Annotated in this window: 55 protein-coding genes, 1 tRNA gene and 1 pseudogene (1 of these 57 running past the window's edge); 27 read left to right on the plus strand and 30 right to left on the minus strand. The window is 52.7% G+C overall.

All coding sequences use genetic code 11. The features are described 5' to 3' along the window. Positions 1–452: pseudogene (locus tag G544_RS20680) on the minus strand (transketolase); the annotation flags it as partial. 317 nt (positions 453–769) lie between these two features. Between G544_RS20680 and G544_RS0114370 the strand changes: the two are divergent. Then, on the plus strand, positions 770–1,519 hold the full coding sequence (locus G544_RS0114370) for a M48 family metalloprotease (RefSeq protein ID WP_027275246.1): 750 nt from the start codon (positions 770–772) through the stop codon (positions 1,517–1,519). A gap of 325 nt (positions 1,520–1,844) precedes the next feature. After that, entirely contained in the window at positions 1,845–2,411 is a 567-nt protein-coding gene (locus G544_RS0114375) for an NADPH-dependent FMN reductase (protein WP_027275247.1), read from the plus strand. A gap of 58 nt (positions 2,412–2,469) precedes the next feature. On the opposite strand, the gene speB is transcribed toward G544_RS0114375, so the two are convergent. After that, the gene (speB, locus tag G544_RS0114380; protein ID WP_027275248.1) at positions 2,470–3,390 is read right to left on the minus strand and encodes an agmatinase; all 921 of its coding nucleotides are present in this window, start codon (positions 3,388–3,390) and stop codon (positions 2,470–2,472) included. An 81-nt stretch (positions 3,391–3,471) separates the two neighbouring features. After that, complete coding sequence (gene speA, locus G544_RS0114385) at positions 3,472–5,370, minus strand: biosynthetic arginine decarboxylase (protein WP_027275249.1); 1,899 nt, start codon at positions 5,368–5,370, stop codon at positions 3,472–3,474. A 618-nt stretch (positions 5,371–5,988) separates the two neighbouring features. On the opposite strand from speA, the gene metK reads away from it, so the two are divergent. The 6 genes from metK to ruvX all read left to right on the plus strand — a co-directional run bounded on the left by metK (position 5,989) and on the right by ruvX (position 10,730). Beyond that, a complete protein-coding gene (gene metK / locus G544_RS0114390; RefSeq protein ID WP_027275250.1) occupies positions 5,989–7,143 on the plus strand; it encodes a methionine adenosyltransferase in 1,155 nt (384 codons plus the stop codon). A 90-nt stretch (positions 7,144–7,233) separates the two neighbouring features. Beyond that, positions 7,234–7,740 (plus strand): SprT family zinc-dependent metalloprotease, encoded by a 507-nt coding sequence (locus G544_RS0114395; RefSeq protein ID WP_027275251.1) that lies wholly within the window; start codon positions 7,234–7,236, stop codon positions 7,738–7,740. Positions 7,741–7,941: 201 nt separating this feature from the next. After that, the gene (gene rsmE, locus G544_RS0114400; RefSeq protein WP_027275252.1) at positions 7,942–8,673 is read left to right on the plus strand and encodes a 16S rRNA (uracil(1498)-N(3))-methyltransferase; all 732 of its coding nucleotides are present in this window, start codon (positions 7,942–7,944) and stop codon (positions 8,671–8,673) included. A gap of 11 nt (positions 8,674–8,684) precedes the next feature. Next, entirely contained in the window at positions 8,685–9,635 is a 951-nt protein-coding gene (gene gshB / locus G544_RS0114405; protein WP_027275253.1) for a glutathione synthase, read from the plus strand. Positions 9,636–9,744: 109 nt separating this feature from the next. Next, positions 9,745–10,308, plus strand: a complete 564-nt coding sequence (locus tag G544_RS0114410) for a YqgE/AlgH family protein (protein ID WP_027275254.1) — start codon at positions 9,745–9,747, stop codon at positions 10,306–10,308. Continuing rightward, positions 10,308–10,730, plus strand: a complete 423-nt coding sequence (gene ruvX, locus G544_RS0114415) for a Holliday junction resolvase RuvX (protein ID WP_027275255.1) — start codon at positions 10,308–10,310, stop codon at positions 10,728–10,730. The genes G544_RS0114410 and ruvX overlap by 1 nt, the downstream gene beginning before the upstream one ends. Before the next feature lie 45 nt (positions 10,731–10,775). Here ruvX and G544_RS0114420 read toward each other — a convergent pair whose 3' ends face one another. Together G544_RS0114420 and G544_RS0114425 are read right to left on the minus strand one after the other, a co-directional pair. Beyond that, positions 10,776–11,309 carry a flagellar basal body-associated FliL family protein gene (locus G544_RS0114420; RefSeq protein WP_027275256.1) on the minus strand — a complete coding sequence of 178 codons (534 nt, stop codon included), beginning with the start codon at positions 11,307–11,309 and terminating at the stop codon, positions 10,776–10,778. A 39-nt stretch (positions 11,310–11,348) separates the two neighbouring features. Then, positions 11,349–12,341, minus strand: coding sequence for a type IV pilus twitching motility protein PilT (locus G544_RS0114425; RefSeq protein ID WP_027275257.1), 993 nt, complete (start codon positions 12,339–12,341; stop codon positions 11,349–11,351). Positions 12,342–12,363: 22 nt separating this feature from the next. Here G544_RS0114425 and G544_RS0114430 point away from each other — a divergent pair, with 22 nt between their 5' ends. From G544_RS0114430 to yggU, 4 genes are all read left to right on the plus strand, one after another. Further along, positions 12,364–13,065: a YggS family pyridoxal phosphate-dependent enzyme gene (locus G544_RS0114430; RefSeq protein ID WP_027275258.1), complete on the plus strand. Its 702-nt coding sequence runs from the start codon at positions 12,364–12,366 to the stop codon at positions 13,063–13,065. A 38-nt stretch (positions 13,066–13,103) separates the two neighbouring features. Beyond that, entirely contained in the window at positions 13,104–13,919 is an 816-nt protein-coding gene (gene proC, locus G544_RS0114435) for a pyrroline-5-carboxylate reductase (RefSeq protein ID WP_027275259.1), read from the plus strand. Between the two features lie 99 nt (positions 13,920–14,018). Continuing rightward, positions 14,019–14,567, plus strand: coding sequence for a YggT family protein (locus G544_RS0114440; protein ID WP_027275260.1), 549 nt, complete (start codon positions 14,019–14,021; stop codon positions 14,565–14,567). Continuing rightward, the gene (gene yggU, locus G544_RS0114445) at positions 14,564–14,863 is read left to right on the plus strand and encodes a DUF167 family protein YggU (protein ID WP_027275261.1); all 300 of its coding nucleotides are present in this window, start codon (positions 14,564–14,566) and stop codon (positions 14,861–14,863) included. The genes G544_RS0114440 and yggU overlap by 4 nt, the downstream gene beginning before the upstream one ends. 48 nt (positions 14,864–14,911) lie before the next feature. On the opposite strand, the gene G544_RS0114450 is transcribed toward yggU, so the two are convergent. Continuing rightward, on the minus strand, positions 14,912–15,682 hold the full coding sequence (locus tag G544_RS0114450) for a CDP-diacylglycerol diphosphatase (RefSeq protein ID WP_027275262.1): 771 nt from the start codon (positions 15,680–15,682) through the stop codon (positions 14,912–14,914). Positions 15,683–15,972: 290 nt separating this feature from the next. Here G544_RS0114450 and rdgB point away from each other — a divergent pair, with 290 nt between their 5' ends. Both rdgB and hemW read left to right on the plus strand, forming a co-directional pair. After that, positions 15,973–16,566: an RdgB/HAM1 family non-canonical purine NTP pyrophosphatase gene (gene rdgB / locus G544_RS0114455; RefSeq protein ID WP_027275263.1), complete on the plus strand. Its 594-nt coding sequence runs from the start codon at positions 15,973–15,975 to the stop codon at positions 16,564–16,566. Then, positions 16,559–17,689, plus strand: coding sequence for a radical SAM family heme chaperone HemW (gene hemW, locus G544_RS0114460; protein WP_027275264.1), 1,131 nt, complete (start codon positions 16,559–16,561; stop codon positions 17,687–17,689). The genes rdgB and hemW overlap by 8 nt, the downstream gene beginning before the upstream one ends. Positions 17,690–17,738: 49 nt before the next feature. Here hemW and G544_RS0114465 read toward each other — a convergent pair whose 3' ends face one another. The 3 genes from G544_RS0114465 to trmB all read right to left on the minus strand — a co-directional run bounded on the left by G544_RS0114465 (position 17,739) and on the right by trmB (position 19,821). Then, the gene (locus tag G544_RS0114465) at positions 17,739–18,464 is read right to left on the minus strand and encodes a DUF2884 family protein (protein WP_027275265.1); all 726 of its coding nucleotides are present in this window, start codon (positions 18,462–18,464) and stop codon (positions 17,739–17,741) included. Positions 18,465–18,766: 302 nt separating this feature from the next. Further along, on the minus strand, positions 18,767–19,102 hold the full coding sequence (locus tag G544_RS0114470; protein WP_027275266.1) for a YggL 50S ribosome-binding family protein: 336 nt from the start codon (positions 19,100–19,102) through the stop codon (positions 18,767–18,769). Beyond that, the gene (trmB, locus tag G544_RS0114475) at positions 19,102–19,821 is read right to left on the minus strand and encodes a tRNA (guanosine(46)-N7)-methyltransferase TrmB (protein ID WP_027275267.1); all 720 of its coding nucleotides are present in this window, start codon (positions 19,819–19,821) and stop codon (positions 19,102–19,104) included. The genes G544_RS0114470 and trmB overlap by 1 nt, the downstream gene beginning before the upstream one ends. Positions 19,822–20,050: 229 nt before the next feature. Between trmB and mutY the strand changes: the two genes are divergently transcribed. The 4 genes from mutY to G544_RS0114495 all read left to right on the plus strand — a co-directional run bounded on the left by mutY (position 20,051) and on the right by G544_RS0114495 (position 23,346). Further along, the gene (gene mutY / locus G544_RS0114480) at positions 20,051–21,106 is read left to right on the plus strand and encodes an A/G-specific adenine glycosylase (protein ID WP_027275268.1); all 1,056 of its coding nucleotides are present in this window, start codon (positions 20,051–20,053) and stop codon (positions 21,104–21,106) included. A gap of 14 nt (positions 21,107–21,120) precedes the next feature. After that, positions 21,121–21,393 (plus strand): oxidative damage protection protein, encoded by a 273-nt coding sequence (locus tag G544_RS0114485; RefSeq protein WP_027275269.1) that lies wholly within the window; start codon positions 21,121–21,123, stop codon positions 21,391–21,393. A 46-nt stretch (positions 21,394–21,439) separates the two neighbouring features. Continuing rightward, complete coding sequence (gene mltC / locus G544_RS0114490) at positions 21,440–22,513, plus strand: membrane-bound lytic murein transglycosylase MltC (RefSeq protein ID WP_027275270.1); 1,074 nt, start codon at positions 21,440–21,442, stop codon at positions 22,511–22,513. 86 nt (positions 22,514–22,599) lie between these two features. Then, complete coding sequence (locus G544_RS0114495; protein ID WP_027275271.1) at positions 22,600–23,346, plus strand: nucleoside/nucleotide kinase family protein; 747 nt, start codon at positions 22,600–22,602, stop codon at positions 23,344–23,346. Between the two features lie 43 nt (positions 23,347–23,389). Here the strand turns inward: G544_RS0114495 and G544_RS0114500 are convergent, their stop codons facing one another. From G544_RS0114500 to G544_RS0114525, 6 genes are all read right to left on the minus strand, one after another. Next, entirely contained in the window at positions 23,390–24,568 is a 1,179-nt protein-coding gene (locus G544_RS0114500; RefSeq protein WP_027275272.1) for an acetyl-CoA C-acetyltransferase, read from the minus strand. A gap of 10 nt (positions 24,569–24,578) precedes the next feature. Continuing rightward, positions 24,579–25,226: a 3-oxoacid CoA-transferase subunit B gene (locus tag G544_RS0114505; RefSeq protein ID WP_027275273.1), complete on the minus strand. Its 648-nt coding sequence runs from the start codon at positions 25,224–25,226 to the stop codon at positions 24,579–24,581. Then, positions 25,223–25,882 (minus strand): acetate CoA-transferase subunit alpha, encoded by a 660-nt coding sequence (atoD, locus tag G544_RS0114510; RefSeq protein ID WP_027275274.1) that lies wholly within the window; start codon positions 25,880–25,882, stop codon positions 25,223–25,225. Before atoD ends, G544_RS0114505 begins: the two co-directional genes overlap by 4 nt. A gap of 116 nt (positions 25,883–25,998) precedes the next feature. Then, a complete protein-coding gene (locus G544_RS0114515) occupies positions 25,999–26,298 on the minus strand; it encodes an AtuA-related protein (protein ID WP_027275275.1) in 300 nt (99 codons plus the stop codon). Between the two features lie 2 nt (positions 26,299–26,300). Continuing rightward, complete coding sequence (locus tag G544_RS0114520; protein ID WP_027275276.1) at positions 26,301–27,638, minus strand: acyclic terpene utilization AtuA family protein; 1,338 nt, start codon at positions 27,636–27,638, stop codon at positions 26,301–26,303. Positions 27,639–27,673: 35 nt separating this feature from the next. Next, the gene (locus G544_RS0114525; protein WP_027275277.1) at positions 27,674–28,987 is read right to left on the minus strand and encodes a CitMHS family transporter; all 1,314 of its coding nucleotides are present in this window, start codon (positions 28,985–28,987) and stop codon (positions 27,674–27,676) included. 230 nt (positions 28,988–29,217) lie between these two features. On the opposite strand from G544_RS0114525, the gene G544_RS0114530 reads away from it, so the two are divergent. Both G544_RS0114530 and G544_RS0114535 read left to right on the plus strand, forming a co-directional pair. Then, positions 29,218–30,093 carry a LysR family transcriptional regulator gene (locus G544_RS0114530; RefSeq protein WP_027275278.1) on the plus strand — a complete coding sequence of 292 codons (876 nt, stop codon included), beginning with the start codon at positions 29,218–29,220 and terminating at the stop codon, positions 30,091–30,093. A gap of 119 nt (positions 30,094–30,212) precedes the next feature. Then, positions 30,213–31,640 carry a sodium:proton antiporter gene (locus G544_RS0114535; RefSeq protein ID WP_051155773.1) on the plus strand — a complete coding sequence of 476 codons (1,428 nt, stop codon included), beginning with the start codon at positions 30,213–30,215 and terminating at the stop codon, positions 31,638–31,640. A gap of 55 nt (positions 31,641–31,695) precedes the next feature. On the opposite strand, the gene G544_RS0114540 is transcribed toward G544_RS0114535, so the two are convergent. Both G544_RS0114540 and G544_RS0114545 read right to left on the minus strand, forming a co-directional pair. Further along, entirely contained in the window at positions 31,696–32,238 is a 543-nt protein-coding gene (locus G544_RS0114540) for a DUF2628 domain-containing protein (protein ID WP_027275280.1), read from the minus strand. 157 nt (positions 32,239–32,395) lie between these two features. Then, a complete protein-coding gene (locus G544_RS0114545) occupies positions 32,396–33,076 on the minus strand; it encodes a MarC family NAAT transporter (protein WP_027275281.1) in 681 nt (226 codons plus the stop codon). A gap of 287 nt (positions 33,077–33,363) precedes the next feature. Between G544_RS0114545 and G544_RS0114550 the strand changes: the two genes are divergently transcribed. Both G544_RS0114550 and rfaL read left to right on the plus strand, forming a co-directional pair. Beyond that, positions 33,364–33,439, plus strand: a tRNA-Phe gene (locus G544_RS0114550). 158 nt (positions 33,440–33,597) lie between these two features. After that, positions 33,598–34,815 carry an O-antigen ligase RfaL gene (gene rfaL, locus G544_RS0114555; protein WP_036024198.1) on the plus strand — a complete coding sequence of 406 codons (1,218 nt, stop codon included), beginning with the start codon at positions 33,598–33,600 and terminating at the stop codon, positions 34,813–34,815. Between the two features lie 27 nt (positions 34,816–34,842). On the opposite strand, the gene G544_RS0114560 is transcribed toward rfaL, so the two are convergent. The 9 genes from G544_RS0114560 to inaA all read right to left on the minus strand — a co-directional run bounded on the left by G544_RS0114560 (position 34,843) and on the right by inaA (position 43,166). Further along, positions 34,843–35,415 carry a serine acetyltransferase gene (locus G544_RS0114560; RefSeq protein ID WP_036024200.1) on the minus strand — a complete coding sequence of 191 codons (573 nt, stop codon included), beginning with the start codon at positions 35,413–35,415 and terminating at the stop codon, positions 34,843–34,845. A gap of 38 nt (positions 35,416–35,453) precedes the next feature. Beyond that, positions 35,454–36,230, minus strand: coding sequence for a 3-deoxy-D-manno-oct-2-ulosonate III transferase WaaZ (gene waaZ / locus G544_RS21795; RefSeq protein ID WP_071783399.1), 777 nt, complete (start codon positions 36,228–36,230; stop codon positions 35,454–35,456). Beyond that, complete coding sequence (rfaY, locus tag G544_RS0114565; protein WP_027275284.1) at positions 36,227–36,934, minus strand: lipopolysaccharide core heptose(II) kinase RfaY; 708 nt, start codon at positions 36,932–36,934, stop codon at positions 36,227–36,229. The genes waaZ and rfaY overlap by 4 nt, the downstream gene beginning before the upstream one ends. A 21-nt stretch (positions 36,935–36,955) precedes the next feature. Beyond that, a complete protein-coding gene (gene waaO, locus G544_RS0114570; RefSeq protein ID WP_027275285.1) occupies positions 36,956–37,975 on the minus strand; it encodes a lipopolysaccharide 3-alpha-galactosyltransferase in 1,020 nt (339 codons plus the stop codon). Continuing rightward, a complete protein-coding gene (gene waaB / locus G544_RS0114575; protein ID WP_027275286.1) occupies positions 37,975–39,060 on the minus strand; it encodes a lipopolysaccharide 1,6-galactosyltransferase in 1,086 nt (361 codons plus the stop codon). The genes waaO and waaB overlap by 1 nt, the downstream gene beginning before the upstream one ends. Positions 39,061–39,086: 26 nt before the next feature. After that, a complete protein-coding gene (rfaP, locus tag G544_RS0114580; RefSeq protein WP_027275287.1) occupies positions 39,087–39,884 on the minus strand; it encodes a lipopolysaccharide core heptose(I) kinase RfaP in 798 nt (265 codons plus the stop codon). Next, positions 39,877–41,001, minus strand: a complete 1,125-nt coding sequence (locus tag G544_RS0114585; RefSeq protein ID WP_027275288.1) for a glycosyltransferase family 4 protein — start codon at positions 40,999–41,001, stop codon at positions 39,877–39,879. The genes rfaP and G544_RS0114585 overlap by 8 nt, the downstream gene beginning before the upstream one ends. Beyond that, the gene (rfaQ, locus tag G544_RS0114590; protein WP_027275289.1) at positions 40,998–42,056 is read right to left on the minus strand and encodes a lipopolysaccharide core heptosyltransferase RfaQ; all 1,059 of its coding nucleotides are present in this window, start codon (positions 42,054–42,056) and stop codon (positions 40,998–41,000) included. The genes G544_RS0114585 and rfaQ overlap by 4 nt, the downstream gene beginning before the upstream one ends. A 459-nt stretch (positions 42,057–42,515) precedes the next feature. Beyond that, positions 42,516–43,166, minus strand: a complete 651-nt coding sequence (inaA, locus tag G544_RS0114595) for a lipopolysaccharide kinase InaA (RefSeq protein ID WP_027275290.1) — start codon at positions 43,164–43,166, stop codon at positions 42,516–42,518. A 425-nt stretch (positions 43,167–43,591) separates the two neighbouring features. On the opposite strand from inaA, the gene G544_RS0114600 reads away from it, so the two are divergent. Next, complete coding sequence (locus G544_RS0114600; RefSeq protein WP_027275291.1) at positions 43,592–45,295, plus strand: phosphoethanolamine transferase CptA; 1,704 nt, start codon at positions 43,592–43,594, stop codon at positions 45,293–45,295. Between the two features lie 61 nt (positions 45,296–45,356). Here the strand turns inward: G544_RS0114600 and G544_RS0114605 are convergent, their stop codons facing one another. After that, the gene (locus tag G544_RS0114605) at positions 45,357–45,824 is read right to left on the minus strand and encodes a hypothetical protein (protein ID WP_027275292.1); all 468 of its coding nucleotides are present in this window, start codon (positions 45,822–45,824) and stop codon (positions 45,357–45,359) included. A gap of 70 nt (positions 45,825–45,894) precedes the next feature. Continuing rightward, on the minus strand, positions 45,895–46,227 hold the full coding sequence (locus G544_RS0114610; RefSeq protein WP_027275293.1) for a hypothetical protein: 333 nt from the start codon (positions 46,225–46,227) through the stop codon (positions 45,895–45,897). A 138-nt stretch (positions 46,228–46,365) separates the two neighbouring features. Here G544_RS0114610 and G544_RS0114615 point away from each other — a divergent pair, with 138 nt between their 5' ends. From G544_RS0114615 to pbpC, 4 genes are all read left to right on the plus strand, one after another. Next, the gene (locus G544_RS0114615) at positions 46,366–46,671 is read left to right on the plus strand and encodes a DUF134 domain-containing protein (RefSeq protein WP_027275294.1); all 306 of its coding nucleotides are present in this window, start codon (positions 46,366–46,368) and stop codon (positions 46,669–46,671) included. Next, positions 46,668–47,132 (plus strand): NifB/NifX family molybdenum-iron cluster-binding protein, encoded by a 465-nt coding sequence (locus G544_RS20685; RefSeq protein ID WP_051155774.1) that lies wholly within the window; start codon positions 46,668–46,670, stop codon positions 47,130–47,132. The genes G544_RS0114615 and G544_RS20685 overlap by 4 nt, the downstream gene beginning before the upstream one ends. 177 nt (positions 47,133–47,309) lie before the next feature. Then, positions 47,310–53,345, plus strand: coding sequence for an alpha-2-macroglobulin family protein (locus tag G544_RS0114625; RefSeq protein ID WP_027275295.1), 6,036 nt, complete (start codon positions 47,310–47,312; stop codon positions 53,343–53,345). A 9-nt stretch (positions 53,346–53,354) separates the two neighbouring features. Next, positions 53,355–55,781 carry a penicillin-binding protein 1C gene (gene pbpC / locus G544_RS0114630; RefSeq protein ID WP_081650806.1) on the plus strand — a complete coding sequence of 809 codons (2,427 nt, stop codon included), beginning with the start codon at positions 53,355–53,357 and terminating at the stop codon, positions 55,779–55,781. Here pbpC and G544_RS0114635 read toward each other — a convergent pair. Both G544_RS0114635 and G544_RS21400 read right to left on the minus strand, forming a co-directional pair. Further along, the gene (locus G544_RS0114635; protein ID WP_027275297.1) at positions 55,762–56,913 is read right to left on the minus strand and encodes a YbfB/YjiJ family MFS transporter; all 1,152 of its coding nucleotides are present in this window, start codon (positions 56,911–56,913) and stop codon (positions 55,762–55,764) included. The genes pbpC and G544_RS0114635 overlap by 20 nt on opposite strands. 127 nt (positions 56,914–57,040) lie before the next feature. Then, on the minus strand, positions 57,041–57,524 hold the 3' portion of the coding sequence (locus G544_RS21400; RefSeq protein ID WP_051155775.1) for a peptidoglycan DD-metalloendopeptidase family protein. The gene runs 314 nt beyond the window's last position; 484 of the gene's 798 nt are visible here — the last part of the coding sequence; the start codon falls outside the window, past its right edge; its stop codon occupies positions 57,041–57,043.

A 57,524-nucleotide genomic window follows, 5' to 3' on the forward strand; every position in this document is an offset into this window, starting at 1 on the left:
GTATAGGTGTAATGGTCAACCACGTCGTGGCCGGGGCGGTTGAACTGCGCCGCCAGCGTCTTCTCGGCAATCGCCATCCCGACGGCGTTACAGATACCCTGGCCCAGCGGGCCGGTGGTGGTCTCTACGCCCGGCGCATAGCCGTACTCCGGGTGGCCCGGGGTGCGGGAGTGAAGTTGGCGGAACTGCTTGAGGTCTTCGATAGAGAGGTCATAGCCGGAGAGGTGCAGCAGGCTGTAAATCAGCATGGAGCCGTGACCGTTGGAGAGCACGAAGCGGTCGCGGTTCACCCAGTTGGGGTTGGTTGGACTGTGGCGGAGGAATCCGCGCCAGAGGACTTCGGCGATATCGGCCATCCCCATGGGCGCCCCCGGGTGGCCTGATTTGGCTTTCTGCACGGCGTCCATACTCAGGGCGCGGATAGCATTAGCGAGTTCTTTTTGAGAAGGCATGGTATTCCCCATTTAAATTCTCCGTTAAGACATACGATAAGACATAGTTATCAGAATTTGGAACGCCGGGCATTGTCCCTATACAAAAAACGAAAAACCCGGATATCTTCTCAAGTCAATGATGAAACGGCAACCCTGACAGCGCCTGAAAAATGAAATTATTCACAATAAATTATTAACAAGAACAATTAGCTAGAATCGGGGGATTTTGGTCTTATATTTCCATGACAGTAGGAGACTTTATTGATATGATTTTGCGACTGGACAGGACCAGTTATTTGCAAGTAAAAATCATACGATCAAGGGAAGATAGTTTTATGAAAATACGTTCTACTTTAATTGCAGCGACCCTCGCTTCCGCCACCATGTTAGCCGGTTGTCAAAACGGCAGCTTCGGCGATACCCTTCTTTCAGCAGTGACCGTCAGCGACGCCGAAGTAAAGTCTCTGTCCGATCAATCCTGTAAAGAAATGGACCAGCAGTCAAAAATCGCTGGCAAAAGCAGCAAGTACACCAAGCGCCTGAACAAGATCTCCAAGGCTCTGGGTAACAACATCAACGGCCAGCCGCTGAACTACAAAGTGTACCTGACTGACGATATCAACGCGTGGGCCATGGCTAACGGCTGTATCCGCGTTTATAGCGGCCTGATGGACAAGATGACCGACGACGAAATCATCGGCGTACTGGGTCACGAAATCGGCCACGTTGAGCTGGGCCACACCAAGAAAGCGTTCCAGGTTGCTTACGCTGCCCAGTTCGCTACCCAGGCTGCTCTGCAGTACGGCGGTAAGACTGCCGCTACGCTGAGCGACATGCAGGTTCTGGATTTCGCAAACGCGCTGATCAATTCTCAGTTCTCTCAGTCTCAGGAAAGCGAAGCTGACGGCTTCTCTTACGACCTGCTGAAGAAGAAAGGCCTGAAGACCGCACCTCTGGCTTCTGCGTTTGACAAGCTGGCTACACTGGACGGCGGCGCAAGCGCTGGCCTGCTGAGCTCTCACCCAGGCTCTAAAGACCGCGCTGCGGCAATCCGTGCTCGCATCGCGGCTGACGGCGGTAAGTAATTACCCCTGCCCAATGTGAAGACATTGAATCCGGAATCGATAAGGTTCCGGATTTTTTTATCTCTTTTCCACCAACGCCTTCCCCCTCCTTATTTCTTATTTTACATAGAGAAAGCGACACAAAGGAAAAGCGCCCTTTTTGTTCATCCAACACGTTGCCAATCTTCTTAATAACCACTACCTTTTATGTATCTCTTTATTATCCCTTTGTTTGCTGCGCACCGGTTCGTTAATCGAACCGCGTAATGACCAACCATATCCTCTGTATTCAGCCCGTGTCTGAAAAAACAGGATAACTATTTGCAATACGCTAAGGAGCTATAAGATGAGCCAAGTGAAGAAGGTTGCCGTTCTGGTAGGAAGCCTGCGTAAAGAATCCATTAACCGCAAAATCGCGCTTGCTTTAGCCGAGCTGGCCCCCGAGTCAATCAAGCTTGAAATCGTAGAGATAGGCGATCTTCCGCTTTATAGCGAAGACATCGATGCGGGAAATCCTCCAGCGGCGTATACCGCCTTCCGTGAAAAAATCAAAGCCGTCGATGCGGTGCTGTTCGTTACGCCGGAATACAACCGCTCCGTACCGGCGGCGTTGAAAAACGCCCTCGACGTCGGTTCTCGCCCCTACGGGCAAAGCGCATGGAGCGGTAAACCCGGCGCGGTAGTCAGCGCATCTCCGGGCGCTATCGGCGGATTCGGCGCTAACCATCACCTGCGCCAGTCGCTGGTATTTTTGAACATTCCCTGCATGCAGCAGCCGGAAGCCTACATCAGCAACGCCGGCAGCATCTTTGACGAGAAAGGCGAGCTTACGGACAGAACCCGTTCGTTCCTGAAGTCCTTTATCGACGCCTATGATGACTGGGTGCGCGTGCAGACCCGCCAGCCCAAATAATGCGTTTACGTTCTAAAAAATCGGCCGCATATGCGGCCGATTGTGCTTCTATTACTAATTACTTCTGCTTTTCCGCCTGCATGTAAAGCATGTCCAGCGCCACCGTCGCTGCGGCTAAAGCCGTAATGTCGGCGCTGTCATAGGCTGGCGCTACTTCGACCACGTCCATACCTACGATATTGAGCGACTTAAGGCCGCGTAAAAGCTTCAGCGCCCGATCGGAGGTTAGCCCGCCGCATACCGGCGTTCCCGTTCCCGGCGCAAAGGCAGGATCGAGACAGTCAATGTCAAACGTCAGGTATACCGGCATGTCGCCCACGATGCTTTTCACCTGAGCGACCACGTCGTCAACGCTGCGATCGTTAACCTGCCCCGCGTCCAGCACGGTAAAGCCGTTGTCCGCCTCATGTTCGGTGCGGATGCCGATTTGGACGGAGCGCTTCGGATCGATGAGCCCTTCGTTGGGCGCATGATAGAACATCGTGCCGTGATCGAACTTACTGCCGTTGGCATACGTATCGGTATGCGCATCAAAGTGCACCAGCGCCATTTTGCCAAAATGCTTGGCGTGCGCACGCAAGAGCGGCAGCGTAACGAAGTGATCGCCACCGAAGGTCAGCATCCGCTTACCGGCGGCCAGCAGGCGTTCCGCATGATTTTGCAAACGTTCGCTCATGTCCTGAGCATCGCCGAAGTTGAAGACGACGTCGCCGCAGTCCACCACCTTCAGACGATCGCGCAGGCTGAAGTTCCACGGCCAGCGGGAAGATTCCCAGGCCAGATTGGTTGAAACCTGGCGAATAGCCGCAGGCCCAAAGCGCGCGCCGGAGCGACCCGACGTCGCCATATCAAACGGTACGCCGGTTATCACCCACTGCGCGTCGCTCTCATAGGGCTGGAAGTTCAGCGGAAAACGTAAAAAGCCAAAAGCATTGGAAACCAGCGAATTATCAGGCCTGTTGCCCAAAGTGTTGTTCATAGCGTCTCTCTCGTTAAAAGAAGCCGGAGCGATAAAAGCGGGCTTTTGAAGGCGCAGATCGCCCCCTCAAAGCGCCTCGCCTTATTCATCTTCCAAATAGGTGTAACCGTACAGCCCTGCCTCAAACTCTTGCAGAAACTGTTTTTCCATCAGTGGGCTTAAATGAGCGCCCTTAATCTGTTCGCGGTAGCGCGTCATCAGCGTTTTCGGATCCTGCTGAACGTATTCCAGCATTTCGGCCACGGTGTTGCCGTCCTCAGACTGTTGAACCTCAACGGAACCGTCGTTAAACACGAAGACGTCCACCGACGCCGTATCGCCAAACAGGTTGTGCATATTGCCGAGTATTTCCTGATAGGCCCCTACCATGAAAAACCCTAACAGCGGCGGGTTATCGGCATCATAGGGCGGCATCGGCATCGTGGTGGCCATACCGTCACCGTCGATATAGTGGTCAATCGTGCCGTCGGAATCGCAGGTGATATCCAAAAGCACCACGCGGCGTTCAGGATCTTTATCCAGCCCGCTCAGAGGCAGCACGGGGAACAGTTGATCGATGCCCCAGGCGTCCGGCATGGACTGGAACAGAGAAAAGTTAACGTAAAGCTTATCCGCCATCCGCTCGTGCAGCTCATCAATAATGGGTCGATGAGCGCGGTTGCTAGGATCGAGCTGCTGCTGGATCTGATGACAGATGATCAGATACATCTGCTCGGCGTAGGCGCGGTGGGTCAGATCCAGAATGCCGTGCGCATACTGAGTATGGACGTCGTTCAGATCCTGCTGGCTGTCGTGAAGCCATTCACGCAAAGAGCGGCGGTTTTCCGGCTCCTGCATCTCCATCCAGGTGTCCCACAGGCTGCACAAGGGGCGGGGCGCGTCTTCTTCCGGCTGCTTAGGTACGATAAACTCGTTGCGCTCAACGCCGATCACGTTAGAGACCAGCACCGTATGGTGCGCGGTAACGGCGCGGCCGGATTCGGTTATCACCGTCGGATGAGGCAGCCCGTTTTCGTTACAGGCGTCGCCAATCCCCCAGATAACGTTGTTGGCGTATTCGTTTAAGCCGTAGTTCACCGAGCAGTCGGACTGAGAGCGAGTGCCCTCGTAGTCCACGCCCAGACCGCCGCCAACGTCGAAGCACTGGATATTGACGCCAAGCTTATGCAGCTCAACGTAAAAGCGCGCCGATTCGCGAACGCCGGTAGCGATATCGCGAATGTTGGAAAGCTGTGAGCCGAGGTGAAAATGCAGCAGCTGCAGGCTGTCCAAACGGTCTTCTTTGCGCAAGGTTTCCACCAGAGACAGCACCTGAGAGGCAGACAGGCCAAACTTTGACTTGTCGCCGCCGCTGGCCTGCCACTTGCCGGACCCCTGAGAAGCCAGGCGAGCACGCACGCCGAGCCGAGGAACGACGTCAAGGCGCTTGGCCTCTTCCAACACCATCTTTATCTCCGTCATTTTTTCAATGACCAGATAAACTTTATGGCCCAGCTTCTCGCCCATCAGCGCCAGGCGAATGTATTCGCGGTCCTTATAACCGTTGCAGACAATGACCGAACGAGTAAACCCTGCGTGCCCCAGCACCGCCATCAGCTCGGCTTTGGAACCAGCCTCCAGCCCCAGCGGCTCGCCGGACTGAATCAGCGCTTCGATAACCCGGCGATGCTGATTGACCTTAATGGGGTACACCAGAAAATAATTGCCCTCGTAGCCAAACGACTCCCGCGCTCTTTTAAACGCCGCGTTGATTGAACGCAGGCGATGCTGAAGTATTTGAGGAAAGCAAAACAGAGAAGGCAAGCGCTGCCCTTTATCCTGCATTTCTTGAACTAACGTAGCCAGATCTACCCGCCCCTGCGGCGTATCGGGATCCGGACACACGGTGATGTGCCCCCGATCGTTTACGCCGTAGTAGCCGCCGCCCCAGTGGGCTACGTTATAGGTACGCATCATCTTACTCGCCAGCGAGTTTGTCATCACAGCAAAACCTCTTGAGTACCGGGAACGGGCCTAGGCAGTGTTCCCACATCAAAAACAAAAAGTGATTCCCGATCTTATCGCCATTACGGGGTCGGTTTTGGTCAATGGTGCCCTCTTATACCCTAAATAATTCGAGTTGCGGGACAAAACGCCAATAGCGTTTTGAGCAGCGCTTGCGGCGGCCTCGTTAGAGGTGAGGCCCATAGAAATGGACCGAATAACGAGTGCAGCCAACGCCCCTGTGGCTTGAAGTATGACGGGTATAAACGCCTAGTTTACTCCATCGGTCAGTACAAGCACGCAATGTATCAAAGAGAAAAGAAAGGCGATGCGGACCGCCTAAGAATAGACAATTATGACAGGATTTCATATTGTTCTGCGCCCGCCGTTCCAACCTGGATGATTTTAAGAAACATTCTTTAATTACATAAAGTTATATAGTTTCATATAAAAAATAACTGGTAATCAGTCCCGTTGAACCTTAGAATAGCCATCCAGAAGTTAATCCGTCTATACTGATTAACCGATGCACGTATCGATGGCTCTTCTCTGGTGTTTACCCTCTGAGCCTTTGCATCGCACCGAATTTAAATCGTTCTAGAGGTAAAAGAAGAAATGGCTCAACACCTGTTTACTTCCGAATCCGTATCTGAAGGTCATCCGGACAAAATTGCTGACCAAATTTCCGACGCCGTGCTCGACGCCATCCTTGAACAGGACCCCAAAGCCCGCGTTGCCTGTGAAACCTATATCAAAACCGGCATGGTGCTGGTCGGTGGTGAAATCACCACTTCCGCCTGGGTTGATATTGAAGAGCTGACCCGCCGCACCGTTTGCGATATTGGCTACACCCACTCTGACATGGGCTTTGATGCCAACTCTTGCGCCGTGCTGAGCGCTATCGGCAAACAGTCTCCAGACATCAATCAGGGCGTTGACCGCAGCGATCCGCTTGAGCAGGGCGCTGGCGATCAGGGCATCATGTTCGGCTATGCGACCAACGAAACCGAAGTGCTGATGCCTGCGCCGATCACCTACGCCCACCGCCTGATGGAGCGCCAAGCGCTGGTTCGTAAAAACGGCACGCTGCCGTGGCTGCGCCCGGACGCAAAAAGCCAGGTGACCTTCCAGTACGATAATGGGCAAATTACCGGCATCGACGCCGTCGTTCTGTCTACCCAGCACGCTGAACATATCGACCAGAAAACGCTGCGAGAAGCGGTAATGGAAGAGATCGTCAAGCCGGTACTTCCCGCCGAGTGGCTAACCGGAAACACGAAATACTTCATCAACCCAACCGGGCGCTTCGTCATCGGTGGCCCAATGGGCGACTGCGGCCTGACGGGCCGTAAGATCATCGTCGATACCTACGGCGGCGCGGCTCGCCACGGCGGCGGCGCGTTCTCCGGTAAGGATCCGTCTAAGGTTGACCGTTCTGCGGCCTATGCGGCACGCTATGTTGCAAAAAACATCGTTGCCGCCGGCCTGGCTGAGCGCTGCGAAATTCAGGTTTCCTACGCTATCGGCGTCGCTGAGCCGACGTCCATCATGCTGGAGACTTTCGGCACGGAGAAAATTGCTCACGACCGCCTAACCAAGCTGGTTCGCGAACACTTCGACCTGCGTCCGTACGGCCTTATCAAAATGCTGGATCTGATTAAGCCCATCTATAAAGAAACTGCCGCCTACGGCCACTTTGGCCGCGAGCAGTTCCCGTGGGAGAAAACGGATCGCGCCGCAGCACTTCGCGATGCGGCCGGCCTGAAGTAAGCCAGACGTTCTATTATCACAAGGCCTGAAAGGATGCTCCTTCAGGCCTTTTCTATTGTCTGCGCGCCTTCCTGACACTATGCTACCTCAATGAGCACTCTTCGAATTCCAATCGCAACTCAGCAGGCCGTCATGCACAGCCTCAGGCAGGCGCTGGCCAAAGCCAACGCGCATCTGGGCTCCAGTTATCCAGAACCTAAAGTCAGCTATCGCCAGCGGGGAACCACCGCCGGAACGGCCCATCTTTCACAGTGGGAAATTCGGCTAAACGCCGTCCTGCTGACGGAAAACGGGCAGCCCTTCATCGATGACGTCGTTCCCCACGAGCTGGCCCATCTTCTGGTATATCGGCAGTTTGGCCGCGTGTCTCCCCATGGTCCGCAGTGGCGCTGGATGATGGAAGAGGTGCTTGGCGTTCCCGCCGCCAGAACGCACGCCTTTGACGTTGCCTCCGTGCAGGGGGAAACCTTCGAGTATCGGTGCAGCTGCCAGCTCCACCGGTTAACGGTTCGCAGGCACAATAAGATAGTGCGAAAAGAGAGCGAGTACCGCTGTAAAAAGTGCGGCTCGCTGCTAAGGCCGATAGAAGACGACTGACCGAATTGGATGAGTACGGTTGCAACGCGCTCGCCCTAGGCTTAGGCTCTGTCATTTACATGACGTCGTCTTGTTGCCTATTGAATTAATAACCATCAGCGGCAAACTCACTCATCCGATTGATATATACTATTAATGTTTCTGACCTAAAAAGTCGGAAACATGATAAAAATAACGATCTATAGGAAAACCAGAAACGCTATGCGAGCACCCCGCATCTATCATCCACAGCCACTGTCTGTTACTGAATCACTGGCGCTTAGCGACGAGGCGGCCAACCACGTCGGCCGCGTTCTACGCATGCAGCCGGGCCAGCGCCTTTACCTGTTTGACGGCAGTAACTACGTCTTTGACGCCGAGATCGTTCAGGCCGACAAAAAGCAGGTCAACGTCCGCATAATCGATTGCCAGCCAGACTCCCACGAGTCGCCGCTCAATCTTCACCTCGGGCAGGTGATTTCGCGCGGCGAAAAAATGGAGTTCACTATTCAGAAGTCCGTGGAGCTTGGCGTGAATGCCATTACGCCGCTGATTTCCGAGCGCTGCGGCGTGCGCCTGGAAAAAGAGCGACTGGAAAAGAAGGTCCAGCAATGGCGAAAAATCGTCATCGCCGCCTGCGAACAGTGCGGGCGTAACCGTATTCCGGAAATTTACGACGTTGAAACGCTGGAAAGCTGGTGCGCCCAGCCAGGCGACGACCTGAAGCTAAACTTACACCCGCGCGCCAGCCAGAGCATCAATACGCTTTCCCAGCCAATCAGCGATATTCGCCTGCTCATCGGCCCCGAAGGCGGCCTGTCTCAGGACGAAATCGACATGACGGCGCGCTACGGCTTTACTGATATTCTACTTGGCCCTCGGGTTTTGCGTACGGAAACTGCCGCGCTGACCGCGATTGCCGCACTACAGGTTCGCTTCGGCGATCTGGGTTAACGGAGATAAACATGATCAAACTCGGTATCGTGATGGATCCTATTTCTTCCATCAACATCAAGAAAGATTCAAGCTTCGCCATGCTGCAAGAGGCCCAAAAGCGCGGCTGGGAGCTGCACTATATGGAGATGAACGATCTCTATCTGCAAACGGGTGAAGCCCGTGCCCGAACCCGCACGCTTCGCGTTCAGTACGACTATGACAGCTGGTTTGATTTTAAAAGTGAACAGGACATCGCGCTGGACTCTCTTGACGTCATCCTGATGCGTAAAGATCCGCCGTTCGATACCGAGTTTATCTACGCGACCTATATCCTTGAGCGCGCAGAGGCGAAAGGCACGCTTATCGTCAACAAGCCTCAGAGCCTGCGCGACTGTAACGAGAAACTGTTCACCGCTTGGTTCCCAGAGGTAACGCCTTCGACGCTGGTGACCCGCAGCAAGGACCTCATCCGTCAGTTTTACGACCAGCACGGCGACATTATCTTAAAACCGCTGGACGGCATGGGCGGCTCTTCCATTTTCCGCGTCAAGCAGGGCGACCCCAACCTGTCGGTCATCATTGAGACCTTGACCAACCTGGGCAGCCAATACTGCATGGCGCAAAACTTCCTTCCGCAAATCGTCGACGGCGACAAGCGAGTGCTGGTTGTCGACGGCGAGCCGGTACCCTACTGCCTGGCCCGCATTCCGAAACAGGGAGAAACGCGCGGTAACCTAGCGGCCGGCGGCCGCGGTGAGGCAAGGCCTTTAAGCAAGAGCGACTGGCGGATAGCCCGCAGCGTCGCGCCGGTGCTTAAAGAGAAGGGACTTATCTTTGTCGGGCTCGATATCATCGGCGACAGGTTGACGGAAATCAACGTCACCAGCCCTACCTGCATTCGCGAAATCGAAGCCGCATTCCCGGACGTCTCCATCACGGGCATGCTGATGGATGCCATTGAACGCCGCATTGCTTCATAAACGCTTGGCCTTTTCGGTATAGACCCTTGGCGAAAGGCCCATCGCCGTCGTAAAATACGCCACTTGGGATAACGGCCAGTTATCCCATTCTCTTTTTAACGGTTGTGCCATGAACTTACAGCATCATTTTCTTATCGCCATGCCCGGGCTGGAAGACCCCCGCTTCGCTCACTCGGTTGTTTACATCTGTGAACACAACCGAAACGGCGCCATGGGGTTAGTTATCAATAAGCCGCTCGGCAAGCTTACCGTTCAGGAAGTGCTCTCTCGGTTAGACATCGATCCGGTTCCCAAGGTCTCGATGACGCATCTGGACAGCCCCGTGCTGGACGGAGGGCCTCTGGCGGACGATCGCGGCTTTATATTGCATACCCCGAAGCTTGGATTCGCTTCAAGCATTCAGATCTGCGACGACGTGATGATCACCTCGTCAAAAGACGTCCTTGAAACGCTGGGAACTGCCTCTCAACCGCTGGAAACGCTGGTTGCTCTGGGCTATTCCGGATGGGAGGGAGGTCAGTTAGAAAAAGAGCTTTTGGAAAACAGCTGGCTGACCGTTGAGGCCGACAGCCAGCTCCTGTTTCGTACCCCAATCAGCCAGCGTTGGCAAACGGCGGCCAAAAAGCTTGGCGTCAATATCCACACCATCGCCACCCAGGCAGGGCACGCCTGATGGCCAGCCGCACCGTTATCGCATTTGACTTCGGAACCCGGAGCATCGGCGCCGCCATCGGTCAGGAAGTGACGGGGACGGCGCGCCCGCTGGCGTCATTTAAGGCAAAGGACGGCACGCCTGACTGGCAACCGATTGAAAAGATGCTCAAGGAGTGGCAGCCGGATCTGGTCGTCGTCGGCCTGCCGCTAAACATGGACGGAACGGAACAGCCCGTTACCGCACAGGCGAAAAAATTCGCAAACCGCCTGCACGGTCGATTCGGGGTACAGGTCGTTCTGCACGACGAGCGGCTGTCTACCGTAGAGGCCAAATCAGGCCTGTTCGACAGGGGTGGATATCGTGCGCTGGATAAGGGCAGCGTAGACGCCGCTTCGGCGGTCGTTATTCTGGAAAGCTGGTTCGAACAAAACCCGTCATGACGGCCAACGGCTTAACGCACATTGGCCGCCGACTGACGGTCGGTATTACTTAAGCAGCCCGTCCAGCGTATTTCGCCAATCGATGCTCATCTTAATATTGCAGGCCTGAGTCGCCGAATAGTAAACCGTATACCCTTGGCGATTCGAGGTTCCCTTATATTCAGGAACGTCGCCGCAGCCGGTAATGGTGTACTGCGTGTTAGGCAGCGGAATGGTGTTCCCGCTTCCCAACAGAGCAAAATATTTACCGTATTCGCCCTGCCCTACCTTCTCCACCAGCACGTAGTCGTTCGCGCCAAGCTGCGTTTTGCTGACGATCTTCGCCGCGCGCCCCTGCTCGTCCGTTACGCCAAACAGCGGATTTTTAAAGGCGGGATCGGTTTCGCCCTCTTTAATCACTACCAGATAAAACGGCGTCTTGGGCATTGCCTGCTGGGTTTTCGGATCCAATAGCCCAACGGTGATTTCAAAGGTACCCTCAGAGCCGTAGGTCGGCAGCTGATGAGTGTAGTACCAGTAACCGCCCGCGCCGGCAGCGGCCAGAACGATTAATAATAGGATGCTTTTAAGCGCTTTCACGGCCTTTGTTTCCTTCTGTTTTCAGTCATTAACGAGGCGTTAGCCGCTAATCATACCTGCTGCTCTCAGTCTCGTCATGCATTGTTCCATCGTCTGCATACCGAAGGCGGATCCGGTTTGCATCTGCGTGCCTATCTGGTGGCATTTTTCTTCACGAATAAGGTTCGCGACGGCGGGCGTGTTAACCAACACCTCATAGGCGGCAACCCTTCCCCCTTCGCGCCCCGGCAGCAGGCGCTGGCAGGCGACGACCTTCAGCGCATTGGCCAACTGAAAGCTGACGAACCGCTTATCGCCGGCGGGAAACGCGTCCACAATGCGTTCTACCGCCATGGCCGCCGAACGCGTATGCAGCGTCGCCAACACCAGATGGCCGGTTTCAGCCGCCGTTAGCGCCAGCTTTAGGGTAGCGACGTCCCTAAGCTCGCCCAGCAAAATGACGTCCGGGTCCTGTCTGAGCGCTGCCAGCAGGCCGGAAGAGAAGTCCTGCGCGTGTACGCCAATTTCCCTTTGCTGAACGAGGCTTTGTTCCGAGCGATGGATAAACTCTATCGGATCCTCAAGAGTTATCACGTGCCGCGCCTGGTTCTTGTTCATTTCGCCAATCAGGGCCGCCAAAGTGGTGGACTTCCCGCTGCCGGTTGCGCCGCAAACAATAATCAGGCCGTCTCGTTCGGTCACTGCCGAAGCCAACGCGGGCGGAACGCCCAGCTGGCCAAGCGTGGGCGTACGGTCGTTCACGATGCGTAAAGCCGCCGATACGCCCGTAAATTGCAGAAACAGGTTGGCCCGCAGCCGCACGCCCTCGACGCTCAGCGCGACGTCCAGCTGTCGGTCGCACCAGAAACGCCGCTGCTGTTCGGCGTTTAGCAGCGCCATCAGCGCCGAAGAAAGCGCCTCCGGCTCCAGAGGTTCTTCCTCCAACACGCGTAAATCCCCATTCACGCGCGCTACGGGCAAATGCCCGGCGCAAAGGTGCAGATCGGACGCGTTTTGCTTTACACTATGGTCTAACAGTTGGTAAATATTCATCATTGATTCTCTAAGCAAACCCATGACTACTATCAGCAAAAACCTTGAAAGCGTAAGGCAAAGAATCACTCAGTGTGCGCAAGAATGCGGGCGAGATCCAAAAGAAGTTCAGCTTCTTGCCGTCAGTAAAACCAAACCCGTGAGCGCGATTCAAGAAGCGATTGACGCAGGGCAAATGCGCTTTGGCGAAAACTACGTGCAGGAAGGGGTAGAAAAAATCCAGCACTTTGCCGGAACGCCCTATGGAGACGCGCTTGAATGGCACTTCATCGGGCCTTTACAGTCCAACAAAACCCGTTCAGTAGCGGAACATTTCCATTGGATGCATACCCTCGATCGGGAGAAAACCGCTCGTCGCCTGAATGAACAGCGCCCGGAAAGCATGGCGCCGCTCAACGTTCTAATTCAAATCAACATTAGTGATGAACAAAGCAAGTCTGGCATTTCCCTCGCCGAACTGCCGGAACTGGCGGCGCAAATCCAGGCGCTTCCTCGACTCAGGCTGCGCGGGCTTATGACTATTCCTGCGGTAGAAACCTCCCCGGAACGTCAGCTGGCTACGTTTAAACTCATGACCGACGCGTTTAATCAGCTACGAAAAAGCTACCCTCAGGTGGATACGCTATCAATGGGGATGAGCGACGACATGGCGGCGGCTATCCGCGCGGGCAGCACCATGGTGCGCATCGGAACGGCCGTCTTCGGCGCTCGCGACTATCGCTAACGACCTTATTTTTATATTCAAACTACGCGGGGTTAACTATGCAACATCGTCACATCGCCTTTATCGGCGCAGGAAATATGGCAAAGGCGATTATCACCGGCCTGGTTAAAAACGGCTATCCCGCCCACCTTATTACCGCCGCTTCGCCGTCCATGAAGCAGGATGGGCCGCTGCACGCCGACTTCGGCATCAACTGTAGCAACGATAATCTGGCCAGCGCTCGTCAGGCAGAGGTTATCGTTTTGGCCGTCAAGCCGCAGATGATGGCCGACGTGTGCGAACCGCTAAAGCAGTTGGATCTGAGCAACAAGCTTATTTTGTCTATCGCCGCAGGCGTCAGCGTCGAACGCTTCCGCCAGCTGCTGGGAGACGTCAACATCGTGCGCATCATGCCCAATACGCCGTCTCTGATTGGCCTCGGCATGAGTGGGCTATTCGCGCCGGCGCGGGTTAGCAGTGAAGACAGAGAATATACTGAAGGGCTGATGAAGGCCGTCGGCGAGGTCTGCTGGGTCGATGACGAAGAGGGAATCAACGGCGTTATCGCCGCAGCGGGAAGTGCGCCGGCCTACTTTTTCCTGTTTATGGAAGCTATGCAGCAAGAAAGCGAGCGGCTTGGGTTTTCTCCACAGACCGCTCGCCTACTGGTTCAACAGGCGGCGCTCGGCGCAGCGCATATGGTTGCCGAAAATCCACGGTTGGATATAGCCACCCTTCGCCAGCAGGTCACGTCTAAGGGCGGAACGACCGCCGAAGCGCTGCGAGTGTTTAATGAAAGCGGGCTGTCGGATACCGTCGCCAGAGCGATGCAGGCGGCCATTGCGCGCGCGGTGGAAATGGAAAAGTCGCTTTAGGCATCCGCTTGGGGAGCAACTGCCATTTTTCCCCATTTTACTATATGCTGAACGGAAGTTTCTTAACGCCTTCGCACGAGTAATAAACAAGGGCTATACATGCAATTTTTATCGTTTGTTATTTTTACCGTCCTCGACCTCTACGTTTCCGTACTGCTGCTTCGGGTATGGATGCAGTGGGCGAGAGCCGACTTCTATAACCCTTTCTCTCAGTTTGTCGTCAAAATCACTCAGCCGGTAATCGGCCCTCTGCGCCGTATTATTCCGTCGATTGGGCCAATAGATACCGCTTCGGTTCTGTTCGCCTATCTGCTGATTTTGGTGAAATATGTGGCCGGACTGTGGCTTCTTAACGGCGTGGTGCTGTTTTTCCCGATTTACCTGCCGCTGTCTCTGCTGGAGCTTCTGACCGCCGCCGGGAAACTGGTATTTTGGATTGTCATTATCCGCGCGCTGATGAGCTGGATAAGCCAGGGGCGTAATCCGGTCGATCAGCTGTTGATTCAGTTGACTGAACCCCTGCTCTACCCCATCCGCCGCCTGCTGCCGTCGATGGGCGGGATCGACCTGTCGCCGATGATCCTGATGCTTATTCTGTTCGCCCTGAACTATCTCAAAGCGGACATTTTGGCCCTTATACTGTCGTGAGCGCGGTAGAACAACAGCCCGGAGCCATCGTGCTCCGGCTTTATATTCAGCCGAAGGCCAGTCGCGATCAGATAGTCGGCCTGCACGGCGAAGAGCTAAAGGTCGCCATCACCGCGCCGCCGGTCGACGGCCAGGCAAACGCCCACCTCATCAAGTTTCTCGCCAAGCAGTTTCGCGTGCCGAAGGGTGCGGTTGAGATCGAAAAAGGAGACTTGGGGCGCCATAAGCAGGTGAGGATTTGCGAGCCGCAGCAGATACCGGAAGAAGTTGCCCTTCTGTTAGACCAAACGGCCTGATAAATCAGGCCGTTGAACAACAGGGCGGCCGTTCGCTTTCGTGCGCCCCTAGCTTAATACCCTCGTTGTCTTCAACAAATCGCACTGATAGTCCTGAATATCTCCGGTATAGCCGGGATTAAGCGCCAAAATATCCAAACGGTTCGCCATCAGTAAGTACATTGGCCGATTATCAATATCGTTATACGCCACCAGCGCAATACCGTACTTGTCCATATTGCCAGCGGCGTCAGGTAGCTCCTTCGCCACCCGGCGAAACAGGCTCATTTCGCGAAACTGCGTTTCGGTTAGCGTTCTGGCCAGATAGTGGCGTCCGTTAATGCCGTATTCGACCGGAGACCAGCGCTCGCTAAAACGCCCCATCTGACTGTCCAGCTGCGCTTTAATCTCAGGCTTGATGCAGGCAATGTGAATATGCAGTTGCTCCTGGCTGCGCGCATAGGCAGAGTTGACCGTCAGTGAAACCATATTGCGCGCCACAGGCCGATCGGAAGCCTGAGCGAGATAGCCTCGTGACTGCCAGGCCTTCAGGAAATAGTCGGTGGTATCCGGCTGCTGCAAAATCGAATTTTCAATCCCTTCGATTTTTGCCGTCGGAATTAACAAAAAGTGCAAAGGCCCGTTGCGATCTTTAAAAACGGCGTATCCACGCTGCTCATCGGGCATCAGAACCACGCTGACACACGATACGTTAGGGCGCTGTTGAACTTTAGCCAAAGGGACACATTCACCGCTGACAATATTCCAAAGCTCGTCAGAATGCGCGTAACGCCATCCCCAAAGCGTGACCAACGAGATAACGGCAAAACTCAGCGACATCCCCCCCCAAACGAGCCATTTGAACCGAGTTCTTCTCTTTTTAATCATAGTGCCTTACCACTCAGCCCATACATTCATTGTCTTATTATAACACATATGTAACATTTCATTTTAATATACAAGCAGATATTTCCGCTAAAAGCAGAGGTATTCGCTTATAAAATCTTCCGCCCTCCGAGGCGGTTTAAGGTATGCTATAGCGCGAAAAAATGCAGTGGCGTGTGCGCCGCATTAAGCGGCGGTTAAATCGCCCAATCTATCCTTCATCGACTACCACAGGTGAATCTCTCATGCAGAAAGTTGTTCTTGCGACCGGAAATCCCGGTAAAGTCCGTGAACTGGCTAACCTTTTGGGCGACTTTGGCTTTGAAGTCGTAGCCCAAACCTCCCTCGGTGTAGATTCCGCTGAAGAGACCGGATTAACCTTCATCGAGAACGCAATCATTAAGGCGCGGCACGCGGCCCAGATCACCGGCCTTCCTGCTATCGCCGACGATTCTGGCATTGCGGTTGACGCCATCGGCGGCGCGCCAGGTATTTATTCAGCGCGCTATGCGGGCGTCGATGCGAGCGATGAGGAAAACCTCAACAAGCTGCTGGAAACGCTTAAAGACGTTCCGGAAGGCCAGCGTCAGGCGCAGTTCCACTGCGTGCTGGTCTACATGCGCCACGCGCAGGATCCTATCCCGCTGGTCTTTCACGCCAGTTGGCCCGGCGAGGTTCTGTTTAGCCCGGCGGGGGAAGGCGGCTTTGGCTACGACCCTATTTTTTACGTTCCGGAACTGGGCTGCACGGCCGCCGAGCTGAGCCACGAGCATAAAAGCCAGATCTCTCACCGCGGTCAGGCGCTGAACATGCTGCTGGACGCCCTGCGCAATGCTTAATTTGCCGCCGCTAAGCCTCTATATTCACATTCCCTGGTGCGTGCAGAAGTGTCCCTACTGCGACTTCAACTCCCACGCGCTTAAGGAAGAAGTACCCCACGAGGCCTATGTCTCCCACCTGTTGGCAGATCTCGACCAATCGCTGCGGCTCGCGCCACAAAGGCCCGTCAGCTCAATTTTTATCGGCGGCGGCACGCCGAGCCTGCTGAGCGCCGAAGCGATGCACCGCCTGATGGACGGCGTTCGCCAGAGGCTTTGCCTTCTGCCCGGCGCCGAAGTCACCATGGAAGCAAACCCCGGCACCGTTGAAGCCGCCCGCTTTGAGGCCTATCAGGCGGCAGGAATTAACCGCATTTCTATCGGCGTACAAAGCTTTAGCGCAGAGAAGCTGCAAAGGCTGGGGCGGATCCACGGTCCGCAGGAAGCAAAAGAGGCGGCTCGTTTGGCCAAGAGGCTGGGGCTTTTAAGCTTTAATCTGGATCTGATGCACGGCCTGCCTAACCAAACGCCGCAGCAGGCGCTGGACGATCTGCGGCAGGCCGTTGAGCTTGAGCCGCCGCATCTGTCCTGGTATCAGCTGACGATTGAACCTAATACCCTGTTTGGCTCCCGCCCGCCGGTGCTTCCGGACGACGACGCACTGTGGGATATCTATCAGCGGGGCCATGAACTGCTTTGTGCTGCAGGCTACGTGCAGTATGAAACGTCCGCTTACGCAAAGCCCGGCTACCGCTGCCACCATAATCTGAACTACTGGCGCTTCGGTGACTATCTGGGTATCGGCTGCGGCGCACATGGAAAAGTCAGCCTAAGCGATGGACGCATCGTCAGAACGGTGAAAACTCGCCACCCTCGCGGCTATATGGAAGGACGATATCTTGCCGAGCAGAACGACGTTGAGCCGCAGGATCGCCCCTTTGAGTTCTTCATGAACCGCTTCCGGCTGCTGGAACCCTGCCCGCGCGAACAGTTTGGTCAGCTAACCGGATTATCGGAAAGCATCATACGACCCAATATCGATCGGGCGCTGGAGGCGGGCTACATTACGGAATCAGACACAGAATGGCAGGTGACGAAGAAAGGAAAGCTGTTTCTAAATTCGCTGCTGGAGCTGTTTCTATAAACGTAAAGGCCGGGTCGTTTTTAAAACGCCCGGCCTTTAGCAAGAAAACTTACTGCGGAAGCGCCTTAATTAGCGCTGCTCGCTGACTGTCCAACGAACTCAGGCGAGAACAGGCGTCTTTGCCAAACTGCTCAAAGTCCTTCTCCTGCTTTTTCCACTCGTCTTTAATTTCCTGCTGAACGCCGCCTAAGCTGCCCAACACCGCCTGTAGCGGATTGCCTGACTTACCGCCCTTGGCAACCGCCTGAACGCCCAGCTCGTTAATGCTGTCCTGCAAAACGCCGCCCAGAGCGCTTTGTACAACGGTACGGCTGTTAGATTCCACCTGACCAAGCGCCTGATGGTGGAACGCAAAGCCATCCTTACGGGGCTCCAGCACCTTCTCCATCTCTTTAGTTAAATCGGCGGTCAAGGTCGTGAGGCGGTTACGTACGTTGCTTTCTTTTCCCAGTTGCTTAACGATAATGCCGTCCAGCGCGTTTTGGGCAACGGCCAGACGGGAACGGACGCCGTCGTTAATATAGGGGAAATCGGTGCGGATCCCCTTTTGCAGCGCAACGGCCTGATTTCGCGCAGCGTCAGACAGCGAAAGCTGCTGCCCGTTTCTCGTCACGCTGCCGCTTTTATCAATCACCAGATTTCCGCTGGCGCCAACGATCTCTACCGTTTGCGCACTGATGATAATGTCATCCTGCGGCTGGGCCGGGCACGTGTAGGCCGCCTGCGCCTGAGCGGCGGCTAACAGCAGCAGCGCCGCGCCGGTTTTTCGTAACATAGTCATTCCTCAACGTTCTTGTCTGCAGTCAATGCGCCGACTCGGACCAGTGGCCTGTCGCGCTGGTAGGCTGTGTCCCGCAATTGTCCGCGGTGGCGACGCTGAGCCAAAAACACGGACTCTGCGTTACTCGCGGCTTATTTGGCCCGCCAAACCTCGCCACTCGCGCCTTGTTCTGCGTAAAAATGACCGCCAACGCCATCCGTGTACAATTGCGGGACACAGCCTATTGCCTGAAAATAACACGCCCGGTAAAGAACCGGGCGAAATTTACATAACATTAACCGAAGGCGAAGCGCGGCTTATTCTACGTCAAAGTAGTTGATGTCCATCAGTTCGCCTACGCGAACGTCCAGCATGCCTTTGTCTTCCAGCCAGTTGCTGACCAGACCGCGATGCTCTTCGGTGCACTTGCCGATCTTCTGCAGGCAAACCAGCCCTTCCCACTGCAGATAGCCGCCGCCTTCAAACGACAGGTCGTGCGCTTCAAATACGTCCTGAATGAACTGGTCGATAGTAGCGTCAACCTGCTCGATAGCCGTTCCTTCAGGAAACGACCAGGTAACGATAAAGCCAATTTCCTGAAACTCGTCGATACGCATTTTTTTACGCAAACGGCGACTACGCTGATATCCCATTATTCAATCCTCTCAAACATCAAATCCCATACGCCGTGACCTAAACGCTGCCCGCGAAGCTCAAACTTCGTCAGTGGGCGAGAATCCGGACGCGGCACATACGTACCGTCTACTGACAGATTTCGATAGGCCGGAAGCGCGTTCATCACTTCCAGCATGTGTTCTGCATAGTTTTCCCAGTCGGTGGCCATGTGGAAAACGCCCCCAACCTTCAGCTTTTTCAAAATCGCCATCGCGAACGGCGTTTGCAAAATGCGCCGCTTATGGTGCCTGGCCTTGTGCCACGGGTCAGGGAAAAACAGCAACACCCGGCTTAACGACGCGTCTGGGATCATTTTCTCCAGCACTTCGACCGCATCGTGACACATTACCCGCAGATTAGAAAGCTCGGCCTCATGCGCTGCCGACAGACAGGCTCCGACGCCCGGACTGTGAACCTCGATGCCGAGAAAGTTCTGCTCCGGGCTTTCCTGCGCCATTTTCACCAGCGACATGCCCATGCCGAAGCCGATCTCCAGCGTTACGGGCGCCTCGCGCCCAAACAGCGCGGTGAAGTCCAGCGCCTGAGGTTCGAATTCAACCCCCATCGTCGGCCAGTAGTTGTCCAGCGCGAACTGCTGTCCCTTCGTCAACCGCCCCTGGCGGCGCACAAAGCTGCGAATACGGCGAATGGCGCGACCGTCTTCATTAAACTCGGGAGAAATTACGTCATTAATCATAAAAAGCTCTGTTTACGCGGACGGCATGAGCCGTCCACACATTATTCACGGAGATAAAGCATTCCAGCGCATGATAGCAAATTCTCTCACCGGCCAAAACGTCGAACGGTAAAAAGCACCTTTCGCTTATCGCTCTCTTGCAATAAAACGCTAGGCTGCGGTTTGACTGTAGTCGCCGTCTGTGCTGGAATCTCGGCATCTTTTACATCTTGGGAATTTCACTTAATTCATGCTACAAGCAAAGGTATTTGCACAGGCGGTTCTGGACTGGTATCAGAAATTCGGCCGTAAGACCCTTCCCTGGCAAATTGAAAAAACGCCTTATCACGTCTGGCTGTCCGAAGTGATGCTTCAGCAGACGCAGGTCGCCACCGTTATTCCCTACTTCCAGCGCTTTATCGCGCGCTTTCCCGACGTTTCCTCTCTGGCGGCAGCGCCGATAGATGAAGTGCTGCACCTGTGGACCGGGCTGGGCTACTACGCAAGGGCCCGCAATCTCCATAAGGCTGCGCAGCAGATTGCAGCGCAGCATCAGGGGCTTTTCCCAACCGATTTTGACACCGTACACGACCTTCCCGGCGTTGGCCGTTCCACGGCGGGCGCCATTCTGTCGCTTTCTCTTAACCAGCGCTACCCCATTCTTGACGGCAACGTAAAGCGAGTCATCGCCCGCTGCTACGCCGTTAGCGGCTGGCCCGGAAAGAAAGAGGTGGAAAACCGGCTGTGGGAACTGAGTGATGAAGTGACGCCGGCGCAAGGCGTCGCGCAGTTCAACCAGGCGATGATGGACCTGGGCGCAATGGTGTGTACTCGCTCACGCCCCAAGTGCGAGCTCTGCCCGCTAAACGCTGGCTGTATCGCCTATGCCAACCAAAGCTTTGCGGACTACCCGGGCAAAAAGCCTAAAAAGCAGATCCCGGAAAGAAACGCCTGGTTTGTGTTACTTAAGAACGGTGGTAAAGTCTGGCTGGAGAAAAGGCCAGCCGTCGGCCTTTGGGGCGGGCTTTACTGTTTCCCGCAGTTTAGCGAACGCGATGAGCTTGATGCATGGCTGGCGCAGCAGAAGCTGAGCTCAACGACGTTGCAGCAGCTGACCGCGTTTCGCCATACGTTTAGCCACTTCCATTTAGATATCGTACCGATGCTGCTGGAAGACGTAGATTCAAACAACGCCTGCCGTGAAGAAAAGCCCGGCATTTGGTACGATTTGGCAAATCCCCCGCAGGTCGGCCTCGCCGCACCGGTGGAACGGTTACTCCACCAGCTAAGCCATTTGAGCAACTAACTTGAGGATAAAGCATGAGCAGAACCATTTTTTGCACCTACCTACAAAAAGAGGCCGATGGGCAGGATTTTCAGCTTTATCCCGGTGAGTTAGGCAAGCGAATTTTCAATGAAATATCCAAAGAGGCATGGTCACAGTGGATGACCAAGCAGACCATGCTTATCAATGAGAAAAAGCTCAACATGATGGATCCCGAGCACCGCAAGCTGCTTGAGCAGGAGATGGTGAATTTTCTGTTTGAAGGTAAAGACGTTCACATTGAAGGCTATACGCCGCCGAGCGAATAGCGCACCGTCTCATTCAAACCAATAACGTCAACCAACCATGCTAAATATAAAGAAAACCTGTGCCCTACTGCTGATTACGCCGCTGCTGTTCTCATGCGGCGGCGGTTCAAAAAAGCCCGTCGACGACGATCGTTACGTGAAAGATACGAACGGCTTCGACATCCTGATGGGCCAGTTCGCCCATAACGTCGAAAATATCTGGGGCAGGAGTGAAGTTCTTATCGCCGGCCCCAAGGACTACGTGAAATATACGGACCAGTACCAGACGCGTAGCCACATCAACTTTGACGCCGGCGTCATCACCATCGAGACGCTTAACGCCGATCCGCAGGCCAGCCTGCGGCAGGCCATCATTACCACGCTGCTGATGGGCGAAGATCCGCAAAGCACCGACCTTTATTCGGACGCCAACGACATCCAGCTCAGTAAAGAACCATTCCTGTATGGCCAGGTGCTCGACTCAGACGGAAACACTATTCGCTGGGAGTGGCGCGCAAGCCGCTTTGCCGATTACCTGATTCAGAACAAACTGCAGCGACGCACCTCAGGGCTTAAGGTCATCTGGTCGGTAAATATTCCGCTGGTGTCAAACCACCTCGACAAGCGGGCGCATAAGTATCAGCCGCTGGTGCGACAGGCGGCCCGTAAGTATAACGTGGAGGAGTCGCTGATTCTGGCTATCATGCAGACGGAATCCAGCTTCAACCCATACGCAGTCAGCCGTTCCGACGCAATTGGCCTCATGCAGGTCATGCAGCACACGGCGGGCAAAGACGTCTTCAAGATGCAGGGTAAATCCGGCCAGCCGAGCCGCAGCTACCTGTTTGACCCGGCGAATAACATTGACGCAGGCACGGCCTATCTGTCCATTCTGCAAAACAGCTATCTGGGCGGAATTAGCAACGCGACGTCCCGCCGCTATGCCGTTATTACCGCCTACAACGGCGGTGCCGGCAGCGTGCTGCGCGTATTCTCCAGCGACAGGAACAAAGCGCCGAGCGTGATAAACGGCATGGAGCCCGGCGAGGTGTACGAAACGCTGACGACCAAGCACCCGTCCGCCGAATCGCGTAACTATCTGAAAAAGGTAAATACCGCGCAGAAAAGCTATCGTCGATAGGCGGCAGCTCTAGCCGGAAACGTCGACGCCAGGCTGAGGAAAATCCGCAGCCTGGCGCTGGCGTATAGCCTACAGGGAGAAAGTCGATGAATGTGGAACTCAACGTTAACGGCCTGAACTATGTTGCGACGTTTCCAGACAGAGACGTTCGCGACCTCCATTTGCCCCTGCTGCGCACGCTGACTCGGCTACAGCGAGAAAAGAAAAGGCGTTTGGTGGTGTATTTAAGCGCGCCGCCCGGCGTGGGGAAATCGACGCTAACCGGCTTTTGGCAGATGCTTTCTCGTCAGGAAACCGACCTTCAGGATCTGCAAGGCCTGCCGATGGACGGCTTTCACCACTACAACAGCTACCTGGACGAACACGGCCTTCGCGGCCGCAAAGGCGCGCCGGACACCTTCAATCTTGGGCTCTTGCAGGACTATCTTGCTGACCTGAAGTCTCCCCAGCCTCGCTGGCCCAGCTATGACCGAAACCTGCACGATCCGCAGCAAAACGCTATCGAGGTGGTTTCGCCCATCGTGATCGTTGAAGGCAACTGGCTTTTACTTAAAGAGCCCGGCTGGCAGGATCTGATACGGCGCTGCGACTACAGCATCTTTATCGGCAGCTATATCGACTATTTAAAAGAGAGGCTTATCGCCCGCAAGATGAAAGGCGGCGTGAGCAGAGAGGACGCGGAGCGCTTTTTTGAACGGTCTGACGGGCCGAACGTCATGCGAGTGCTTACTAACAGCCGCAGAGCGGACCTGACGCTGGAAATGCTAAAAGACGGCTCTTATCGCCTTATCGACGGGCTTCTCGATGAGAAGCCCCCCACAATCATTCTCTGACGCGGCGTACTAACGTCGCGTCAGATTCGGACGTTTTGAACGATTAAACGCGTTCAACCACCATCGCAATACCCTGTCCGCCGCCGATGCACAGCGTCGCCAGGCCCATCGTTTTGTCGTGGCTTCTCAGAGCGTGGATCAGCGTCACCAGGATCCGCGCGCCGCTGGCGCCAATCGGATGGCCCAGCGCGATAGCGCCGCCGTTGACGTTAACGCGTACCGGATCGAAGCCGAGATCGCGGCCAACCGCCAGGAACTGAGCGGCAAACGCCTCGTTGGCTTCAATCAGGTCAATGTCGCTTAACGCTACGCCGGCCATCTTCATCGCTTTTTGCGAAGCGGGAACGGGGCCGATGCCCATAACGTCCGGCGCTACGCCCGCCGACGCCCAGCCGCGAATGCGTGCCAGAGGCGTCAGGCCGCGGGCAGCCGCTTCGTCCTCACGCATCAGCACCAAAATAGCCGCCGCATCGTTAATGCCGGACGCGTTGCCCGCTGTAACGGTACCGTCTGGCTTAAAGGCAGGACGCAGGCTGGCCAGCGTTTCCATCGTAGTGTCCGCACGCGGGTATTCATCCTGATTAAACAGCGTCACGCCCTTACGGCTTTTGATTTCAATCGGCGTGATTTCATTAACAAAGCGACCGGACTGGATTGCCGCAGTAGCTTTGCGCTGTGAAGCCAACGCGACGGCGTCCTGCTCTTCACGGCTTAGACCGTAGCGTTCGGCCACATTTTCCGCCGTAATGCCCATGTGGTAGTCGTTGAATGCACACCACAGGCCGTCCTTAATCATGGAGTCGACCAGCGTGCCGTTCCCCATCCGATAGCCTTGACGAGCCTTATCCAGCAGGTAAGGCGCAGCGCTCATGTTTTCCATCCCGCCGCTGACGACCACTGAGGCACAGCCTGACAGAATGGCCTGTGCGCCCAGCGCAACGGTTTTCAGGCCGGACCCGCACACCTTGTTGACGGTAAACGCAGGCGTCTCAATCGGCAGGCCTGCGCCAATCGCCGCCTGACGAGCCGGATTCTGACCAAGGCCGGACTGCAATACGTTGCCTAAAATAACTTCGTCAACGCTGATATCGCCGGGCAGGCTTTGCATACAGTCGGCGATCACCTTAGCGCCCAGAGACACGGCGGGAACGGAGGCGAGCGTACCGCCAAACTTGCCGATAGCCGTTCTTTTCGCGGCTACGATCACAACAGAATTCGTCATCTCTCTCTCCTTACTCTACGCACAGAGGGCGCAAATCGTCGGCAACGACAAAATTGGCCTCGGTCATTTCGCGCAGCGCGTCAAGCGTCACGTCAGACCTAAGCTCGGTCAGAACCATTTTCCCATCAATAAAGGCGAAAACGGCGATTTCGGTCACTACCATGCTGACCTTGCCCTTCGCCGTCAGCGGGAAGTTACAGCGGTGCAGCAGCTTGGCGCTGCCGTCTTTGGCGCAGTGCTCCATAGCGATAATGACTTTCTTCGCGCCCGCCACCAGATCCATCGCGCCACCCATACCGGGCACCATTTTCCCCGGCACCATCCAGTTGGCCAGATTGGCTTCTTCATCCACCTGAAGCCCGCCCAGCACGCAAACGTCGACGTGGCCGCCGCGGATCAGGGCAAAGGAGAAGGCGCTGTCAAACATGGCTGCGCCGGGAACGACGCCGCACGGCTGACCGCCGGCGTTGACCAGATTAGGGTCGACCTCGGTTACCGGGCCAAGGCCAAGAAAACCGTTTTCAGACTGCAGCGTGACGTGCACGTCGCCAGGCAGGTAGTTGGCCACCTGCGTTGGCAGGCCAATTCCCAGGTTGACCACGTCGCCATCCGTCAGCTCTTTCGCTACGCGGCGAGCGATAATTTCTTTGGCGTTCATTGCGCTTCTCCCAGATAAAGATGGTCTACCAGTGCGCCCGGCGTCATTACGGCGTCCGGCGCAATGCTTCCTACGTCTACGATCTCATCGCACTGGGCTATCACCAGATCGGCCGCCAGCGCGACGATGGGGTTAAAGTTGCGCGCCGTCAGAGAATAAACGAGGTTGCCGCTTTGGTCGGCCTTCGCGGCCTGCAAAATAGCCAGATCGGCGCGCAGAGGCAGCTCAAGCAGGTATTCCACGCCGTTTTGGGTGATTTTTTGTTTGCCCTCTTCCACCACGGTGCCTACGCCGGTCGGCGTCAGGAAGCCGCCAAGCCCGGCTCCGCCGCAGCGAATACGCTCAACCAGCGTTCCCTGCGGCACCAGCTCAACCTCCATTTCGCCAGCGATCATGCGCCGGCCGGTTTCCGGGTTGGTGCCGATGTGGGAAGCAACCACTTTCTTTACCTGACCGCTGGCAATCAGCGGCCCAACGCCGGTATCGACAAATCCGGTGTCGTTGCCGATCAGCGTTAAGTCCTTCACGCCGGAAGCCAAAATTTCGGCCACCAGCGCCGCGGGCGTACCGACGCCCATAAATCCGCCGAACATGATGGTCATGCCGTCGCGCAGGCGTGCGCGAAATGCGTCAAGACTGATTCGTTTGTCCTTCATTGCCCTTCTCCTGCCAAACTGCGGCAAAATAAACCCGCTACGAACGACGGGCGCCGCAGTTGACGTTAATAAGCGTTGTAATTGATGAGGGCCAGCGAACGCTGGCCCTGACACTATCAAATATCCATATCCATCATGGCGGAGCTCAGCCCTTTGCCGTGCATGTCCAGCGCCAGAGAGCGGGTCACTCCGCCGCCCAGCGCGCCGTACATGACGAAGTTCAGCGCGCCGATGGCAGGCAGCTCATAGCGAACGACCTCGCCTTTGACGATATCGGCAAAGTGCGCCTTTACTTTTTCCGCCGTCACGGCGTTCTTAATTTTCTCGTAATCATCCATTGAGTAGGCGATAACGGAAATATTCGAGGTGTTACCCTTATCGCCGGTACGAGAGTGTGCAATTTCGCGCAGTTTCATGATTAAACCTCCAAAAACTCGACGGTCGCGGTGACCAGATCGCGGGAAAGCAGCGTAGAGTCCATCGCCAGGATCTCTTTTACTGACTTGGTTGCACCGCCGCCGCCGGCCGGGCCGTTGGTGTACAGCGTTTCAACCTCGTTACCCACCTTGGCCGCATCTGCGCGGGTTTTGCAGCGTGCCGCAACGCGAGCGCGAACTTCATATGGCTCACTGCTCCGAGACAGTGCGTCGCCGTGCAGTGAATTCACGCCGATCAGGTCATAACGCGCCTCTTCTGGCGCAAAGCCGCACAGGGCAAAGCGTTCTTTTACGATCTCCAGCGCCAGCTGGCCACGAGCGACCGCCCCCGGCCCGGCGTAAGAAATCTCGCCCTCGCCGATGAAGCCGTCCTGATAGCCTACGGAGACTTTCAGCGTACCGGTACGCTCTGAACCCGTACCGCCCTTGACTTCAACGCGATCCGGCCCGACCTGCGTGAAGGTGACGTGAGAGAAATCCGCAACGACGTCAGGCGTCAGGTAGCGGTCAGGCTTGTGAATTTCATACAGCATCTGCTCTTTACAGGTATCTACCGTTACGCAACCGCCAGCGCCTTCAACCTTCGTAATCACGGCGTTGCCGTCTTCGTCGATCTCTGCAATCGGGAAGCCCAGGCGCGCCAGATTAGGCACGTCTTTAAAGCCCGGATCGGCATAGTAACCGCCGGTTATCTGGCCGCCGCACTCCAGCAGGTGTCCGATAAGCGTTCCCTTGCCCAGTTTCTCCCAGTCGTTGGCCTTCCAGCCGAATTCATACATCATGGGCGCTAGGAACAGTGACGGATCGGACACGCGACCGGCAATGACGACGTCTGCGCCGCCGTTGAGCGCTTCAACCATCGCTTCTGCGCCCATATAGGCGTTGGCAGAAATGATTTGCTTGCCGCACTCGGCGATAGGCAGGCCGATTTCATCCAGCTTCACGTTGGCTTTAGTCGCGACGTCCAGAGCGTCATCGCCGCTGACTACGGCAATCTTCAGCTTTTCAGCCCCCAGAGAGCGGGCAATTTCTGCGACCAGCTTGCCGGCATACTGCGGGTTGGCCGAGCCCATATTGGTAATAATCTTAATGCCTTTCTTCATGCAGATAGGCAGAACGGCCTTCATTCTGTCCGCCAGCAGCTCGTTAAACCCTTTCGTTGGATCCGCCGCTTTCTGGCGCTGACCGATGGCGATAGTACGCTCGGCCAGGCATTCGAAAACCAGATACTGAATATCGCCCTTTTCCGCCAGCTCAACCGCTGGTTCAATACGGTCACCGGCATAGCCGGCTCCGCCGCCAATTCTTAACTTTTTCATAGTTACCACGCTTAATTCATCTATCTATATCGAAATTAAATCGGGAATACGCCAATCAACACTGCCGCGATGGTCATCACGATAGAGGCGGCCCACAGGAAGAAGAAGGTAAACTTCTGATGTTCGCCCAGATCGATACCCGCCAACCCAACCAGCAGGAAGGTCGCAGGCGTTAAGGGGCTTACGGGGAAACCGGTGGTCATTTGTCCCAAAATAGCAGCCTGCCCCATCTCCATAGCGGGAACGCCAAGATGTTGACCTGCGGTCGCCATTACGGGCAGAACGCCGAAGTAGAACGAATCCGGGTCAAAAATCATGCTCAGCGGCATGGCGATCAGGCCGATAATGAACGGGAAGTGCGATGCAGACTCAGCCGGGATGTGCGCGGCCATGTAAGACGCCATTTCCTTAAGCATGCCGGAATCTTTCATGATGCCGGTGAAAATGCCGGCGGCAAACAGGATCCCCGCCATCATCAGCGCTGACTTGGCGTGCGCGTCGATGCGAGCCTTTTGCTGCTCCGGCTTGCGGTAGTTAATCAACAGCGCCAGTACGGTGCCCAGCATGAAGCAGACGATGGGCGCAGCCTTACCGCTAATCATGGTGCCAATCACGAGAACAACCAGCCCAATGTTGACCAGGAACAGCTTAGGACGACGTATAGCGCGTTCTTCTTCAGTCAGTTCGGTACGATGGTGCTCCATGTCAGACGCTGAGGCGGAGCCGGAGCTGTAACCCAGACGTTTTTCTTCGCGTTTGCCCAGCAGCCAGGAACAGATGTACACAAACGCCAAGCCGGTCAGCATAACCGGTAATACCGGTAGGAACAGGTCCATTACGGGAACGTTGAGAGACGACGCGGCGCGCAGCGTCGGCCCGCCCCACGGCAGCATGTTACACACGCCGGCAGCCATAGCGACGGCGCAGGCCAGTATGCGCGGGTCCATCTTAAGACGCTTATACAGCGGCAGCATCGCCGGAACGACAACCAGGAAAGTTACCGCGCCGGAGCCGTCCAGATGAACGATTGAAGCCAGCACGGCGGAACCCAGTACGATACGAGACGGCTTGTTGCCAACGACTTTAAGCACCTTATCGATAATCGGATCCAGCATGCCCGCATCGGTAAGAATGCCAAAAAACAGAATGGCGAAAACGAACATGCCGATAACCGGTGCGATGTTCTTCACGCCGCTAACGGCAAACTTGTTTACGGAAGCGACGTCAAAACCGGCCAGAAGCGCCATAATGACGGGAATTGCAATCAGCGCCGCCATGGGCGACAGTTTTTTTGTCATAATCGCCGCAAGAACGACGAGAATGGTGAGAAGTCCAAATAAAGCTATCATAGATAAGATTTCCTGTTCTTAACGTTGTAGGAAATGAAGAAAAAATAGTTATCGGAGGATGCGTTCTTATTTTCATCTCCATACTAGCGGCATGAAAAAAACAGGGAAATTCATTAATCAGATAGCACTATTTAAAAGATGAATAGGTAATTAAATAGAATGCGCGTCCAGTCACACTATCCAAAAAACAAATCGCTTATACAATGTTCCCCTTTTGGAGAACGGTAGCTATGAATCTGTCGATTAAACAATTTCGCGCCTTTCTGGCTTTGTGTAAGCATCGCAATTTTACCCGTGCGGCAGAATCCGTTTTCCTTTCTCAGCCGGCCTTTAGCAATCTCATCTACGCAATAGAGAAAGAGGCCGGAGCGCGGCTGTTTGACCGAAAACCAAAAACCGTCGATCTTACCCCTGACGGTGAGGTGTTTCAAAATATCGCGCTGGGCATCGTCAATGAATTTAATTTAGGTCTATCCCGCTGGCACGACCACATTAATCAGGAACAGTTCAAGATTTCCATTGCGGTTTTACCCTCTATCGCAGTGAAACTGTTGCCTTCGTATATTCAGCGTTTCCGTCTTATTCAGCCTAAAGCCGCGTTTGACGTGAAAGACTTACAGTCGGACTACTGCCTGTCTTCAGTAATGAATGAAACAACGGAACTGGGGATGGTGGGATATTTGCCGAACGACAGCGGAGTTGAAAGTTATAAAATACATAGTGAAAGATACTATCTGGTTTTTAATCGCCATCATCCTTTGGCGAAAAGGGATACGGTTAGCCTCAGCGATATCAGTCATTCAACCGTCATTCGATTTGCGCCCACTACCAGCATTTATCAATCGCTGCATGTCGATATTACAAATAATAAAAATATTAACTATATCGATATTGAGCAACTCAGCACGCTGTTTGGGCTTTTGCTCTCAAATTCCGGCATTACATTTTTACCCGAGCTTACGCTGTACATGTTCCAGCATCCCGACATTATGGTCAAACCCGTCGCCGAAGAGGCTCTGAGCCGCGATATTTATATCATCCGAAAGAGCGGAAAAACGCTCTCGGACATCAGCCAAAAATTTTATGAGTTCCTCACCGAGCCATAATTTGTCCGCCGCTCTTCTGAAGAAAGTGTCAACGGCGCTTTGACAGCGCCACTGGCTTTTTGCTCAAATGGGCGTTTACCAATGTGATTAGAATCTTATTAAAATTGGAGTTATCTTAAATGGCTCACCGGTCAACACTAAAACGACTAAAGTATGTCGGCCTGCTACTCGGGCTGACCATGCCGGCGTTAAGCTTTGCCGCAGACGTTGACGGCACTACGCTCAGCCTGGGATGGGGCATTCCGTTTGTCGGCATTCTGCTTTCCATCGCCCTCTGTCCTCTGCTAATTCCAACCATCTGGCACCACCACTTCGGGAAAATCACCGCGCTGTGGTCAATCCTGTTTTTGGTTCCGTTTACGATGACGTTCGGCGTTGATACCAGCGTGGGGCTGGTCGCGCACGCCATGCTCGCGGAGTATATTCCGTTTATTATTCTACTGTTTGCCCTGTTTACCGTTTCGGGCGGGATACTCGTTCAGGGTAACCTCCACGGTTCGCCGAAGCTCAACACGGCGCTGTTGGCTATCGGCACTATCCTCGCGTCGCTAATGGGTACAACCGGCGCGGCCATGTTGCTTATCCGCCCGCTGATCCGCGCCAACGACAACCGTAAACACCGCGTTCACGTCGTTATTTTCTTTATTTTCCTGGTGGCGAACATCGGCGGCGGCCTCACTCCGCTGGGCGATCCGCCGCTGTTTATCGGCTTTTTGAAGGGCGTTGACTTCTTTTGGACCGCTATCCATATGCTGCCGCCGGTGATTATCAGCAGCCTGATTCTGCTGGCAATGTTCTACGTCGTCGACAGCTACTACTATAAGCGTGAAGACGAAATGGAGCCGCGCGACCCTACGCCTGATTCGAAGCTCCGCCTGTACGGCAAGTTCAACTTTGTTCTACTGCTCGCGATCATCGGCTGCGTTCTGCTTTCCGGCTTCTGGCGCCCCGGTATCGAGGTATCCCTTTTCGGCGTCCATATGGCCCTGCAGGACATCACTCGCGACGTTGCGCTGTTAGTCATCGCAGGTATCTCTTTAGCGGCAACCGCCAAGCCTATCCGCGCCGGTAATGAGTTCAACTGGGAACCGATCCTTGAAGTCGCCAAGCTGTTCGCCGGCATATTCATCACCATCGGTCCAGTTCTCGCCATTCTGCGCGCCGGTTCCGAAGGCCATATGGCTGGGCTGGTCTCTATGGTTTCCGATCCTCAGGGGCAGCCAATCAACGCAATGTACTTCTGGCTAACCGGCGCCCTTTCCGGCTTCCTGGACAACGCGCCGACCTATCTGGTGTTCTTCAACCTCGCCGCCGGCGATGCTCAAATGCTGATGAACCAACTGCCGCAAACGCTGCTGGCAATTTCGATGGGTTCAGTCTTCATGGGGGCATTAACCTACATCGGCAACGCGCCGAACTTTATGGTTAAAAGCATCGCCACCCAGCGGGGGATTCAAATGCCGAGCTTCTTTGGCTACATGAAGTGGTCATTCGGTATTCTCATTCCGCTGTTCTTAGTGTTAACGGTCATTTTCTTCCTGTTCTAATGCAAAAAGGCCTGACGCTCACGCGTCAGGCCTTTTAAATCCCATCTTAAGTAGACTACACGCTGGTCAGCATTATCAATGCAAAGACCAACACGATAGCGCCAATAAGCCCACCAATGTTGGTTCCACCTTTAGCTTTCAAAGCCGGAACGACGTCGTCGCCTTTAGCCATCACCAGCGTTTCTGCAATTTTCTTATCAATATGCTGCTTATATAGGCGGTTAGCCCAAATTCCCGCGGCAACCCCCAGCGCAATACTGGTGACGTTAATCAAAATCTCAGAGATGCCCAGCGTCATCTGAATCCCCGTCAGCAGGAAACCGAGCCCCAAATAAATAACGGCATAGAGATACATCTTGCGATAAACAAACCAAAATGCGCCGAAGAAAAAGGCCGCCCAGTTCCAGCGTTTAGGGATATCGCCACCGTGGGGAAAAAACGAATAATACTTACTGCCGACAAATATTTTTGAATAACTTTCAGAAGAAGCATCAGACGTCTCGCCGGTAATTTCCGCTACCGTGCTGGACACGGCATAAGGGTTAACTGACGCCGACTCATCGCAAACGACACACTGCCCGTCATCATTAACCGACATATTCCCGCACTTTGAACACTTCTCCATCGCATCTTCCCGTTATTATTCAAAAAACCAATACGCCATTCCGCTGGGCGAAACCTCAGAGTGAGCCTATAGTATCGTCGCATCAGGCGGCTTTCAACACGCGCGCGGAGATGCTGCAGTGTTTTGTCCATTATGCGCCAGGATAGGTCTTAATGAGCTCAAAAACGCCGTTAATAATAAACTGAACGCCCATGCAGACCAACAGAAAGCCCATCACTCTGGAAACGGCCTCAATGCCGTTCTTACCCAGCCCTTTCATGATAAGGTCTGAACTGCGCAAGCTTCCCCATAGGATAAGCGACAGCAAAAGGCTGCTTAACACCACGGCCGTATAAACTACGGAAGCGCTATAGCTTGTCGCCTGATGCCAAGTTGATGCCGCGGATATAACCATCGCAATCGTACCCGGCCCTGCCGTACTCGGCATTGCAATTGGAACGAAGGCGATACTTTGCGTAGCGGGTTTTAATACTTTGCCGTTTTCATCCTGCGATTCGGCCGGTTTCGCGTGAGGCGCTGGCGGAAAGAGCATCCTGAAGCCGATATAGGCGACGATAAGCCCACCCGCAATGCGCAGACCGGGAATAGAGATACCAAACACTCTCATAACCAGCTCACCGCAGAAAAAGGCAAGTACGAGAATGAGGAAAACGTAAAACGACGCCATCATTGCCTGCCGATGGCGCTCTTCCCGGGTCATATCCCCGCTCATGCTCAAAAACAGCGCCACCGACGTTAACGGATTAGTTAACGGAAGCAGCAACACCAGCGCCAGGCCGATTAAGTGCACTATTTGTAGTACGACGTCCATTGGACAAACCACCTCTCAACGATTTAAAACAAAGTCACCCGAAGGAGAAGAAACGTGAGCCTATGCGAATAAACATTCAACCGCTCAGTAGAAACTAAAATATTTACGTCCCGTAATCAATCAGACCTCCGTGCACACTATCCGTTCCCACACCAACGTACAAGGCCTGTAATCCCGCCTTACCGCCTATAGTTGATTGAAAAAAGCGCAAACGAACCGATTTTATGTCCTTATGAAGCTAAAGTATTTGACCTTCCGGCCATAATCCGGTTTAATGGCGCTCCATTGCCCGGATAGCTCAGTCGGTAGAGCAGGGGATTGAAAATCCCCGTGTCCTTGGTTCGATTCCGAGTCCGGGCACCATATAAAAAAACCCGCCAATGGCGGGTTTTTGTTTATTAGAGAAAAACATTAGGCTCGTTTTAATCTACAAAGTAAATCTCTAACACAATAATATTACTAATAAAAATATGCTAGTTAGCGTTCCTGATACCACACTAAGAATGATGATTGGAAAACTTATGACGCTAGTTAAAAAAATGAAAAGCAATGACTCTTATCATATATCTTTATGGAATAAGTGTTTAATTTCATCGTATATTATATTATATTTCTTAAATAATGTAACGCGATACAAAAATTGTGTTGTTATACTAATGTATATTACAGCCATCTATTATTTAATCAAAAATAAAATTAAAATATTTGATATTGTTAAAAATAACTTAACTATATCATTAGGATTATTCTCTGTATCAATAGTTTATTCAATATCAATATCGATAGATCCATCTTATAGCCTAAAGAAATTTTTTGATGTTATTTTCTCAAAAATATTGGTTATCTCATTCATAATACCGATAATTCTTTACTCAGAAAAGAAAGAAGAGATTGCAAAATTATTTATATACTCCCTAATTATTTCTATCATACCTATCGCAATAACTGACTTCTGGCAATATATTAAAGAGTATAATGTTGGAATCATGCCATTTACGGATTATGAACATAAATATAAATCTGATGCACTTATTTTCATAGCTCCTACATTACTATTCCTATGGAAAAAGAATACAATTAAAATAAAAATTATTGTTTTCTTATTATCGCTTATTGTTGGATTCATGATTTTAGGAACAATGCAACGAGGTACATGGCTATCGATAATAGTGCCCACATTTATATGGTGTATTCTAAAAAAAGAATGGAAATTACCAACTATAGCCATAATAGTGTTGTCGCTTTTTCTCTCTATCGCGTATGTAAAAAATCACGAACAATTCAATACTCTTTTCTATAAATTACAGCAAACAAGTAGTAGCCATCGATATGCTGGAGGAACTCAAGGTTCTGCTATGGACTTAATCTTAGAAAATCCAATAAAAGGTTATGGTTTCGGGGATAACGTCTTTCATAAGGTATATAATGATAGAATCAAAGATTACCCTCAATGGGTATTCAGAGAGTCCATAGGCCCTCATAATATCACATTATCAATATGGTTTTCTGCAGGATTATTAGGATTAGTAGCATTTTGGTATATGCTAATTATACTAATAAGGAACTGTATATGCGGATTCAAAAATGATTCATCGCCTATAGTTAAAGAGTGCTGGTTACTTATCTTATTAATATTAATAGGTGACTATATTATAAGAGGGGCATTCGAAACTGTTTATTTAGGAAATATAGCTATGCTTATGGGATTTTCTATTATATTAAAAATAAAAGATGAATAGAAAAACACATAGAAAGTCTAAACTACACTATTTAATATCACTACTATCAATAAAGCGTGGACTAATAACGTTCTCTTTTTTAGTATAATAAAGATTATTCGAAGGAATATTCCTATTAACGAAAGACATCGCTCCAATAGTCACATTGTCTCCAATTATTAGACCGTTACTAATAATACAACAGTGACACCCGATATCAACATTATCTCCAATTGCAATAGCCTTAGTCCCGCCATGACTTAGTCCAATCGTAGTGTTCTGCCTAATTGTGAAATTTCTCCCAATTATAGAATATCTGGAAATGACTATACCTCCGTAATGAGCTATATAAAGACCTGGCTGGATTTGAGCTCCAAGGGCAATTTCCGTTCCATATTTTAACATTAACCAATTATTAATTTTTTCAGCCAATTTTTGGTATAATCCTTTCTTATCATAAAGAAAAGATGCCAACCTCCACCAAAATAAATATCTCTTCTTAGGTTGTTTAAAATATCTTCTGAAAACTCGTCCCCACGTGAAATCTCTGGTCTTACCCACAACCTCCACGTGTAAACATTCTTTAAAAAATTTAAAGTCATTATTATAAATATCTTTCATACATACATCCTTTAGTCCTTGGCTCCTTAAATAAAAATTTATATCTCATAAGAATTAATATGAGGAATAACATCATAACTTATAGCAGTATCATCCGATAAGTTATACACATTAATATTAGGAACATTTCGTTTCATAAAAGAGAAAAATGGCAGAATTTTCCATAAATCATTGCTCAATTCAGAAGGTAATGGATTATCCTCAGCATAAAATCGTTGACACCCCCCTGTAAGATCTAGGCCAGAACATATTATTCTAGAATATCCTAAAGAATAACAAATCTGGATAGCTGCAAACGCTACTGTATGGCAAGAGCAATAACCATAACTAATGTCTAAGCAAAAACCAGTTAGCCTTTTCCTTTTAGAAAAAGGAACATCAATTAAAATCGCATTATTCTTTCTCTTAATATATTCAAACTTCAGTTTTTTTAATGCTCCTCCTTTTTCTCTTTTATAAAAGGACCTTATAATTAAACAATTCTCTAAGATATATTTCTTATCACTTTCAGGGGCATGATTATAGACATCGTCATTTACTATTGTAAATTGACTGTTCTCCACAAACTGAAGGAAATCCTTTCGCCTTTTTTCTAAAAATCTAAAATCAGTTAATACATATATAAATGGTTTTATTTTATTTTCAATAAGATAGCCAGCAGAACCATTCACAGCTACAACATCATTACTATTTAACAAGGATAATGGTGTTTTCTTAGAAGTTGGACCAGAAAGAAATATAATAACATCTTTAGAATTCTTTTTAAGAATAATTTCATCAATATTTTTTCTAGTAATGAATATATTGTTATTCACTTAAACACCTCCCTGATCTTATTCTTTATATTTTTTACCTTCAATCTAATTATTTTTTTATATATCAAACAGTAATATCCTAGATCCTCTATTCTATTAGGAATTCCAAAATGCCTTTCCAGATCTATACGATCTTTAGCTTTACGCTGAGAATTACATTTCTTTCCTGAAAGATCTATAATCCTTACTCCCGATGGAGAAATAATAAAGTTACCTTTATGGGGATCTCCAGATACCATATTATGCTGATGAAGTAACTGCACCTTTTCAGAGATTTCTTCTTTTATTTCTTTACTAACCTCATCAAAATCAACAAGTTCAATACCTTCAACATACTCTATAATCATAATGAATATGCTTGCATAATTAAAGACTTTCCTTTCAGCCAAGAGATAAAAATCATTTGGAAAATTCAATCCCTCACTAATAACTCTATCTGTTTGTTTAAAAAGATTAAGGTAATAATCCCCCTTGATAAAAGATTTTGCAAACCTTTCAAAACGTTTATCTTTAGGAGCAAAAACTTTAAATACATATTTCCCTCTAGAAGTATTAATTAGCATTACTTTTGTATCATTAATGCTTCTAAATATCCGTACAATATCTAAATTAAAATTCAGAAAATCTTTAAATACGCTTATAAAAAAATCACTATCACATTTCGTATAAACTGTATATTTTTTAACTTTATTTTCAATAATCATTACCGACTCTATTAAATCATATCAATAAAATAATTTTGTAATAAAGTACATTACATATGAAAGAAGGCCAGGAAAAATATATTTCTGATTAAACTGATGCTTCGCACAATATCGATAAAGATTGCTATTCGTTGGCTTCAGTAAAGGATATTCGTTCCACGGAGAATAACTTTTCGCAATAAAAAATGGCTCGGCGCTTTCATACACAGCCCAATTATGCCAAGGCTTGGTTGGACCGATATAGTGTATAAACACAGTATGCTCATTTATCGGAACAACAAAACTCCCCTTCTCCTTGAGTTCATAGTTCAAGCTAAACTGCGTATTGTATTTCTTATCCAAAAACAGAACGTTGCCCGAGAAGATCATGTTCAAAACGTCCTGATCGGGAAAAGAAACCAATTGGGCAACTTCTGCTTTCTGCAGCATCTCTATTGCCTGAAAAGTAATCTTCTGCGACTGCCACGCACGTAAGTCAACAAATAAAAAGCCCGTGTTGAAATAGCCGTTCTCAATCCCAGTACAACGTAGGGCTTCGGCCCTCTTCTTCCACCACGGCGCCTCACCTTCAGCAACGACAGCACAAGCCCCCCCTGCAAACTCAAGACTAAGCAGTTCATCAACGCTATTCTGGCAAACAATATCGGCATCAAGATACAGGATGCGATCCAGCCTGCTGGCAAAATAGTCAAAAATGATAAAGCGAAAATAGATAGCGTAAGTCCAATTCTTCGTGCTGGGCAGCGACTTCAGCTTTTCGCAGTCAATCAAATAAACCGAAATATGCGTTTTATACTGGGCGGCTAAATCGTCAAACTTCTGTCTGTCGTCGTCGCTAAAGTAGTCAGTAAACACGTGAAAAACAAAGTGCCCAGAAGGATTGCTTAACAACACTGAAGCAATGGAAACGCCACAGCCGAACAGGAAGTTCTTATCAATACCGTAAGCAATATTGAAGGCATTCTCACTGCCTCCTTCCGAGTGATTGAAGTCCATGACGGTTCGAATAACTTCGGCTTCATTAAAATACGTTTTGCTCATCATGAACTCTTTTTCATACTGGTAAAAATGGCGCTATTCAGCCCATCATAGTAAGAATCATTGTAAAAACGGAGAATGGATGCCTGAACAGAGCTGCGATCAATACACTTTTCGCCTTTAATCAAACCATCCAAGATAGAAGAGAATTTTTCCACCTGCCCCGGCGCATAAAGATAACCATTAATTCCGTCTTGGATAATATCTCTAGGCCCAGACATGCAGTCCGCACTAACGCACGGTATACCATATGACATAGCTTCCAATAACGTCATGGGAAATCCCTCAAACGACGACGTCAACAACAGCGCAGTAACCTTCTGAATATCCTCTTGAACCACTTCCCAAGGATGAGACTGCCAGCCGTGCCAAGTGATACGCTTGTCAATATTGAGCTCACGCCCATAGGACTGGCAGCGTTCAAAGTCAGATCCGTCGCCGATAACGTGCAGCTTCCACGGCCCTTGAACGCGGGAAAGGCCATCAAGAAGATCTTTAATCCTCTTTTGCCCTTCAAACTTCATGCGTCCTACGTATAAAAACGTCGGCGTTTCCCCTTCCTCTGGAGCTGGGATAATGACGGATTTGGGAGAAACCGGATTGTAGATTACGCTAATCGCGCTTTCCGGTATGCCTCTGGCCATCATTTGCTGCTTTATCCCCGAACTTATAGCGAGATGATAGTCAGCATAGGTTACACATTCCGCGTGCTTTTTATGGTCCAACGAAAAATGCGGCCACGAAAATAGTGGGAAGCTCTGCCCAGCCTTACTGCGCGCCTTACTGGCCAGCAGACAGGAAAGCACGTCGATACAAATAACTACGTCCGGCCTTTCCTGCTTTAACCAAGAGGTAAAGGCGCTTATATGCTTAGCTCTGCGCAAAAAAGAGAATTTGATATTTGAAAAGGAGTAGGCAGAATCAATGCCTTCAAGCCACCCCTTATCCATTTTGTCGTTTCGACAGAAGAAAAACGTTTTACATTCAGCTGAAAGCGGCGCCTCACGAAAGGCGTGGATCACATCGCGAATAACCGTTTCCATTCCACCAAAACCAGATACCGCCTCACCAACAAACGCTATTTTCATCGTTATACGTCCACTATATCTTTGCGTTAAAGTGATTTACGAACGGTTCTTTCCCTAATTCGTTCCGCCTTCGCTCCGGCCTCGGTCAAGAGCGCGCGTTCCTGACGCAGCGTATCGCGCAAGGGTTGAGCAAAGTAATCCTTCATAAAGCGAAAAACGTCTCTTTGCGTCAACCCAACGTTCAATGATGAAAAATAAAGACCAATCAAATCCTTATCCCGCCAGCGCAGAGGAACCTTATCCCTAATCTGGGCGCGATGGAGATCGATAACCGAAATCTTCAGGCGCTCTTCATTACCGTCAAACGGCAAATGCAGTAAAAAATGGCAAATGTAGCAGTCGCGGTGGTTAATACCTCCACCGTGCATTTTTCTTACCATATTCGCAACCCGGCGGATAATCATCCTTTTTACGCGCGGCTCTGGCGGCGTGTTTATCCATTCGGCGCAGTAATCTTCCAGGCTAACCGTTGGAGCCAGATCTCCGGTGATAATAAAAGAGGTACGACGAATTGGGTTCAATCCCTTTTCGCCAAACCCGATGCCCTGCATGGTATCCACACCCAGTTCTTTCAGGCGGTGGATCGCTTTCCATTCTCTATCGGCACCTAAGACCGGCAGGCGAAAAGAAAGCAGGTTTTTAATCACCTCTTTTAGCGTCGTGCCATAGTGCAGCTTGAGGAAATAGCTCTTTCCCTCAAGCTCAAATCGCAGCGTCCGACGCGTCTCCAGCGCGCGGAAGACTTCCCCCTGCAGCTTTTCAACTTCATCAAAGGCGTCTTTGCCGCGCCACAGGGTAAGCAGCGGCTCTTTTAACTCAACCATTCCGATCACCTAAAATAATATCGGCCGCTTTCTCCGGCAGGCTATAGAGATCCTCAATATCGGCATAACGGCGGGCATTTTCTCCCCATCCACGGCGAAGCTCGCCATCGTTCAACGCACGATAGAGCGCCTTATTAAGGGCTTCCTGGCTAAACGGTCCCTGGATCACTTCTCCGCAAGCCGCGTTGGCAATGTAGTGCGCATATCCGCAAACCTCGGTTACGATAACCGGCAATCCGGCAGCAATCGCCTCAATCAGCACAATACCCGCGGCTTCCTGATATGCAGGATGCATCAGTACGTCGGCGGCGGCCATGAGTTCGGCTACGTCGCTACGCCCCGAGAAAAAGTGAACGTTCTGTTTTATGCCAAGCTTTTCGGCCTGCGCCTCAAATCGTCCCGGTTTATCCTGCCCTACGACGAACAATATCGTATTCTTACGAAGCGCATCCGGAAGCGCGGCCAGCGCCTCAATAGAGCGATCTACGCCCTTGCGCGTAAAATCCGAACCAACCTGTAGTAAAAGATGCTGCCCAGGTTTAATGCCGTTTTTCTCACGATAGGTTTGGTAAGCGTTCGGGATTTGCCTGTCGTATTTACGATCGGGATAGATGCCAGGAGGAAGAATGAGAAACCGTTCGTCTTCGGTTTGATAATGCTTTTTAAAATCGGCAATCTGCCTGTTGGTCAGCATAAACAGACGCGTTTTTACGCCTTTCTCAAATACGGCACGCTCAAACGCGGCATAGTGTCGATAGCGCCCGGTTAATCGGTAAAAAAAGCCTTTTTCCCGCGCTACCTTTTCTGCGTAACAGACGTCCGCAGCATAGTAAATGTCCAGACCGGGCATTTTATTAAACCCTACGATGCGATCGACGGGATGCTGTTTTAAATGTTCGTGAACCCAGGCTGAATATTCAGCGTTTCTTCCGTGGTTAGTATGCGACTTAACGGGAACCTTAATCACTTCAAACTCGGGTGGGCAGTCTCCTTCCCAAGACTGAACGTAAACCCGCACGTCGTGGCCACGACCCGCAACCGTTTTAGCTACGCGCATAAAGTCGCGCTGCAGTCCGCCGAAGGGGAAATATTTATATAAGCAGAAGGCGACTCTCATTCGCTCACCTCTGGCGCAATCTCCGGCAAAAGCCTCTCCGCAGCCTGAATTACGTCTATTGCAGGAATGACTGACAGATATTTCTTATTTCGATCGCGAAGATCCCGTTCAGGCATAGTCTGGTAATCCCCCGCCCAAAGAACAACGGCGTTATCCGTCCACGGCCGCCAGAAAACGCGATCCGTTGCGCCAAACAGGCAAACTACCGGCGTTTTGACCGCCGCTGAAATATGCATCGGTGCCGAATCTACACCGATAAACAGGGCCGCGTGATCTATTAGCGCGCCGAGTTCAGGAAAGCTGGTTTTCCCTGCCAGTTCAGTGACAGGCGGAGTTTTACAGCCTTGAGCAATATGGTTGATACAGGCAAGATCGTCTGCACCAGGCCCCGAAGTCAATACGACCTTAAGCCCCTTGGCCTGAAGCGCATCAATCACCTCAGAAAATTTTTCATCGTCCCAGCATTTAAACAGCTGGCGCGCCGTAGGCTGAATAACGACATAGCGGCTTTCTACACCTAATGACCTAAGGCGTTGCTGTAATGATTCCCAATGCTCCGGCCTGTAGCTCATCGTAGTCGCCGTATACGGATTTTCAATATCTAGCGGAGCCAATGCGGACAAATTACGTTCAACGATGTGCTGCCCTGCCGTTGGTACAACGTGCGTAAAACCGCTTTTCCAAAACGCCGACTGCCGATGGTGATAGTCCTGAGTTATTTTCATTTGGGCAGGAACGAAACGCACCAGCAGCGCCACCATCCACTGATCGGTCAAGTTTACAATCAGATCGTAGCGATTAGCCCGTAGCGTTTTAATAAGAGACAGGAAGTTACTCACCTTTTCTCCCGCTCCGCTTCCCTTATTTTTTATTCCGTAAAGTGCGTTAATCTCTGGATTTTCTGACAGAATCGGCATCGTGTCCTGATAAAGCAGTACGTCAACCTTCGCATCTGGATATTGTCGCTTAAGCGTGCTGATAACCGGCGTTGTCAGCAACATGTCGCCATGAAAACGCATTTTGATGATAAGAATTCGTTTAAATCGCTTATCCACTAGAGGCTCTTTATCATTGATAATAGAAGAAAATATTGAGAAAAAGGCACGCTACCGCCCCAGGCTTTACGGCTGCCCGAACGCTACCGCCGTTCACTATTTGAACGACTATACCCTTTCTGATTCGTAGCCATATTATACCAGCAAAGGGGGCTTTTCTTATTTAAAAAGAAATCAGTACCCGTAGCTCCCGTAGGGCCGGGCTATCGAACAAACTCAACGTAGCAAAGCGGGTTACCCATGTTTCTTGCAAAAAAATAGGAGGAAGCGCTGATAACCCTCTCCGCCTGGCCCGCAGCGAGGAATTATATAATGAATAGCGTCGGGTGTAAGCAACAAAAGCCCTGCGCGGCTCAGGCGTCCGAAGCCGGGCCCGAAGCGGGGAACCGATATGGCCAAATATTTATACGCGTAGCGCTAAATATTTGGCCACTGAAAGATGTGAATCTTTTTATAGAACTACAGCGACCAATAGTAGTCCTTCACGTACTGCCAGTCCTCTTTGGGTATCGGCGAGAGGTATTTTTCCAACTGCTGAAAATCGTGGCGAATCGCGTTGGCTCTGCGCCAACGGCGGCGGCCCTTCTCTAAATCGATAAACCCGGCCTGGGCTTCACCCTGCGTATTAACAAATATGTGGCGCACATAACAGCACCCGTGCTGACGCCCGATGCTGTGCATCTTTTTAAACGCATGCGCCACCGCCCGCAGCATGGCAAAGCGCACTTCGTCAGGATAAGGCGTCTTTTGGTGCCGTTCATACCAGAGATCAATGCTGACAAATCCCGTTAAGTCTTCCGTTACCAGCAGCGCCCGCCACTCGCCGTCAATTTTTAGCGCCTTGCCATAGACGATGGTGGGCACAAGGACGCCGACTTTAGCCAGCGCGTTGATAACCTCCATCTCCCTGACGATTGTCGGCCGCCCGAACGGATAGCGTAAAGAGTGGAACAAATGCTGGGTCATGCGCTTGACGTACAGAACTTTGCCATCTTTAACGATCCGCTGAACGCCGCTCATCCCCTTACGGCGAACGTTGGGTTCTTCGACCCAGTCGCCTTCCGTAGCCCACCACGATTGAAACTCCAATAATTCCTGTTCAGAACGCATAACCACCACTCTTTTTATGATCCCTCATTAGAGGGGCATAAGATTATCAGGAGTCGCCCCAATTCGATGAGATCTAGATCTAATCGCAATACACGTCAGAGTGTAGCTGTAAAAAATAGGCCCTGATAATTTAGCTTTAAATAAGGTAATCGCTATTTAGCTCATCAAAACGGTCATTCTTTACAAAAACACAATAATAATCTTTAGTTATAATAATATAGAACTATTATGCCATAGCAAACTCAAACCATGGCGTTACCCCCGCATTGGCAAAGGTAACCCGTGGAACGAGTGGGAAACTTCACGCGAAAAATATCCACCAACCGCATTTTAATCTTGAGCTTCACGAAGAGAGAGAGGCGTTAAGCTTTGATTAAGAATTGGCACCTAATCTTGCAAGGTTTTTTATCCTACAGGCGAACTTTATGATGTCTTTGACAGAACGGACCAAGCCTTCTTTTAGCTGGTCGGCCCTTTTCTGGGTGCTGATTTACTTTTGGTTTTTTTCCACCGCGCTCCAGCTCACTATTTTAATTACCGGCTACAGTGGAACAACCGGCCTGCGCGACTCGCTGCTCTACAGCTCGCTGTGGCTTATCCCTGTTTTCCTGTTCCCGAATAAAACCAAAACGATAGCCGCTGTTATAGGCGTCGTGCTGTGGGCGGCTTCCGCCTGCGCGTTGGCTTATTTTGTCATTTACGGTCAGGAATTCTCTCAAAGCGTTCTGTTTACCATGTTTGAGACCAACGCGAACGAAGCGAGCGAATACGCAAGCCAGTACTTCAGCTTCAAGCTGCTGGCCGTGCTGGTGCTTTATACCGCGGCCGCAATATTCCTCTGGACGCGGCTGCGTCCGGTTTATATTCCCGGCCACTGGCGCCAGGTTGTTCCCTTCGCTCTGCTGTACGGGCTTATTCTCCATCCCCTGATCGTATCCAGCTCCGCGCACCTGGCTTCCCGCATGGAACCTGCAGCTCCCTGGCAGATGCTTATGGGCTATGTGAAGTACCAACAGCAGCTAAGCAGCCTTAACAGCCTGCTCGATCAGAATAACGCGCTGCCGCCGCTGAAAAATCTTAAAGACAGCACCGGAGAAGCGCCGAGAACGCTGGTGTTAGTGATAGGTGAATCCACCCAGCGCGGGCATATGAGCCTTTACGGCTATCCTCGCGAAACGACGCCGGAATTGGACGCTATGCACAAAGCAGATCCCAATCTGACGGTGTTTAACGACGTCGTGACGTCACGCCCCTACACGATTGAAATCCTTCAGCAGGCGCTGACCTTTGCCGATGAACAGCATCCCGATGAGTATCTGACCAAGCCGTCGCTGATGAACATGATGAAGCAGGCGGGTTACAAAACCTTCTGGATAACCAATCAGCAGACCATGACCAAGCGCAACACTATGCTGACGGTATTCTCAAAGCAGACGGACGTTCAGTACTATATGAACCAGCAGCGCACTCAGAGCGCCCGTGAATACGACACCAACGTCTTGGATCCGTTTAAAGAAGTGCTGGCCGACCCGGCGCCTAAAAAGTTTATTATCGTCCACCTGTTGGGTACGCACCTGAACTACAAGTACCGCTATCCGGAAGACTGGGGCAAGTTTGATGGTAAAACGGAGCACGCGCCGGCCGGGCTCTCCGCCGACAGGCTTGAGTCTTACAACGACTACGACAACGCTAACCTGTTCAATGACCACGTCGTGGCGTCGCTGATTAAGGACTATAAAGCCACGGATCCGAACGGATTCCTACTGTACTTCTCCGATCACGGCGAAGAAGTCTACGATACGCCGCCGCACGACATTCAGGGTCGCAACGAGAAGCAGCCGACACGCCATATGTACACCGTGCCGTTTATCGTATGGACGTCGCCAACCTGGCAGGCCTCGCACCCGCGCGATCTAAAAGGCTACGTTGACAGGAAGTACAGCAGCGCGCAGCTTATTCACACTTGGTCCGATCTGGCCGGCCTAAGCTACGAGGGCTACGACGCCACGCGCTCTCTGACCAGCCCGGAATTTAAGGAAGCAACCCGCTGGATTGGCGACCCGTACGCGAAAAACGAGCTGCGAGATTATGACAAGCTGCCGTATGGGGATCAGGTGGCGAATCAGTAGAGTAGTTATTTACTCTGATTAAAATAAAAACAAGTGGGGCCGACGACATTCGGCCTCGTTTTTATTTCCCGCGCTCTAAGTCTTCCTGCGCCAAAAACGTGACAAAATAATTAGTTCCATTGGGTAAATAACGCCTAAAGTCCTCAGCCGCTTCCAGAACCTCTAGGTTGAGCGCCCCCTCACCTCGAACGATCGCCTGCTCCAATAACGCAGGACTATGCGCAATGGCTTCCAATAGACGTCGGTAGAGCCAGTCATCCTCATAGTCGAACAGACCCAAGCAGCTTAACGTCTCAACTACGGGAAGAAAATGAGCTTCCAGCCATGAAGGTGATATTTGCCACAGCTGGCGCCTTGCATAACAAATATTCTCAACGTGCGAACTCTCAAAAAGCGCCAATAAAAACGCAATCACGTCCTGAATCGTTGACTTATCCAACTCTGGCAACATTTTCATGTTATCCGCTATGTTGGGATAAATAAGGTTCAGCTCACGTTGGTTTCGTTCAGAATACCATTCCGTTTCCATATTCTGTCCTTAATACTTTCACGCTTTCCATGCAAAAACACTCTCTATTAAAACAACAAGAAGAGCGCCGCTACTCCCCCATCCTCAACCAAAACCGCGCCTGACAGGTATTGCTAAACGCCTTCCGCTTTGGCTGAACGTCAATCCCTGCGCTGTTTAGAACGTCATAGCTTATCCAACATTCGGCGCATACGCCCTCAGACTCCAGCGCTGCACAGACGTCGTCTATTTCTACGACGCGGCGCAGCACGACGCCGTCGCAAAACCGATAGGTTTCTTCGCATACGTCAACGTTCACGCCGCCGTCCTGATAGCTATCGCGGCGTACCTCCTTTTTCTCGACATAAATCTTGCCTCCCGGCTTATCCAGCGCCCGGGCATAGGTAACTAAGGAAACCGCCATCGCCTGACCTCGGAAAGAATACGAACTTTAGTTTAACGCAGTTTGGCAGCGTTTGAAGAATGAAAAATGGGAACATTTTACTGGCATATGCCATAAACAGGGCGTATGTTATATAGCATATGCCAATAAGGAGACGCTATGCCACGCCCTAAAATCCCGAGAAAAGTCTGCGGTCAGCCGGCCAATACCTGCTTTAAACCCAACGGAATTCCTATGCGGCTGCTGGATGAAGTACCGCTCGCAGAAGATGAATTCGAGGCCCTGAGGCTGGTGGACTATCTCGGCATGCAGCAGCAGGAGGCCGCCGTGGAAATGGGCGTATCTCGTCAGACGCTGGCTAACATCCTGAAAACGGCCCGCTTCAAGGTGATCGAGTGCCTCTCTCAGGGGAAGGCGCTGATAATGAATTATAACGCTGAAGAAAAACAGGAGGATCGTGAATGATCACTGCAATTCCCGTAATGAAAGAGCATATTGCCGGCCACTTTACCAAAGCGGAAAACTTCATTTTTATCAACGCGGAAGGCCGCGTCGTATGCCACCACATTAATCCTGCCCGCGAAGGCGGCTGTGCAGAAAAAAAAGCGCTGCTAAACATGCTGCGACGTCAAAACACACGGCGGGTCATCGTCCGCCATATCGGCGAACGCATGCTTGGAAAGCTGCTTTCTCAAGACCTGTCGGTCTTTAAAACCCGCAGTGGAAATATTGACGTTCAGGCGCTGTGCTCCACCAGCCTTGAAGGATTAACACCGTTGACGGACGCCCAACAGGGAGAACGCTCTCCCAACTATGAAGCCAAACAGGCCGCAGGCGGCGGCTGCGGGTGCAGCCACGAAGACGGCGAGCATGACCACGGCCATTGCCATCGCAGCGACGGTAAGCGCTGCTGTGAATCTCATTAAACAGATATACAAAGCTTCCCGTCCGCACCAACTTCCCGGATAATTACGATAAGTTCGCGGACGGGTATGGCCAGTTCTCCATAACTTCACACGCGCTTCATATTGGCTTGGCAAACTACGCTGACCCAAATCATGCCTTTCGTTCTCGGCCTGCGGCATTTAAAGGATTATTGCTCTATGGACGTACTGCGCTTTTTACTTCGCTCTCCCTTTACGCTTCTGCGCGCTATAGGTTGGACCTTATCCGCTTGTTTCCGCATTCTGGGCCTGCTGCTTACCCCGCTTATAGGGCGCGTACAGTGGCGCACTCCCGGCTGGTTGCGCTTCATTGGCTACTCGCTGCTGTGGGCTGAAAGCGGCGTTAACCGCTACCCCAAAGCTACGGCGACGGCGTTAGTTCTTCTGGCCGCTGCGGGCGCGGGCGGCTATTACGGCTATCATTGGCACCTCAATCGCCCGGTCCCTATCGACCCGGCGCCGCTGGTTGTTCAACAGACCAACGTTCGCCTACAGCCGCCAAGCGCGGTTAACTATCGCGCCGACAAAGCGGAACCTCAGCGGATAGTCCTGCGATTTTCGCGTTCCGCCGCCCCCATTGAGCGCATAGGAAAAACCGTTACCGAAGGCCTTACGCTTACGCCCACGGCCGAAGGCGAGTGGAAATGGCAAGATGACCATACGCTGACGTTCACCGCAAGCAAAGCGCTCCCCATGGGGCAGGAATACCGCCTTACGCTTGAAGACAAACGGCTGGTCGCCCCACAGATTGAGCTCACCCAGCGCGAGTATACGTTCATCACAGAGCCCTTTGACTACCGCCTGCATCAAACCGAGTTCTATCAGGATCCGCGAGATCCACAGAAAAAGAACGCCATCATATCGGTAACTTTTAACGCCCCCATCGACGTACAAAGTTTTGAAAAGCGTCTTGCTCTGCACCTGCTGTCCAATCCAAAAATGGTGCACCTCAGCCCAACGAAATATAACGTCGTTTATAACGATAAAAGTCCGCTAAAATATACCGTCGTTTATGACGACAAAAAGCTACAGGCCTGGATCCATTCAGAGCAGATTTCCCCGTCGGATAACCGCATGCAGGCCGCTTTGACCATCGATCGAGGCATCGCTGCTACAGTTGCGGCAAACGCCGCCACGCAAACAAGAACCTACAGCGTAGACGTTCCCAGCCTTTACAGCCTGAACGTGCTTCAGATCGACAGCCAACTGATTGAGACAGAAAACGGCAAAGACGCGCGGGCGCTGATCGTCTCCTTAAGCGACGTCGTGAATGAAAAAGCGATGGCTGCGGGCGTGAAAGCCTGGCTGCTGCCAAAGCGCATGCCGGATGAAAAAGAGCCCGTCGACGAAGAGGCTATACACGCCTGGAGGCTTGATGAAATTGATGAAGCCGTACTGTCTCAGTCCGACGCCTTGCCCATAAAAATGAGCGACAACGAGCAGGAAAATCAGGTCAACTTCAGCTTCGCCTACGGCGCGCCCGCCAACCGATATCTTCTGGTGAAGGTATCCAGCGGCCTGACTTCCGCCGGCGGCTATCGGTTAAAAGATGACGACTACAAGGTAGTCCGCGTGCCGGACTATCCTCAAACTCTTCGCTTCGTATCGGAAGGCGCGCTGCTTTCCATGAAGGGGGAAAAGCGCATCACCGTCGCGGCCCGCAACCTGCCGGGCCTGAAGCTGGACATCAAGCGAGTCATTCCAAGCCAGCTGCAGCACATCGTTTCATTCAAGAACAGAACCTTTACCTCGGTTGGATTTAACCGCCTGAACGATGAATATTTCACCGAACATTTCAGCTATGAAACCGCGCTCAGTAACGATAATCCGGGAGACATTCAGTACCAGGGTATCGATCTTGGCCGCTACCTGACCAATGACCCGAAGTCTAAACGCGGCATATTCCTTCTCAGCCTGAAGCCTTGGGATCCCAAAAAAGGTACAAAAAATAACGCAGAAGCGGAGTATGACGGCAACGATCCCGATGCCGTGAGAGAGTACGAGGAGGAAGAATACGATGAAGAAGAGCAAGAAAATGCGACCGACTCTCGTTTCGTCATCGTCACCGATCTGGGCATTATGGCGAAAACCTCCATCGACGGCTCTCGCGACGTTTTTGTACAGTCGATACACAGCGGCGCCCCGGTAAGCGGCGCAACGGTGTCCGTCGTCGCTAAAAACGGCACGATGCTTTTAAGCAAAACGACCGGAGAAGACGGCCACGCCGCGTTTCCTTCATTAAGCGACTTCCGCTTTGAGCAGACGGCGGTCATGTTCCTGGTGGAAAAGGAGGGCGACGTCTCCTTCCTGCCGACCAACGCCTACTACGACCGCCAGCTTGAGCTTTCTCGTTTCGATATCTATGGTGAAAGCACGCCTCAGGATCCGCGCACGTTGAGCAGTTACCTGTTCTCCGATCGGGGCGTGTACCGCCCCGGAGAGACGTTCAACATCGGCCTCATCACGCGCACGGCCGACTGGAAAACGTCCGTGGCCGGCATCCCCCTGCGTGCGGAAGTTCGCGATCCCCGCGACGCGATGATGGCAACCTTCCCGCTAACGCTGGACGCCGCAGGCTTTAACGAACTTAGCTACACCACGTCAGAAAACTCCCCTACCGGAGACTGGACCATTTACCTGTATCTGGTGGGGAAAGACAACAAAGACGCTCGCCTGCTCGGCAGCACGACGGTGAAGGTCAAAGAGTTTGAGCCGGACAAGCTCAAAGTCGCCCTCACCCTGACGCCAGACCGCCAGCAGGGATGGGTGAAGCCGTCCGAGCTGAAGGCGGAAATCGACGTACAGAATCTGTTCGGTACGCCTGCGCAGGACAGGCGAGTCACGTCCAAGCTGACGCTACGTCCGGTTTATCCAAGCTTCAGCCGTTTCTCAAACTATCAGTTCTATGAAAACCGCCGCAGCAGCGACAGCTTTGACACCGAACTGGAAGAGCGCACTACCGACGCAGACGGCAAGGCCAGCATTGCTCTGGGGCTCGACGCTTACGGCGATGCAACCTATCAGCTCCAGCTGATTTCCGAAGCTTTTGAAGCGGGCAGCGGACGCTCCGTCACTGCCGCGGCGCGCGTCATGGTTTCACCCTACGACTATCTGGTTGGCGTCAAGGCCGACGGCTCGTTGGACTACATCAGCCACCGTTCTGAACGCAGGTTAAACCTGATCGCCGTCGATCCGTCATTAAAGCAGAGAGCGCTACAGGGGCTGAAAGCTGAACTGTTGGAACAAAAGTACCTGTCCGTGCTGACCCGCCAGAACTCCGGCGTCTATAAGTATCAGTCCAAGCTGAAAGAAACGCCCGTTGCCGAAACGGCTTTGGCTATCGGTGAAGAAGGAACGGACTTTACGCTGAATACGGAAAAACCGGGCAATTTCGTGCTGGTCATAAAAAGCGCCGACGACAAGGTGCTTAACCGCGTCGCCTACACCGTCGCGGGCAATGCCAACGTGTCTCGTTCCCTCGAACGCAACGCTGAGCTGACGCTCACGCTAAATAAAGACGCCTATCGGCCAGGTGAAAATATTGAAGTCGCGATTAACGCGCCATACAGCGGCAGCGGCATCATCACTATCGAACGAGACAAGGTCTATCACTGGCAGTGGTTCCACGCGTCCACCACCAGTTCGGTACAAACCATTCGCATCCCACCAGACATGGAAGGCAACGGCTATATCAACGTTCAGTTCATTCGCGATCCGAACTCTGACGAAGTCTTTATGAGCCCGCTCAGCTACGGCGTCGAGCCGTTTAAAATCAGCCATGAAGCGCGCCAGGCCAAGATAGAGCTTGAGTCGCCGGAGGTCATCAAGCCCGGAGATACGCTGTCCATTAAAGTGAAAACCGACTCCGCACAGCGGGTCGCCGTCTTTGCCGTAGACGAAGGGATACTTCAGGTCGCGCGCTATCGCCTGAAGGATCCGCTGGACTACTTCTTCCGCAAGCGGGCGCTTGAAGTTGAGAGCGACCAGATACTCGATCTGATCCTGCCCGAGTTCAGCAAGATGATGTCTCTGACGTCCGCGCCGGGCGGCGACGCGGGAGAAAGCATCGATCTTCACCTGAACCCGTTTAAGCGGAAAAAAGATGCGCCGGTCACCTACTGGTCCGGCATTGTCGACGTTAACGGCGAAGCCGAACTCAAATACCACGTGCCCGACTACTTTAACGGCAAGCTGCGGATCATGGCGGTCGCCGTTACACCCGACCGCATCGGCCACGCGCAGCGCTATACCACCGTTCGCGACGACTTTGTTTTAAGCCCCAACGTACCGACCACCGTATCTCCGGGCGACCAGTTCGACGTGACGCTCGGCGTCGCCAACAACCTGACCGGGCTTAACGGAGAAAAAACGGCGTTGGAAGTGGCTATTGCGCCGCCACCTCAGCTTGAAGTGGTCGGCAACGCCAGCTATAGCCTGTCTCTGGCGGAAAAACGCGAAGGCGTCGTTACCTTCCGCTTGAAGGCAAAAGAGCACTTAGGCAACGCGTCTATCAAATTCACGGCCCGGTCCGGCGATAAGTCGGCTTCGCGTACCGTTAGCCTGTCTCTCAGACCTGCGGCTCCCTATCGTACGCAGTCGGTCATGGGCCGTATGGACGGAAGCCAGCAGAGCGTACGCGACATTCGCCAAATGTATGACGCCTTCGCCAAGCGCGACGCCAGAGTTTCCTGGTCGCCGCTGGTGTTAACCAACGGTCTGGCGCAGTATTTGGCGGACTACCCCAACGCCTGCTCAGAGCAAATCGTCAGTCAGGCGGTTCCGCTGCTGTTCCAACAGCGCCATCCTGAAGTGAAAAACGGCCGCTCACAGGAAGAGATTCGCAGTCAGCTTAAGAAGACCATGGCGACGCTGCTTGCTCGTCAAAACGGCCGGGGGGCCATCGGCGCATGGCGCTCCTCGCCGAACGCAGATCCGTTTGTCACCCCCTACGTCGTCCAATTCCTGCTGGAAGCGCAGCAGGCCGACTATCCGGTGAGCGACGCACTGCAAAAATCGGCCAACGGCTACCTGAAGCAGCTGGCGGCTAACGATGCGATGCATACGCTGGACGACCTTCGCCTGCGCGCCTTTGCCGTCTATTTGCTGACGCGTCAGGGTGAAGTTACCACCGGCCAGCTGGCCGCCGTCCAAACCCGTCTGCAAAAAAGCTACCCGGACGTTTGGCAGAAAGATCTCGGCGCGCTGTATCTGGCCGCGTCTTACAAAATGCTGAAGATGGATAAACAGGCCGATGCGCTGCTACAGCCGACCTGGGACGAACTCAGCAAAGGCTACGACAAAGCCTGGTGGACAAGAGACTACCTTGACCCGCTGGTGCAGGACAGCACGCGGCTTTACCTTATCGTCCGCCACTTCCCTGAAAAGGCGGCCAGCATTCCACCCCAGCTGTTGGAAAACATGGTGCTGCGCCTGAAAGAGGAACGCTATACCACCTATTCCTCAGCGATGACCATTATGGCGCTGGAGTACTATACCGCTCAGGCGAAAACTTCGGCGGCTGAAGGTAAAGGATTAGCGGTGAGCGTTAAACGAGGAGATGGACAGCCTGAGACTGTCTCCACCCTCGGCGGCGCGACGGCAATAGCAAACTTTGATGCAGGCATTTCTGAAGTGCTGTTTAGCAATCAGAGCAGCAATCCCGCATGGTACGTCGTCACGCAGGCTGGCTATGACCGCAGCCTTCCGACCCAGCCCATCGCCCGCGGCCTTGAAATCACCCGCGACTACGTCAACGAAAAGGGAGAAATCGTCAACAGCGTAGCGCTGGGAGATAAAATCTACGTACGCCTGAAAATCCGCGCTAACGCCAAAGAAGGTCTGGACAACCTGGCGATAGTCGACCTGCTTCCGGGCGGCTTTGAGGTCGTCCAGCAGTCGGAGGAAAACGCAGGCGCTTCCAGCGATGACGGAACGGAAGCCTCCTGGCAGTCGCCGCTGGCCGCCTCAGGGTCAACCTGGCAGCCGAGCTACAGCGACATTCGCGAAGACCGGGTTATTATTTATGGCAGCGCCACCGAACGCGTGCAGGAGTTCGTTTATCAAATCAAAGCGACTAACTCCGGCATCTTCACCGTGCCGCCCGCCTTCGGCGAAGCCATGTACGATCGCGAAATTCAAGCGCTGGCGGTAGGGACCGGCACTCTGACGGTCACAGAACCTGTTGCGATCAGGTAGCGGTTACCCATGTCGCAGCGCAGCGCTTCAGTAAACCTATCCGGCCGCATCTCCAGGGCCGGATTTAAACAACTGCTTCAAAACCTGTTGATGGCAGCCTTTCTGCTAGCGCTGTTTTGTATCGGCTTTCGGCTGTGGCCTCACCCTCCTTTGTCGGAAGGGCTTCCCCTGTCAACAGCCTATTACGATCGCCAGGGAACGCTGCTGCGGCTGACGCTTTCCAATGATGACCGCTACCGGCTATGGACGCCGCTGGAAGAGATATCCCCGCTGGCGGTTGAAGGCATCATGCGCTATGAGGACCGCTGGTTTTATTGTCATCCGGGCTTCAACCCCTACAGCCTGCTGCGCGGGTTTTGGGTCAGCTACGTCAGCGGCGGGCGCCTGCAGGGCGGCTCAACGCTGACCATGCAGCTTGCGCGCATGCACTGGCGGCTAAACACCCGCACGCTCGACGGAAAAGCCGTTCAGATCCTGCGGGCCGTTCAGCTGGAGCTAAGCTATTCCAAGCGAGACATCCTTGAGGCCTACCTCAACTATGCGCCCTACGGCAGAAACGTTGAGAGCATCGGCGCGGCCAGCCTGATTTATTTCAACAAAGCGCCCAAAAACCTCACGCTGCCGGAGGCCCTGACGCTGGCGGTGCTGCCGCAGTCGCCCAGCTATCGGGTCGATGCGAATACCGGCGTCGTCGGGACCGCGTTGACTGACGCCCGAAACCGCCTCTACCAAAGCTGGCTGGCGGAACATCCTGAAGATGCCGATCTTTCAGCGCTTTTCCATCTGCCGCTGGCCCTGCGCCAACCGGAAAAAATGCCCTATATCGCCCCGCATCTGGTCGAACAAATTCAAAGGCAAAGACGGCGCAGCGTCGAGCAGGAGCAAACCGTCACCACCACGCTGGACGCCCGACTTCAGCAGCTGGTGGAAAAGCAGGTCAGTGCGTTTATCGAACGCAATCAAAGCAGAGGCATTCACAACGCCGCCGTGCTGTTAGTCGACGCTCGCGATATGGGAGTGCGGGCGATGGTAGGGTCCGGCGACTATTACAATCGCCAAATTCAGGGACAGGTCAACGGCACCGACGCCAAACGTTCTCCAGGTTCGACGCTAAAGCCCTTTATCTATGCGCTGGGATTAGAACAGGGCGTTCTTCACCCAATGACCATTCTCAAAGACGTGCCTTCAACCTTCGGCGCCTACGCGCCGGAGAACTTTGACCGCCGCTTTTTGGGCCCCCTTTCCGCGACCGATGCGCTCAACTACAGCCGCAATGTGCCCGCCGTTGCCGTCGCAGCCCGGCTTAAGCAGCCTAACCTTTATCAGTTTTTGCAAATGGCCGGCGTCGCCAACATGGCAAGCGAAAGACACTACGGGCTGTCGCTGGTATTGGGCGGGGGAGAAGTCACCGCCCAAGAGTTGGCAAAGCTTTATGCGGTGTTGGCCAATCGAGGAACGTTCAGCCCGCTGAGGCTGGAAGAGTCGACGCCGCGCGCGTCGCCGATGACGCCGCGCGCGTCGCCGATTCGGCTGCTGAGCGAAGAGGCCTGCTTTATTACGCTCGACATGCTCAGCCAGCACCGACGCCCGGGAGATACGCTGGCCCAAAGGCCGATGTCGCTGCCGGTTTACTGGAAAACCGGCACCTCTTGGGGATTTCGCGACGCCTGGAGCAGCGGCATATTCGGCCCCTACGTGCTGGTCGTCTGGCAGGGCAACTTCGACGGTAAAGGCAACAGCGCGTTCATCGGTGCAGACGCCGCCGCACCGTTGTTTTTCAACATTATTGATAACGTCATTGCCGACTATCCAGAACTGAAAGAGCCGCCCCATCGACGTCCGGAAAACCTAAAGCAGGTTGAGGTTTGCCTTTCCAGCGGCAGCCTGCCGACTCCTTGGTGCCAACGGAGGGGAAAAACCTGGTTTATTCCCGGCAAGTCGCCGATTCAGGTCGACACCGTTTATCGCCCGGTAGCCATCGATAAGGAAAGCGGTGAAGTCGCCTGCCCGCCTTACGATCCGTCCCGAGTCAACGTGGAGGTGTTTGAGTACTGGCCGTCCGATCTGGCTAAAGTATTCGCCCAGGCGGGGCTTCCGAAAAAAACGCCCCCTTCAACCGCCCACTGTAAGGACGGCGCCAGCGTAACGGCCGGAGCGCCGCCCCGCATTACGTCGCCGCTGCGCAACACTACCTACACGCTGCGACGAACGGCTTTGAAAAAGACGCCCATCGTTTTTAGCGCCATTACGGACAACGACGGCAGCGTGATCTATTGGTTTGTCGACGACGCCTATCTCGGCAATACTGCCAGCCAGCGGACAATCGAGTGGGCGCCGGAGTCCAGCGGGCGCTATCGCATCCGCGCAATAGACGATCGCGGTCGAGCCGATACAAGAACGGTTAACGTCGACATTACTAACGTTCCCTCAGGCTAGTCTTCGTCGGCCACACCAACACCCCGGCGGCAAATAGCGCGACGGCGGCGACGTAGAGCGCGGGCGTCAGGCTACCGGTCAGCGCCGTCGACAGCGCCGACAGCACGGGCCCAACGAGCTGTCCGACGGCGTAGCCAGTAGTCAATAGCCCCGCCATATAGCGCGCCGAATCCGGTGCCAGCTCCCGTCCGTACAAAAGCGACAGCTGCACGACGCACAGGAACCCGCCGCCAACCAGAGTAGCGCCAACGGCAAGCCCCGCAATGCCGGGCAGCAGCTCTGCGCACAGGACGCCCGCGGCCTGTAGCCAAAGCGCTACCGCCAACCTGATGGGCGTTGGCGTCGTCAGATAGTGCCGAGTGACGATAACGATGGCGATCCCCACCACGGAAGCGCCGCCGAACAGCGGCCACATAAACTGTGCCGGCAGAGAATCAGGAAAGCGAACACTCGCCATTTGGGAAAGAAAGGTGGCGGGAAGAATATAGCCAAATCCCGCCAGGCTGTAGCTCCACACCAGCCGCCGGATGCGACCACCTACGGCTGCGGGCGGCAAAACTGCACTCTGCGCACGGTGCATGTCGCCGCTGCGGGGAAAGTTGGCGCTTACGGCGCAGGCAAGGGCCAGCGCCACCACACCGTAGCCCAACCAGGCGGAACCTGCATTCCATCCCCACGAGTGAAAGCCAACGGCCAGCAGGCCGCTGAGAAAAATACCCGCACCCGGCCCGGCGAACACGGCGGCGGAAAGCCCGGGTCGCCCCAGAGCCAGCAGCCGTTCGCTGCTCCAGGCGGCGACCATCACCAACCCCCATCCGCTGGCCCAGCCGATAACAAAGCGGATTGCGCCGTGCCAATAGGCGCCATCAACCAGACCGGACAGAAGCGTCAGCGCTACCGCGCCCCACACGCCTCCCCACAGGCGCATCTCTATTCGTTTGGATGCGCGCATCGCATCATAAGATCCGCACAGATAGCCCAGATAGTTGCTGGCGGCCACCAGCCCGGCTCCGGTCAGAGAGAACTGGCCTTCCCCCAGCATTAAAGGTACCTGGGGCGTAAAGGCGAAACGTCCTATCCCCATTACGATGACTAACGCAATAAATCCGCTGAACGCAATTCTCCAGGCCATCGCCCCTCCCGCTTGGTTATTAAATAACTATAGCTAAATTAGGCGATTGAAAAGAGAAGGGAGATAAATAAAAAAAGCCGACGCGGTAAAGCGTCGGCCTTCTATTTTTGATTATCAGAAAACGAAATCAGTTCGCTTCGTTTGAAGCGACTCTCTTAGTGTAAAGAATTTTACCGTCGCCGAGGATCCGAGTTTCGTAATTGGCATCCTGCAGGCTAACGGATTGAATATCACGCACGGCCTGCCCTTTCGATGCACTAAACGGGCTTTTAACCTTCGACGCCTTTGGCGCCACGCTGGCGGTTACCGGCGTTGAGATGTCCGGATGATTAAGATTGAAATTGTTTACAATCGCCACGCCGCTAAACTGGCTGGACAGCGGATCGATAGGACTGTTGTTCGCCCACAGTTCGTAGTGGAGATGGGCGGCCGTGCTGCGACCGGTATTGCCGGACAGGCCGATTTTCTGCCCCTGCTTAACTTTTTGCCCCTGCGTCACCAGCAGTTTGCTCAAATGCATATATTGAGTGCTGTAGCCGTTCGCATGACGAATGACAATGTAGTTCCCGGCGGAACGACTGAATTTGGCAATAACCACTTCACCTGCTCCC

The sequence above is a fragment of the Leminorella grimontii ATCC 33999 = DSM 5078 genome, assembly GCF_000439085.1.
Taxonomy (GTDB): Bacteria; Pseudomonadota; Gammaproteobacteria; order Enterobacterales; family Enterobacteriaceae; genus Leminorella; species Leminorella grimontii.

Coding starts and splice junctions, on each gene's coding strand:
- G544_RS0114610 (WP_027275293.1), bottom strand. CDS start 46,227: ATGGCGGTTTCCTTAGTTACCTATGCCCGGGCGCTGGATAAGCCGGGA.
- mutY (WP_027275268.1), top strand. CDS start 20,051: ATGCTACAAGCAAAGGTATTTGCACAGGCGGTTCTGGACTGGTATCAG.
- rfaL (WP_036024198.1), top strand. CDS start 33,598: ATGACGCTAGTTAAAAAAATGAAAAGCAATGACTCTTATCATATATCT.
- waaB (WP_027275286.1), bottom strand. CDS start 39,060: ATGAAAATAGCGTTTGTTGGTGAGGCGGTATCTGGTTTTGGTGGAATG.
- G544_RS0114395 (WP_027275251.1), top strand. CDS start 7,234: ATGAGCACTCTTCGAATTCCAATCGCAACTCAGCAGGCCGTCATGCAC.
- G544_RS0114505 (WP_027275273.1), bottom strand. CDS start 25,226: ATGAACGCCAAAGAAATTATCGCTCGCCGCGTAGCGAAAGAGCTGACG.
- G544_RS0114515 (WP_027275275.1), bottom strand. CDS start 26,298: ATGAAACTGCGCGAAATTGCACACTCTCGTACCGGCGATAAGGGTAAC.
- G544_RS0114525 (WP_027275277.1), bottom strand. CDS start 28,987: ATGATAGCTTTATTTGGACTTCTCACCATTCTCGTCGTTCTTGCGGCG.
- G544_RS0114635 (WP_027275297.1), bottom strand. CDS start 56,913: ATGGCCTGGAGAATTGCGTTCAGCGGATTTATTGCGTTAGTCATCGTA.
- G544_RS0114425 (WP_027275257.1), bottom strand. CDS start 12,341: ATGAATATTTACCAACTGTTAGACCATAGTGTAAAGCAAAACGCGTCC.
- G544_RS0114375 (WP_027275247.1), top strand. CDS start 1,845: ATGAGCCAAGTGAAGAAGGTTGCCGTTCTGGTAGGAAGCCTGCGTAAA.
- G544_RS0114600 (WP_027275291.1), top strand. CDS start 43,592: ATGATGTCTTTGACAGAACGGACCAAGCCTTCTTTTAGCTGGTCGGCC.
- G544_RS0114530 (WP_027275278.1), top strand. CDS start 29,218: ATGAATCTGTCGATTAAACAATTTCGCGCCTTTCTGGCTTTGTGTAAG.
- G544_RS0114370 (WP_027275246.1), top strand. CDS start 770: ATGAAAATACGTTCTACTTTAATTGCAGCGACCCTCGCTTCCGCCACC.
- rfaP (WP_027275287.1), bottom strand. CDS start 39,884: ATGGTTGAGTTAAAAGAGCCGCTGCTTACCCTGTGGCGCGGCAAAGAC.
- waaO (WP_027275285.1), bottom strand. CDS start 37,975: ATGAGCAAAACGTATTTTAATGAAGCCGAAGTTATTCGAACCGTCATG.
- G544_RS0114500 (WP_027275272.1), bottom strand. CDS start 24,568: ATGACGAATTCTGTTGTGATCGTAGCCGCGAAAAGAACGGCTATCGGC.
- rdgB (WP_027275263.1), top strand. CDS start 15,973: ATGCAGAAAGTTGTTCTTGCGACCGGAAATCCCGGTAAAGTCCGTGAA.
- G544_RS0114560 (WP_036024200.1), bottom strand. CDS start 35,415: ATGAAAGATATTTATAATAATGACTTTAAATTTTTTAAAGAATGTTTA.
- proC (WP_027275259.1), top strand. CDS start 13,104: ATGCAACATCGTCACATCGCCTTTATCGGCGCAGGAAATATGGCAAAG.
- rsmE (WP_027275252.1), top strand. CDS start 7,942: ATGCGAGCACCCCGCATCTATCATCCACAGCCACTGTCTGTTACTGAA.
- G544_RS0114410 (WP_027275254.1), top strand. CDS start 9,745: ATGAACTTACAGCATCATTTTCTTATCGCCATGCCCGGGCTGGAAGAC.
- pbpC (WP_081650806.1), top strand. CDS start 53,355: ATGTCGCAGCGCAGCGCTTCAGTAAACCTATCCGGCCGCATCTCCAGG.
- G544_RS0114605 (WP_027275292.1), bottom strand. CDS start 45,824: ATGGAAACGGAATGGTATTCTGAACGAAACCAACGTGAGCTGAACCTT.
- G544_RS0114585 (WP_027275288.1), bottom strand. CDS start 41,001: ATGAGAGTCGCCTTCTGCTTATATAAATATTTCCCCTTCGGCGGACTG.
- G544_RS20685 (WP_051155774.1), top strand. CDS start 46,668: ATGATCACTGCAATTCCCGTAATGAAAGAGCATATTGCCGGCCACTTT.
- gshB (WP_027275253.1), top strand. CDS start 8,685: ATGATCAAACTCGGTATCGTGATGGATCCTATTTCTTCCATCAACATC.
- G544_RS0114545 (WP_027275281.1), bottom strand. CDS start 33,076: ATGGACGTCGTACTACAAATAGTGCACTTAATCGGCCTGGCGCTGGTG.
- trmB (WP_027275267.1), bottom strand. CDS start 19,821: ATGATTAATGACGTAATTTCTCCCGAGTTTAATGAAGACGGTCGCGCC.
- G544_RS0114485 (WP_027275269.1), top strand. CDS start 21,121: ATGAGCAGAACCATTTTTTGCACCTACCTACAAAAAGAGGCCGATGGG.
- inaA (WP_027275290.1), bottom strand. CDS start 43,166: ATGCGTTCTGAACAGGAATTATTGGAGTTTCAATCGTGGTGGGCTACG.
- G544_RS0114540 (WP_027275280.1), bottom strand. CDS start 32,238: ATGTCGGTTAATGATGACGGGCAGTGTGTCGTTTGCGATGAGTCGGCG.
- G544_RS0114430 (WP_027275258.1), top strand. CDS start 12,364: ATGACTACTATCAGCAAAAACCTTGAAAGCGTAAGGCAAAGAATCACT.
- rfaY (WP_027275284.1), bottom strand. CDS start 36,934: ATGATTATTGAAAATAAAGTTAAAAAATATACAGTTTATACGAAATGT.
- speA (WP_027275249.1), bottom strand. CDS start 5,370: ATGACAAACTCGCTGGCGAGTAAGATGATGCGTACCTATAACGTAGCC.
- G544_RS0114470 (WP_027275266.1), bottom strand. CDS start 19,102: ATGGGATATCAGCGTAGTCGCCGTTTGCGTAAAAAAATGCGTATCGAC.
- G544_RS0114520 (WP_027275276.1), bottom strand. CDS start 27,638: ATGAAAAAGTTAAGAATTGGCGGCGGAGCCGGCTATGCCGGTGACCGT.
- hemW (WP_027275264.1), top strand. CDS start 16,559: ATGCTTAATTTGCCGCCGCTAAGCCTCTATATTCACATTCCCTGGTGC.
- speB (WP_027275248.1), bottom strand. CDS start 3,390: ATGAACAACACTTTGGGCAACAGGCCTGATAATTCGCTGGTTTCCAAT.
- G544_RS0114495 (WP_027275271.1), top strand. CDS start 22,600: ATGAATGTGGAACTCAACGTTAACGGCCTGAACTATGTTGCGACGTTT.
- G544_RS0114465 (WP_027275265.1), bottom strand. CDS start 18,464: ATGTTACGAAAAACCGGCGCGGCGCTGCTGCTGTTAGCCGCCGCTCAG.
- G544_RS0114450 (WP_027275262.1), bottom strand. CDS start 15,682: ATGTCGCTGAGTTTTGCCGTTATCTCGTTGGTCACGCTTTGGGGATGG.
- G544_RS0114615 (WP_027275294.1), top strand. CDS start 46,366: ATGCCACGCCCTAAAATCCCGAGAAAAGTCTGCGGTCAGCCGGCCAAT.
- G544_RS0114440 (WP_027275260.1), top strand. CDS start 14,019: ATGCAATTTTTATCGTTTGTTATTTTTACCGTCCTCGACCTCTACGTT.
- metK (WP_027275250.1), top strand. CDS start 5,989: ATGGCTCAACACCTGTTTACTTCCGAATCCGTATCTGAAGGTCATCCG.
- G544_RS0114535 (WP_051155773.1), top strand. CDS start 30,213: ATGGCTCACCGGTCAACACTAAAACGACTAAAGTATGTCGGCCTGCTA.
- G544_RS0114625 (WP_027275295.1), top strand. CDS start 47,310: ATGGACGTACTGCGCTTTTTACTTCGCTCTCCCTTTACGCTTCTGCGC.
- atoD (WP_027275274.1), bottom strand. CDS start 25,882: ATGAAGGACAAACGAATCAGTCTTGACGCATTTCGCGCACGCCTGCGC.
- ruvX (WP_027275255.1), top strand. CDS start 10,308: ATGGCCAGCCGCACCGTTATCGCATTTGACTTCGGAACCCGGAGCATC.